The sequence below is a fragment of the Dactylosporangium sp. NPDC049525 genome, assembly GCF_040676755.1.
In the GTDB taxonomy this organism is placed as follows: Bacteria; Actinomycetota; Actinomycetes; order Mycobacteriales; family Micromonosporaceae; genus Dactylosporangium.
Genome location: NZ_JBFAPO010000002.1, coordinates 1 through 55,382, shown reverse-complemented (window position 1 = coordinate 55,382; position 55,382 = coordinate 1). Strand labels below are relative to the sequence as shown.

Genomic DNA, 55,382 nt, shown 5'->3' with positions numbered 1-55,382 from the left:
CGCTGCGTCGAAAACGGCGTCAAGAGCGGTGTCCAGAGCACCGTTCAGCGCAGCGTCGAGGGAGACAGCGTCGACGGGGACACTGCCGGGGCGCGCAGGTTCGCGGGGCCGTTGCCGTACACCTTCGATCATGAGGCGGCGACGGGCTCGATCGTCGTGGTCAAGGCACACCGTAGCGCGTGGACGCCTGAGCCGGTCGCGGTCCGCGTCAGCCGGTGCACGTTTCTGGAGCGCGGGCCGTTCGCGGGGACGCGGCCGGTCTTGGCGCAGGCGTTTCACGTCGCCGACCTCGACTACGGCTGGCACCGCGGCGTCCGCCGCACCGTGGATCCCACATGAGCGCCGTGGATCCCATGAGCACCGTGGATCCCATGAGCACCGTGGATCCCAGATGAACGGCGTCGCGCGGATGGTCCGCTACAACTGGCCCAAGTATGCCGTCGCCGCCGTGACTCTCGCAGGCGTGGCGGCGCTGCCGTGGCCGTGGCGGTTGCTCGCGGTGCCGGGTGCCGCCGGGGTCGCGGTGAGCCTCGCCGCCACCTGGTGGGCATACGACCACAGCCGCCTGCACGACTGGCGCTGGGCCCTTGACCTGCTGCCCACCCCGCGCCGGTACGCGGTGGTGAGCACCGGACTCGACGAGATCAGCCCAGCGCTGCGTGACCTGCTGCCGGACGCCGAGCCGACGCTGCTGGACTGCTACGACCCGGTGGTCATGACGGAGGGTTCGGTCCGCCGGGCGCGGCGGCTGAACCCGCCGCCGGACGGCTCGGTGCGCGCGGACGTGGCCGCGTTGCCGGTCGCCGGGGCGGGCCAGGACGCGGTGTTCCTCGCGTTCGCCGCGCACGAGCTGCGGGTCCCGGCGCAGCGGCAGGCCCTGTTCGCCGAGGTCGCCCGGGTGCTGCGGCCCGGCGGGCACCTGGTGCTCGTCGAGCACTGCCGCGACGCGGTCACCGTCGCCGCGTACGGGCCCGGCGCCTGGCATTTCTATCCGCGCCGGGAGTGGCTCCGCCTGGCCCGTGGCGCCCGGCTCACCCCCGCCGGGGAGGCGACGATGACACCCCTGGTGCGGGCCCTGGTGTTCCAGCGATGAGCATCGACGTGCAGCTGCGGCTCGTCGGTGCCGTCCTCGTCGGCCTCGGGGTCGCCCATGTGGCGCTGCCCAGGGTCCTCGCCTGGCGGCCGCAGTTCGCGTCGTTGCAGCCGCTGACCAGGCACGTGCTGTACACCCACACCTTCTTCATCGGGGTCATGTGCGTCCTGCTCGGGCTGGCGCCGCTGCTGCTCGCCACGGACCTGCTCGCGCCCGGCCGGGTCCCGGCGGCCGTGCTCGCCGCCGAGTGCGTGTTCTGGGGGCTGCGGTGGGGTGCCCAGTTCGTCGCGTTCCCGCCGGCCACGTGGCGCGGGTCGCGGCTGCACCAGGCCGGGTACGCCGGGTTCACGCTGCTGTGGACGTGGATCGTCGCGGTGTTCGCAGCGGCATTGTTCACACGCTGACGGGTCGCCGGCACAATCCGGTTCGGCGCCGGGCGTGGTACAACGACGCGGTGACGGCAACGACGCTGTTCCAGCGCACCAGTGGACCTCCCGGCGCGCCGGTCGTGCTGCTCGGCGGTTCGCTGGGCAGCAACCTCGACATGTGGCGCCCCCAACTGCCCGCGCTCGCTGACCTGCGGGTGGTGCGCTTCGACCACCGCGGCCACGGCGCCTCACCCGCGCCACCAGGGCCGTACCGGATCGACGAGCTCGGCCGTGACGTGCTGGCGCTGCTCGACCGGCTCGGCATCGCGCGGGCCTCCTACTGCGGGTTGTCGCTGGGCGGGATGGTCGGCATGTGGCTGGCCGCGAACGCGCCCGACCGGATCGGACGGCTCGTGCTGATCTGCACCGCGGCGCACCTGCCGCCGGCCGACGGCTGGGCCGCCCGCGCCGAGCAGGTCCGTTCCGCGGGCATGGGCAGCATCGCCGACGCGGTGCTCGGCCGCTGGTTCACGCCCCGGTTCCGGGCGGCGCTGCCGGCGAAGGTCGCGCCGTACCGGGCGATGATCGCGGCGTGCCCGGCGGAGGGGTATGCCGGCTGCTGCGAGGCGATCGGCGGCATGGACCTGCGCGACGACCTGCCGAGGATCACGGCGCCGACGCTGGTGATCGCCGGTGCCGACGACCCGGCGACGCCGCCGGAGCACGGTGAGCGCATCCACGCCGGGATCGCCGGCAGCCGCCTCGTCGTGCTGCCCGGCGCCGCCCACCTCGCCAACGTCGAACAGGCCGACGCCATCGGCCAGCTCATCAGAGATCACGTCCTTGGGTGACTTCGAGACGCATTTCACCGTGGTGTACGACGACCGCCTGCCGGAGTGGGCGGACCGCCTCGGTCTCAAGTACACGCGGATCCGCCTCGACCGGGGTGCCTGCGCCGACCAGCCGATGCTGACCAGCACCGGCCGCGGCGACCTGCCGGAGCAGCGCGCGGCGGCCGGCGCGCTGGTCGCCCTGCTCCAGCGGGACGGGTTCACGGTGCGGCGGGTGAAGATCGAGGCCGCGCCGTGGCATGCCTGCGTGCCGGTGGAGCCGGGGCCGACCGGCGGGTGCTACTTCGAGCATCATGTGAAGCTGGTGCTCGCCGACGGCCAGCTCGACCTGGTCAGGAGCGTCGCGGAGGGCCACGGCGCGCACCTGTCGCGCAACGCCCGGCGGGTCCGCGACGACGGCCGGCACGAGCGGTTCGTGACGCAGCGCTGCCGCGACGTGGGTCGCCCGCAGGCCCGGGAGCGCCTCGACGCGCTGCTCTCGGCGCTCGCCGGCGCCGGACTGGACGCGGTCGAGGTGGAGGAGGAGTACGTGGTGGTGGACGACAACCCCGGGCTGGACGCCGGATGGATCCGCTGAGCGCGCACCGGGACGTCCTCGACCACGTCCTCGCCGTCGTCGCCGCCGACCCGGTCGGCGACACCTTGGTGCTGCGGGGCAGCATGACGATGCCGGCCTGGGTCGGTGGCCGGGCCCGCCCGCCGGGTGACCTCGACTGGATCGTGCGCCCCGTGGCGGTGCGGGGTCTGGACGGCCGCGACCCGTATCCGTTCCTGGACCGGGTCGACCCGGTGCAGTACTGGCCGGAGACGACGCAGGGGGCCGGCCGGGCCCAGCCGTGGACGTACCTGGACGAGGACACCGGCGGGGTGCGGGCGCTGCTGCCGCCGGAGGGGCTGCGCTGGATGTCCGACGAGGAGCTCGACCCCGAGGACCCAGCGACGCAGCCGCACGCGCTGGTCCTGGACCTCCTCGAAAAGGACCCGCGGACGCCGGGCGGCGCGGTGCTCGACGTCACGAACGCGCAGCCCGACCGGGACTGGGACTACGCCGGTTTCCGGCGCGACTACGGCGGCTCGGCGGGCGCCCGGGTGCTCGTGCCGTGGCAGGCCGGTGCGCTGTCCGGCACCGTGCAGCTGGACTTCGCCTACGACGAGCCGCTGCCGGAGCCGCCGGTGCTGACCGCGGTCCCCCGTGGCGGTGGCGGCACCGCGACCGCGGTGTGGACGGCGAGCCGGGAGCTGTCGCTGCTGTGGAAGCTGCAGTGGCTGGCGGAGGACCAGACCCGTGAGGGCGCCGCCCGCGGCAAGGACGTCTACGACGCGGTCCTGCTCGGCGAGCTCGACGGTGTCACGCTGCCGCCGCGCCTGCGCCGCCTCCTGCCGCCCCTGGACCCGGCCGCGGTCCGGTCGATGACCGTCGACTGGTCCAGCTGGCCGGTGCACGATCCCGACAGCTGGCTGGACCGCCTCGGGTGGGCGGTCCAGCACCACTGCGTGGGCTACGACACGGACCGGTAGACGTCCAGGGTCTGCTGGGCGATCGCCGACCAGGAGAAGTGGTCCAGGGCGCGCTGCCGTCCGGCCCGGCCGAACTCGGCGGCGCGGGCGGGTTCTTCGAGGATCTCGTTCATGGCGTCGGCGAAGTCCGCGACGAACTTGGCCTCGTCGAGGGGGGTGCCGGAGCCGTCGGTGACCTGCTCGATCGGCACCAGCAGGCCGGTCTCGCGGTCGGCGACGACCTCGGGGATGCCGCCGGTGGCGGTCGCGACGACCGCGGTCTGGCAGGCCATGGCCTCGAGGTTGACGATACCCATCGGCTCGTAGATGGACGGGCAGACGAACAGGGTGGCGTGGGTGAGGACCTGGATGACCTCGCGTTTGGGCAGCATCTCCTGGACCCAGATGACGCCGTGGCGGGTGGCGCGCAGGTCGTCGGCGAGCGAGGTCACCTCCGCGGCGATCTCCGGGGTGTCGGGGGCGCCGGCGAGCAGGACCAGCTGCACGTCGGCGGGGAGCCGCCGGGCGGCGCGCAGCAGGTACGGCAGGCCCTTCTGCCGGGTGATCCGGCCGACGTACACGACGCTGGGCCGGGCGGGGTCGATGCCGAGCCGGGTCAGGACATCCAAGCCGGGGTCCGGCGTGTACTGCTCGGTGTCGATGCCGTTGTAGATGACGTGGACGCGGTCCGGCTCGACGCGGGGGTACGCCTTGAGTACGTCGGCCTTCATGCCGGCGGACACGGCGACGACGGCGTCGGCGGCCTCGATCGCGGTGCGCTCGCACCAGGAGGAGAGCGCGTAGCCGCCGCCGAGCTGGTCGGCCTTCCAGGGGCGCAGCGGCTCGAGGCTGTGGCTGGTGATCACGTGCGGGACGCCGTGCAGCAGTTTGGCGGTGTGCCCGGCGAGGTTGGCGTACCAGGTGTGGCTGTGCACCAGGTCGGTGCCGGCGGCTCCGGCGGCCATCTCCAGGTCGACACCCATGGTCCGCAGGGCAGCGTTCGCTCCCGAAAGACCGGACGGATCTTGATAGCCGATCACCCCCGCCTCACTGCGAGGGGCACCGAAGCAGTGCACGCGCACATCCAGGGGCAGCCGCCGCAACTCCCGCGCCAGGTACTCCAGGTGAACGCCGGCTCCGCCGTAGACGTCCGGGGGATACTCTCGAGTTAACAGGTCCACGCGCACACCGGAAGACTAATCCGTTTCTGGCTCCGCCGGGCTGGCGCCCGTCGGTTCCATGGGGGGCTGCGCCACCCCATACCCCCCACGCTTCGCGCTTCTAACCAGTTACCAGTTCGTCTGGCGCAACACGCCGGACACGTTTAGCGTCTCGACCATGGCCGCCAAAAAAGTCCTCGCGATCGTCCTCGCCGGCGGCGAGGGCAAGCGATTGATGCCCTTGACCGCTGACCGGGCGAAGCCGGCCGTGCCCTTCGGCGGGATCTACCGCCTGATCGACTTCGTGCTGTCGAACCTGGCCAACGGCGGCTATCTGAAGATGGTCGTGCTGACGCAGTACAAGTCGCACTCCCTGGACCGGCACGTGACCAAGACGTGGCGGATGTCGACGCTGCTGGGCAACTACGTGACGCCGGTGCCGGCGCAGCAGCGGCTCGGGCCGCGCTGGTTCGCCGGGTCCGCGGACGCGATCTACCAGAGCCTGAACCTCATCAACGACGAGCGGCCCGACTACGTGATCGTGTTCGGCGCGGACCACATCTACCGGATGGACCCGGAGCAGATGATGCGCCAGCACATCGAGTCGGGGGCGGCGGTGACGGTCGCGGGGATCCGTCAGCCGCTGTCCAGCGCGGACCAGTTCGGGGTGATCGAGGTCGCCGACGACGGGCGGCAGATCTCCGCGTTCCGGGAGAAGCCCCGCGACGCCAAGGGCCTGCCGGACGCGCCGGATGAGATCTTCGCGTCGATGGGCAACTACATCTTCACCACCGCGGCGCTGATCGAGGCGGTCACCCGCGACGCGCAGGACCCGGCCAGCAAGCACGACATGGGCGGGAACATCATTCCGTACTTCGTGGACAAGCATGAGGCGGCGGTCTACGACTTCAGCAACAACATCGTGCCGGGCAGCTCCGAGCGCGACAAGGGCTACTGGCGCGACGTCGGGACGCTCGACTCGTTCTACGAGGCCAACATGGACCTCATCGCGGTCCAGCCGGTGTTCAACCTGTACAACTTCGAGTGGCCGATCTACACGGGCAACAGCCCGTGGCCGCCGGCGAAGTTCGTGCACGGCTGGGGCGAGCGGGTCGGCCGGGCGGTCGGCTCGATGATCTCCCCCGGCGCGGTGATCTCCGGTGCCCTGGTGGAGAACTCGGTGGTGTCCCCGAACGTCAAGGTCCACTCGTGGGCGCACGTGGAGGGTTCGGTGCTGATGGAGGGCGTCGACATCGGGCGGCACGCCGTGGTGCGCAACGCCATCCTCGACAAGAACGTGATCGTGCCGGAGGGCGCCGAGATCGGCGTCGACCTGGAGAAGGACAGGACCCGCTACACGGTCTCCGACGGCGGGATCGTGGTCATCGGCAAGGGTCAACGTATCGAACCGTAGGAAGACGACGCTAACGCTGCCAACCCCGCGCGGATTCGATACGGTGAGGATCATGGGTACCCCGACGCCCGAAGCTACCGACACCGCGCCTGCCGCGGTGCCGGCCATCCCGAGAACCGACACCGAGACCGCGCTTGCCAGCGAGGACCCGGTGGAGGTCGCCGACACGCCCGCCGGCACCTGGCAGCCGGCCGCCGGTCCGAGTGCCGGTGCGAGCGCCGCCGCGAACATCCTGGTCGAGGACCGGTTCCCGATCGAGCAGGTCACCCCGCAGGTCGAGGGTGGCCGGTTCCCGGCGAAGGCCGTCGTCGGTGAGCTGGTCCCGGTGACCGCCGTCGCCTACCGCGAGGGTCACTCGATGATGGGCTGCAACGTGGTCCTCATCTCCCCCGAAGGCAAAGAGGGCCCGTTCAGCCGGATGGGCCCGGGTGCCGCCGGCACCGACCGCTGGCACGGCACGGTGCGGCCCGACGCGGTCGGCGCGTGGACGTTCGCCGTCGAGGCGTTCTCCGACCCGTATCTGACCTGGCACGACGCGGTGACGAAGAAGGTCGGCGCCGGGCAGGGCCTGCAGGAGCTCAAGAACGACCTGGCCGAGGGCGCGGCGCTGCTCAACCAGGCGGCGACCGGCGTCCCGGCCGCCGAACGGGGCCGGGTCACCGGTGCGGCGCTGGCCCTGGCGGACGCGTCGATCCCGCTGTTCGCCCGGATCTCCCCCGCGCTCGGCCTGACCGACGTGCTGTGGCGGTATCCGGTGCGCCAGCACGTGACCCGGTCGCAGGAGCTGCCGATCTGGTGCGACCGGCAGCGGGCGCTGTTCTCCGCGTGGTACGAGTTCTTCCCCCGTTCCGAGGGGGCGGTCGTCGACGAGCACGGCAAGCCGGTGAAGCACGGCACGTTCGCGACCGCGACGCCGCGGCTGCAGCAGGTTGCCGACCTCGGTTTCGACGTGGTGTACCTGCCGCCGATCCACCCGATCGGCCGGGTGAACCGTAAGGGTCCGAACAACTCCCTGGTCGCCGGGCCGCAGGACGTCGGCTCGCCGTGGGCGATCGGCGCGGCCGAGGGCGGCCATGACGCGATCCACCCGGACCTGGGGACCCTGGAGGACTTCCGGGCGTTCGTCGCCGCCGCGCACGACGCCGGCGTGGAGATCGCCATGGACCTGGCGCTGCAGTGCGCGCCGGACCACCCGTGGGTCACCGAGCACCCCGAGTGGTTCACCACCCGGGCCGACGGTTCGATCGCCTACGCGGAGAACCCGCCGAAGAAGTACCAGGACATCTACCCGCTGAACTTCGACAACGACCCCCGCGGCATCCGCGACGAGGTGCTGCGGGTCGTGCTGCACTGGGTCGAGAACGGCGTGAAGATCTTCCGGGTCGACAACCCGCACACCAAACCGGTCGGGTTCTGGCACTGGATCATCAACGAGGTCAAATCCGTCGAGCCGGACGTGCTGTTCCTGGCGGAGGCGTTCACCCGGCCCGCGATGATGCACGGCCTCGGCAAGCACGGCTTCACGCAGTCCTACACGTACTTCACGTGGCGGGTGCAGGCGTGGGAGCTGCGGGAGTACGTGCAGGAGCTGATCGTGGCCGCGGACTACATGCGGCCCAACTTCTGGCCCAACACGCCGGACATCCTGCCGGAGCACCTGCAGCACGGCGGCCCGCCGATGTTCAAGATCCGGGCGGTGCTGGCGAGCATGCTGAGCCCGTCCTGGGGCATGTACGCGGGTTTCGAGCTGTTCGAGCACCTGCACCGGCCGGGCTCCGAGGAGTACCTCGACAACGAGAAGTACCAGTTGCGCCCCCGCGACTGGGCCGCGGCCGAGGCCGCCGGGGAGTCCCTGGCGCCGTACCTGAAGAAGCTCAACCATGTGCGGCGGGACAACCCGGCGCTGCACTGGCTGCGCAACACGGTCTTCCACGGCATCGACAACGCGCAGGTGCTGTGTTTCTCGAAGCGGGACCCGGACAGCGACAACACCGTCCTGGTCGTGGTGTCGCTGGATTCGCAGAGCGTGCAGTGGGGTAACACCACGCTGGACATGCCCGCGCTCGGTTTCGACTGGCACGAGCGGTTCACGGTGCGCGACGAGCTCACCGGCGCGACCTTCGACTGGGGACAGCACAACGCGATCCGGCTCGACCCCCTCTACGAGCCGGCGCACGTGCTCACGGTGCACCGTCACCGGTAACAAGCAAAGTAGGTGGCAGCATGACGGATCCGGTCGAAGGCACCCACGTCACGGACGGCACGGTCGAGCATCCGTCCGCGAGTGACTTCGGTCAGGCGCGGCTCGTGCCGACCGACACCACCTGGTATCAACGCGCGGTGTTCTACGAGGCCCTCGTCCGGGCGTTCTCCGACTCCAACGCCGACGGTTCCGGGGACCTGCAGGGGCTGATCAACCAGCTGGACTACCTGCAGTGGCTCGGCGTCGACTGCATCTGGCTGCCGCCGTTCTACGACTCGCCGCTGCGCGACGGCGGCTACGACATCCGCGACTTCTACAAGGTGCTGCCGGACTTCGGCACCGTCGACGACTTCGTGGCGCTGCTGGACGCCGCGCACAAGCGGGGCATCCGGGTCATCACCGACCTGGTCATGAACCACACCTCGGACTCGCACCTGTGGTTCCAGGAGTCGCGGCGCGACCCGTCCGGGCCCTACGGCGACTACTACGTGTGGAGCGACGACAACGCCGCCTACTCCGACGCGCGGATCATCTTCGTGGACACCGAGGAGTCGAACTGGACGTTCGACCCGGTGCGCCGGCAGTTCTACTGGCACCGGTTCTTCCACCACCAGCCGGACCTCAACTACGAGAACCCCGAGGTCCAGCGGGAGATGCTGGACGTGCTGCGGTTCTGGCTCGGGCTGGGCATCGACGGGTTCCGGCTCGACGCGGTGCCGTACCTGTTCGAGGATGAGGGCACCAACTGCGAGAACCTGCCGGCGACGCACGAGTTCCTGCGCCGCTGCCGCAAGGTGGTCGACGACGAGTTCCCCGGCCGGGTCCTGCTCGCCGAGGCCAACCAGTGGCCGGCCGACGTGGTGCAGTACTTCGGTGACGGCGACGAGTGCCACATGGCGTTCCACTTCCCGCTGATGCCGCGAATCTTCATGGCGGTCCGCCGCGAGTCGCGCTTCCCGATCTCGGAGATCCTGGCGCACACGCCGGAGATCCCGGCGAACTGCCAGTGGGGCATCTTCCTGCGCAACCACGACGAGCTGACCCTGGAGATGGTCACCGACGAGGAACGCGACTACATGTACGCGGAGTACGCCAAGGACCCGCGGATGCGCGCGAACGTCGGCATCCGGCGGCGCCTGGCGCCGCTGCTGGAGAACGACCGCAACCAGATCGAGCTGTTCACCGCGCTGCTGCTGTCGCTGCCGGGTTCGCCGGTGCTGTACTACGGCGACGAGATCGGCATGGGCGACAACATCTGGCTCGGCGACCGCGACGGGGTGCGCACCCCGATGCAGTGGACCCCCGACCGCAACGCCGGTTTTTCCCAGGCGAACCCGGGCAGGCTGTACCTGCCGGCGATCCAGGATCACGTGTACGGCTACCAGTCGGTCAACGTCGAGGCGCAGAAGGAGAGCTCGACGTCGCTGCTGAACTGGACCCGCACGATGCTCGCGGTCCGCCGCCGGCACGAGGCGTTCGCGGTCGGCACGTTCCGCGAGCTCGGCGGCTCCAACCCGTCGGTGCTGGCCTATGTGCGGGTCCACGGCGAGGACGTCGTACTGTGCGTCAACAACCTTTCGCGGTTCCCGCAGCCGATCGAGCTCAACCTGCAGCAGTGGTCCGGATACACCCCGATCGAGCTCACCGGTCACGTCCAGTTCCCGAACATCGGCCAACTGCCCTATCTGCTCACCCTGCCAGGCCACGGCTTCTACTGGTTTCAGCTGTGCGGCCCGGCTGAGCAGAGCTGAGGAGATTCGTATCCCATGACTGCCCTGCCGTTCACCGACTGGCTGCCGCATCAGCGGTGGTACGCGGGCCGTAACCGCACCCTGACCGACGTCCGGCCGGCAGCCGTCACGCCGCTGCCCGACCAGGTCGACCACGTGCTGCTCGACGCGCACTACGAGGACGGCGGCACCGAGCGTTACCAGGTGTTCGTCGGCTGGGACCTCAACGTGATCAGCGAGCTGCAGGCGGCGGCGCTGATCGGCGCCGACGGCGACCGCACCGGCTCCGACGCGCTCTACGACGAGCAGTCCGCGCAGCGCCTGCTCGGGCTGATCGACACCGGCGCGACCGTCGACGGCATCCGGTTCGTGCCGGAGCCGGGCGTGGCGCTACCGGTGCAGGCGCCGGCCCGGGTCGTGGACGCCGAACAGAGCAACACCAGCGTCGTGTTCGACAGCGCCGCGATCCTCAAGGTCTTCCGCCGGGTCACCCCCGGCATCAACCCGGATCTGGAGCTCAACCGGGTCCTCGCCCGCGCCGGTTGCCCCAACGTGGCCCGGCTCCTCGGCGCCGTGGAGAGCAACGACCCCGACGGCGCCCCGGTCACCCTGGCGATGGTCACCGAATACGCGCAGAACTCCGCGGAGGGCTGGGCGATGGCCGCGACCAGCGCCCGGGACCTGTTCGCCGAGCACGACCTGAACCCGGAGGAGGTCGGCGGCGACTTCGCCGGCGAGTCGTGGCGGCTCGGCGAGGCGGTCGCGCACGTGCACCGCACCCTCGCCGTGGAGCTCGGCACGTCGAGCGCGCCGGCGCCGGCCGGGGCGATGCTGGCCCGGCTGGACGCCGCGGTGCAGGCGGTGCCGCAGCTGGCCCAGTTCGTGCCCGGTGCGCAGGCGATGTTCCGCAACGCCGGCGACGAGCCGATCAAGGTGCAGCGCATCCACGGCGACCTGCACCTGGGTCAGGTGCTGCGCACCCCTGAGTCGTGGCTGCTGATCGACTTCGAGGGTGAGCCAGGGGTACCGGTGGAGGAACGCCGCCGCCCCGACTCGGTGCTGCGCGACGTCGCGGGGATGCTGCGCTCCTACGAGTACGCGGCCTACCAGTTGCTGGTCGGCGAGGAGGACGACGAGGCCCTCGCGAAGCGGGCCCGGCAGTGGGTCGACCGTAACCGGACCGCCTTCTGCGACGGTTATGCTGCCGCCGCCGGCTACGACCCCCGCGAGGACCAGGCGTTGCTGTGCGCCTACGAGCTGGACAAAGCGGTCTACGAGACCGCCTACGAGTCCCGGCACCGGCCGACCTGGCTGCGGATCCCCCTGCAGTCCATCGAACGGCTGGTCAAAGGCTCTTTGACGGAACCCAGGTGACGGAGCTTATGAATCTCGACGACCTCATCGCCGGCCGGTCCCACGACCCGCACGGCGTCCTCGGCGCCCATCCCAAGGGTGGGGCTGACACCGGCACGACCGTCATCCGGGCGCTGCGCCGCGGGGCGGGCACCGTCACGGTCGTCGCCGACGACGAGCGCCACCCGATGCGCCAGGTGCACGCCGACGGTGTCTTCGAGGCCGAGCTGCCGGGCGTCGTCACCGACTACCGCATCGACGCCGACGGGGTGGTGACCGACGACCCGTACCGGCACCTGCCGACCGTCGGCGAGCTCGACCTGCACCTCATCCAGGAGGGCCGGCACGAGCGGCTGTGGACGGTCCTCGGCGCGCAGACCCGCCCCGGCGGGGTCGCGTTCGCGGTGTGGGCGCCGAACGCCCGCGGGGTCCGGGTCGTCGGCGACTTCACCGGCTGGGACGTGCACGGCGGCTGGCCGATGCGTTCCCTCGGTGGCAGCGGCGTGTGGGAGATCTTCGTGCCGGGCGCGCAGGCGGGCCAGCGGTACAAGTTCCGCCTGCTGACCCCCGACGACGGCTGGGTCGAGAAGGCCGATCCCCTCGCCCAGCACACCGAGGTCCCGCCGGCGACCGCGTCCGTGGTGTACCGCTCCGGCTACGACTGGAAGGACGCCGACTGGCTCACCCAGCGCGCCGAGCGCCGCACCCACGAGGCGCCGATCAGCGTCTACGAGGTCCACCTCGGCTCCTGGCGCCCCGGGTTGTCCTATGTGGAGCTCGCGGACCAGCTGACCGAGTACGTCAGCGACCTCGGCTTCACCCACGTCGAGTTCATGCCGGTCATGGAGCACCCGTTCGGCGGTTCCTGGGGTTACCAGGTCACCGGCTACTACGCGCCGACGGCGCGCTTCGGCAGCCCCGACGAGTTCCGGTACCTGGTGGACCGCCTGCACCAGGCCAACATCGGCGTCATCCTCGATTGGGTCCCGGCGCACTTCCCGAAGGACTCCTGGGCCCTCGCCCGCTTCGACGGCACGCCGCTGTATGAGCACGGCGACTGGCGGCGCGGCGAGCACCCCGACTGGGGCACGCTCATCTTCGACTTCGGCCGCTCCGAGGTCCGCAACTTCCTCGTCGCCAACGCCCTCTACTGGTGCGAGGAGTTCCACGCCGACGCGCTGCGCGTGGACGCCGTCGCCTCGATGCTCTACCTCGACTACTCCCGCGAGCACGGGGAGTGGGCGCCGAACCAGTACGGCGGCCGGGAGAACCTCGACGCGATCTCCTTCCTGCAGGAGGCGAACGCGACCGTCTACAAGCACCACCCCGGCATCATGATGATCGCCGAGGAGTCCACGGCGTGGCTGGGTGTCACCCGCCCCACCGACTCCGGCGGCCTGGGCTTCGGCTTCAAGTGGAACATGGGCTGGATGCACGACACCCTGACCTATGTCGCCAAGGACCCGGTGTACCGGCAGTATCACCACAACCAGATGACGTTCGCCACGGTGTACGCGTGGAGCGAGAACTACCTGCTGCCGATCAGCCACGACGAGGTCGTGCACGGCAAGGGCTCCCTCGTCGGCAAGATGCCCGGCGACCTGTGGAAGAAGCTCGCCAACGCCCGCGCGCTGCTGGCGTACATGTGGTCCTTCCCCGGCAAGCAGCTGCTGTTCATGGGCTGCGAGCTCGGCGACGAGCAGGAGTGGAGCGAGGAACGCGGCCTGGACTGGGGCCTGCTGCACGACCCGCAGCGCGCCGGACTGCAGCGTCTGGTCCGCGACCTCAACGGCGTCTACAACCGGACCCCGGCGCTGTGGAGCCAGGACATCACCCCCGACGGGTTCCGCTGGATCAACAACGAGGACTCCGGCGGCAACGTCTTCTCCTACCTGCGCTGGGGCACCGACGGCTCCGCGGTCGCGGTCATCGTCAACTTCGCCGCCCACCCGCACGAGGGGTACCGCGTCGGCCTGCCGTTCACGGGCCGCTGGGCGGAGATCCTCAACACCGACGCCGACGTCTACGGCGGCTCGGGCGTGGGCAACATGGGCGCCGTCGAGGCGTCCGCCGTGCCGTGGAACGGGCTGCCCGCCTCCGCCGAGCTCCGCGTCCCGCCGCTCGGCGCCCTCTGGCTCAAACTCGGCTGACCCGCACCTGCCCGGGGCGCTGACCCGCCCCGGGCACGCATCCGCCCCGGGATCCCGGCCGGGGGCATCGTCGCGACGGTTGCGGCGCGGGCCGGCGAAGCGGCCGGACGTCACGCGGGCCGCGACGACGGCGAAAACGAGTCGCCGGCGCCGGCACGGCCGGACAGAATCGGTCGGTGTGAGCGCGACGCTGCGGGACCTTGCCCGCGACACGATGCAGATCCTGCACGCCGGCGGCTACCGCACACCCGGCGGCGGCAGCGTCGACCTGACCGACGCGATCCGCGCCGCGGTCGCCGGCACCCAGCTGCACCAGCCCGGGCAACCATTGCCGGCGCGACCGCCGACCGGCCCGCCACCCACCGTTTCGGTGACCGGGGAGAGCACCCTGGCCGCCACCCGCCGGCTCGCCGCCGACGGTGACGGTGACGTGGCCGCGCTCGTCTTCGCCTCGGCGAAACACCCGGGCGGCGGCTTCCGCACCGGCGCCCAGGCGCAGGAAGAGGGCCTGGCCCGCACGTCGGCGCTGTACAGCTGCCTCACCGCCGTGCCGCAGTTCTACACGTTCCACCGGTCCCGCAGCGACAATCTCTACAGCGACCGGGTGATCTACTCACCCCGGGTCCCGGTGTTCCGTGACGACGACGGCCGGCTCCTCGCAACGCCGTACCCGGTGTCGTTCCTGACCGCGGCCGCGCCCAACCGCGGTGCCGTGCCCGCCGGTCGCGCCGGCCAGGTCGCGGCCGCCCTCGCCGGCCGGGCGCTGCGGGTGCTGGCCGTGGCGGCCGCCCACGGTCATCGTCGCCTCGTGCTCGGCGCCTGGGGCTGCGGCGTCTTCCGCAACGACCCGAACATCGTGGCCGGCGCGTTCGCCGACGCCCTCGAGCACAGCGCCGGATGCTTCGACGACGTGGTGTTCGCGGTGCTGGATCACGCGAAGGGCGCCCCGGTGCGCACCGCGTTCACCAACCGCTTCCCGCCGCTGGAGACGGCCGGCGACATGATCGGCGGGGCCGAGGCCCGCTGAGGTCCGCCGTACGCTCGGCGGATGGACCGCCGACCGTTGCAGAACCGCGTCCTGCCCACCGGGGAGATCGTCGCCGACACCGCCCGCGGGACGCTCATGGGCAACCGGGGCTGCCTGCACGGCGCCGGCCGTGCGCTCGGCGCCGCCAGGTGGCGGTCCAAGCTCTGGATCTGCTGCACGCTGACCTGGAAGGACGTCCGCCGCGACCCGATGCCGCCGGGCCGCTGGACGGCGTTGTTCTTCCTCGACGAGGCGACCGCGCTCGCCGCCGGGCACCGGCCGTGCGCATACTGCCGGCGGGCCAGTTTCCTCGCCTACGCGGAGGCGTGGCGCAGCGCGGACGGCCTCGCCCGGCGGCCGTGGGCGCGGGAGATGGACGCGCGCCTGCACGACGAGCGGGTCGAGCCGCGAACCCGCCGGCAGCTCACCCGCCAGGCCCGGTGCGCCGACCTGCCCACCGGCGCGATGGTCCGGCACCACGACACCGTCGGGCTCGTCGCGCGGCGATGGTTCCTGCCGTGGACCAGCCTCGGGTACGGCGCGCCGCAGCCGCTGCCGGACCGGGTCGAGCTGCTCACTCCCCCGGCGTCGGTGGCGGCGTTGCGTGCCGGCTACCGCGCCGCGCTGCACCCGAGCGCCGAGGTTCCGTGATCCCGGCCGCCGTGGTCAGGGCTGGGCGGCGTAGAGGGCGTCGAAGACGGGCAGCGGGTTCAGGGTGGTGTACGAGCGGGCCCGGTCACCCGCGATGAGCGCCGAGCACGTCGGGTCGACGACGACCGCCAGGGGCTGCCGCTCCGGGAGCGTGAACACCAGGCTCAGCTGGACCGGCATGGTGATCGGCAGGCAGGCCTGGTCGGCCGGCACCGGCGGCAGCGCGTTGAGGATCGCGGTGAAGCGGTCGACGCCGACGGTGAGCACCTTCGGCGCCGCGACCCCGGTGGCCGTCGGCGACCCGAACCGCGGGCGGGTCGTGGCCAGGGGCGTCTCGCACCTGGTCACGGTGGTCGCGCCCGGCGGGACCAGCGGGCCGCCGGCGTCCGTCGGGGTGCCGCCGGCGACCCTGAGCCGGATCTCCGCGCAGTTCACGGTCGTCCACACCGCACCCGACGCGTACGGTGACACGCCGGCGGACGGGGTCGCCATCGACGGCGACGCGGCCACGGTGCCGGACACCGACCCGGACACTGACCCGGACGGGAACATGGACGCGGACGGGTCGACCGGCCGTGCCCGGGCGGGGTGCCCGGGTGCCGGTGGCGCGGCCATCGGGGCCACCTGAGCCATCGGGGCCACCTGAGCCGCCGGGGCCACCTGAGCCGCCGGGGCCACCTGAGCCGCCGACGGCGCCGGCGCGGCACCGTGCGCACCGGCCAGCATCGCCGTACCCACGACCACCGGCGTCACCACCGCCGCGGTGAGCACCGCAACGGCCCTCGTGCGGGCGGCGTGGGCGGCCATGTCTCCAAGGCTAGGCGGGCGTACCGTCGCCGGTGGCGGGTTGCCAGGGCTGCACCCAGGGGGTCGCCGGCCAGCCTTCCACGGCGGCCATCAGCGGCCAGCAGGTGGCGCCGTCGACGGACTCGCGGACGATGTCGGCGTGCCCGGCGTGGCGGGCGGTCTCCTCGATGAGGTGCAGCAGGACCCAGCGCACCGACCAGGCGTCGACGTCGTCGGGGAACCACGGGACGCCCTTCGGCACGGGCACGGCGTAGCCCATGTCGGCGATCCCGGCGACCGCCGCGGCGGTCTCCTCGGCGGCCTTGGTGTAGTCGGCGAGCACGTCGGCCAGGGTCTCGTCCTCGCGGAGGCGGAAGCCGTCGGCGTAGTCGACCGGCGGGCCGGGCTCCCGCACCATGATCGCGACCCAGCTGCGCTCCATCTGGGCGAGGTGCTTGACGAGGCCGCCGACGCTCAGGGTGCTGGCGCTCGGGGCCAGCCGGGCCTGCTCGTCGGTGAGGCCGTAGGCGGCGTTGCGCACCCCCTGGCGTTGCTGGTCGAGGAAGGCGAGCAGACCTTCGCGCTCGTCGGCGACAGGTGGCACATTGCCCGGCATGGCGGGACCCCTCTCAGCACGGGTGAAACAGGAACAGTCCCATCATGCCGAGGGATTGCGGTCAGGTGTTGTCCGCAACCACGGAAGGGGTCGGCGGCAGCGGCAGCGGCAGGCCGGGCAGCCCGTCGATGCTGACCGCGACGTGCTCCTTCTTCGCGAAGTACTCGCCGAGCGACGCGTCGTCCTCCCGGGCGAAGCGCTTGGCGTGCAGGTCGCGGTCGGCGTCGTAGGTCATGAACGGCACCGCGTAGCCGCACGTGTCGCGGATCAGCTCGGCGTGCACCACGATGATCGCGCGCAGCCCGTGCTGGGTCGTGTCGATGGCGGGGAAATGCGCCACCAGCGCCGGCCAGCGCGGGTCGTCGCGGAACACCGGCTCGCCGCGCCCGTGCACCCGCACGATGTTGGGCGGCCCGTCGAACGCGCACCACATGAGCGTGATCCGCCCGTTCTCCCGCAGGTGCGCGACGGTCTCGGCGTTGCTGCCGGCGAAGTCGAGGTATGCCACGGTCAGCTCGTCCAGGACCGCGAACGACCCGGTGAGCCCCTTCGGCGACAGGTTGATCGTGCCGTCGCCGGACAGCGGCGCGGTCGCGGTGAAGAAGATGTGCTGCGCCTCGATGAACGTGCGCAGCCGGCCGTCGATGCGTTCGTATTCCTTGCCCATGCGCCTCATCGTCCCGCCGCGGGACCGCTCCCGCGTATGACGGGCGTTACAGCGGCAGCAGCGCCGGTGCCGCGGTGCTCTCCCGGACCACGAGTCGGGTGGCGAGCTCGATGCGGGTCGACTCGATCCGCTCCCCGGCGATGATGCGCAGCAGCGTGCGGGCCGCGGCGACGCCCATCTCGTGCAGCGGCTGGCGGACCGTGGTCAGCGGCGGCGCCGTCCACTCGGCGAAGTTGAGGTCGTCGAAGCCGACGACGCTGACGTCGTGCGGGACGCTGCGCCCGGCCTGCCGCAGCGCCTCGTAGACGCCGGTGGCCTGCTGGTCGCTGCCGGCGAAGACGGCGGTCGGCGGATCGGCCAGCGCCAGGAACCCCGCCATCGCCCGCAGGCCGCCGTCGTGATGAAAGTTTCCATACCGCACCAGGTGCCGGTCGGCGACGATCCCGGCGGATTCGAGCGCGGCCCGGTAGCCGGCGATCCGGGCGCGGGTGCACTGCAGCTGCTCCGGCCCGCCGATCGCGCCGATGCGCCGGTGCCCGAGCCCGACGAGGTGCTCGGTCGCGGCGTAACCGCCGGCGAAGTTGGTCGCGCCGATCGACGGCACGTCCGGCGGCGGCTGGCTGACCCCGTCGACGACGACGAACGGCATGCTGCGGCGGGACAGTTCGGCCCGCTGGTGCTCGGTGAGCTCGGACAGCACCAGGATCGCGCCCTGTGACCCGCGGGCCAGGAGCGACTCCAGCCACCGGCGCGTCAGGCTCTCCCGGTTGTGTACGGCGGAGACCACCAGTCCCAGGCCTGCGGCCTCGACGACCTCCTCGACCCCGGTCAGGATCGACAGGCCCCAGACGCTGTCCAGCTCGTTGATGACCAGGTCGACGAGGTCGCTGCGGCGGCCGGGGCGGCGGGAGGCGTGCGGCCGCTGGTAGCCGCGGTCGGCGAGGAGCTGCTCGATGTGCTTGCGGGTGGCGACGGAGACGTCGGTGTGCCCGTTGAGCACTTTCGACACGGTCGAGATCGCCACGTTCGCCTCACGGGCGATCTCCGCCATGGTCGGGCGTTTCGTCACCATGCCGCCCCTCAGCTCTCTAGCCGCGGTGTTTCGAAACACCCGCCGCACCGTTGGTCTGATCGGGACCGTACACCTCCCCACCCCACACTCGAAATACCCCCGAAACTTTCGAAACGTCAGCGGGTCGCCTCCGCGCTCAGGCCGGCGCCTTCCATGGCCATGTAGCGGCGGACCAGACCCGAGTAGAACAGCAGCGCCGGCCGGGCGAGGGGGCCGGCGAAGGACAGCGTCAGCTCGGCGGTGCAGGTGCCGTCGCCGGCGTCGACGGCCCAGTGCCCGGCGACGTTGCGGATGCCCGGGGACCGCGACGTCCACTCGAAGCCGGTCGGGCCGACCTTCGTCACGGTCCACGTCGACGGGCGCAGCTTCGGCTGCCGCACCACGACGGTCTCGCCGACGGTCAGCGGGCCCGTCCCGCTGCGCTCCACTGTGGACACCGACGCCGTCCACTGTGGCCAGCGGGCCACGTCGCACATGATGCGGCCGACCACGTCGGCCGGGGCGCCGACGGGCACCCGCTCGGAGAACTCGATCGCCATGCCCGACACCCTAATCCTGTCCGGGACAGGACAGCCCGGCGCTCGAACCGGTCCGGGACAGGCGCCGTAATTCCACGCGACAACCTGTCCAGTGAAAGAGAGGGACTGATGAGCGTCCTCGTCGTAGGCGCCGGCCCCGCCGGCTTGACCACCGCCGTCACCATCGCCCGCTACGGGGTGCCGGTGCTGCTCGTGGAGCGCCGGCCCGACACCACCAGCCTGCCGCGCGCCACCGCGGTCAGCACCCGCACCATGGAGCTGTTCCGCTCGTGGGGCATCGAGGAGCGGGTCCGCGCCGCCGGGCCCGACGTCACCTGGCAGGCCCGCGTCGCCCGCAACCTGACCGCGCCCGACGGCGTCGTGGCCGACATCGGCTTCCCCACCCGGGAACAGGCCCTCGCGGTCAGCCCGACCTGGCCCGCGTGCGTGCCGCAGGACGCCCTGGAGGAGGTCCTGCTCGAGCACCTGCGCGGTTTCCCGAACGTGCGGATCCATCAGGCGACCGAGGTCACCGACCTGTACGACGGACCGGACGACACCGTCCTGGCCCGGCTGCGGGACCGGCGCACCGACGTCACCCGCACCGTCGCCGCCGACTACTTCGTCGGGGCCGACGGGCCGCGCAGCGTGGTGCGGGACGCGGCCGGCATCGGCACCGAGGGGCCCGGCGTGCTCGCCGACTACTCCTCCACGATGTTCCACGCGCCGCTGTGGGACCGCCTCGGCGCGCGCCGCCACGGCATCTACACCCTCACCGACCCGGCCGTGTCCGGCGTGCTGCTGCCGGCCGGCGGCGACCGCTGGGTCTACGGCCGGGAGACCGACGGCCGCGACGGCACCGTGGACCTGCTGCGGGCCGCGACCGGCGTGGCCGATCTGCGGCCGCGGATCACCCGCGAGGCCCGGTTCACCTTCACGGTGCGCATGGCCCAGCGGTACCGCACCGGCCGGCTCTTCGTGGCGGGCGACGCGGCGCACCAGATCACCCCGCGCGGCGGTACCGGCATGAACACCGCCATCCACGACGGGCACGACCTGGGCTGGAAGCTGGCGTGGGTGCTGCTCGGCTGGGCCGGTCCGGAACTGCTGGACACCTACGAGGCCGAGCGGCGCCCCGTCGGCCTGCGCAACGCCGAACGCTCCGCGCGGCCCGACGGCAGCTTCCGCGCCGCCGCCGGTGAACTGCGCAACGACCTCGGCGGCCGGATCGCACACGGCTGGCTGGACCGCGACGGCACCCGGGTCTCGACCCTGGACCTGCTCGGCCCCGGCGGCACGCTGCTGGTCGGGCCGCGCCGCGCGGTGCACACCAGCCCGCTGCCCGGCACGGCGCCGCTGGCCGTGCACCGCCTCGACGCGGCCACGGCCGACCTGCTCGGCGTGGAGCCGGCCGGCGCGCTGCTGCTGCACCCCGACGGCCGGCCCGCGGCCGCGCGGGGGCTACTTCTCCAACAGGCCGGCGCCGGGGACCTTCGGCGCTAGCGGCGGGCAGTGCGTGTGGGTGGCGGCGGCCAGGCCGCCACACTGCGCCGGCAGCCCGACGAGCAGGTTGTGGTCGTAGATCAGCAGCGCCCACCGGCCGAAGTCGTGCCGCTCGACCGGCGCGCCGAACTGCGCGACCGCGCCCTCGACCGTGCCGTACCGGGCGTGCTTCAGGTCGACGACCAGGAACCGCGCGTCGTGCTTGGCCGCGTCGTACCAGTCGGCGTCGGACTCCCACCGGAACGAGCGGACGTCCGGCCCGATGACCGGCGCCACGTGCGTGCGCCCGCCGCTGGCGACGGTGATGTTGTTGGAGCCCCAGTAGCTGCCGAGCCCGTAGCGCAGGTCGTGCGCGACGAGATACTCCGCGACCGCGGACGCCTCCGGCGGCTCCGCCTCCGCGGACACCGCCTGCGCCCCGAACGCCACGACGAGCACCACGGCCGCGGCCGCCATGACCCGCTTGGCGGCCGGGCCGGCGGCGAGGAGCCGCTCGCCCCACAGCCGCCCGGCCAGCGCCGCGCCGAACGGCAGCACGGTCACGATCTGCCGGGCGCTGCCCATGTCGCCGGCCTGCGTGGAGGCGACGAACGCGGCCAGGTTGATCAGGATCGCGGTGGTCATCACCTCGGCGACCCGGTCGCCGCCGCCGTTGCCGTTGCCGGGTCGGAAGAACCGCACCGCGGTGGTGCCGACGGCCGCCACCGCGAGCAGCAGCAGGGTCAGGTTCACCAGCCCGGCGGTGAGCGCCAGGGGCCCGTCCAGCGTCGGCAGGTAGGCCCCGTAGTTGTGCGCGGTCGCCGTCGCCGCCGTCACCACGTGGTCACCGAGCTGTGACACAGGGCTGAACTGGGCCACCGGTGAGTGCACCGAGAACCCGCCGCCCCACCAGATCAGCGCGAGCAGCCCGTGCGCGAGCGCCATCGAGCCGACCGCGGCCACCAGCAGGTGCGCGTCGGCGCCGCGCCACGTACGGCCCTTCACCAGCCGCGCGGCGCTGACCAGCGTCAACGGCACCGCGCCGACGAACATCGCGAGGGGGTCCGCGACCTGGGCGAGCGCGAGGACCACGAGGACACCGACGGGCCACCAGCGCCGCAGCGGCGTGCCGCCCCGGCGGTCCACGATCAGCCACGCGAGCAGCAGCGGCACCGCCGTGCCGGTGTGGTCCGGCGCGTACAGCACGATCGCCCACCCGCCGTGCGGCTGCGGCACCAGCAGGGTCGCCACGACCACCGCCACCCGCGCCCACGCCGCCCGCCCGGTGGCGTCACCCTTCGCGACCAGCGCCGCGAACACGATCAGCAGCAGGTACGTCGTCGCCGACGCCACGTGCACCACGTCCTGGTCGAGACCGTAGAAGATCTCGATCAGCGCATACTGCACCAGCTCCGTCGGGAAGAACGACACGTCGCTGAGCGTCCAGCCGCGCAGCAGCACGTCGCCGTGCAGCATGTCCCACGCCTGCAGCGCGTTCGCCGCCGCGTCGCTGTTCGTCGGGGTCGCCCGCGCCATGCGCAGGTAGCCCAGCAGCAGCACCGCCACCCCGGCCAGGACGGCCCCGACGGTGGCGAACCTGACCTTGCGTTTCCCTGGTGCCTGTGGTGTACCGACACCGCCGGCTCGGACACGTTGACGCGGAATTGTGGGCAGGGTCGCCCGCTGGACGGGCCCCGTCACCCCGCCGAGAGTTGGGCTCACACAGCCTCCGACGCTTTCCCCCCGCCGCGTGGTTGGCGGCACCCAGTGAACGTGATCTACCTGTGATCCCGTCCGCGGGCAATTGTCCGCCACCTCCGCCACCCGCGCCGCCCCCTTCCCCCTGATGTGTCGCACCCCTCTCCCACATCGAAAAATTCCTCGGGCTCAGGTGTCGATCGGCGGCGGTCCTTTTCGTAGCCCTAATGAGAGCCCGGCACGCAGCCGGCCCGGACACCCCCAGGAGGGCACGATGACCACCACCGTCACCACCACCCGCGGCACCGCCTCGACCCTCGGCGTGCTGGCCGGGACCGGCGTCGCCGCCGCGGTCACCGCGAGCGCGGCCACCATGGCCGTCGCCGCCGCCGGCCACGCCGCGGGGATCAGCCTCGACGTGAGCGGCGCCCCGATCCCGGTCACCGGGTTCGGCACGCTGACGGCGGTGTTCTCGCTGATCGGCGTGGTCATCGCGGCGGCGCTGGCCCGCTTCGCCCGGCGCCCGCGGCGCACGTTCGTCCGCACGACGGTGGCGCTGACCGTACTGTCGCTGGTGCCGGACGTGCTCGTCGACGCCGCGCCCGCCACCAAGGCGCTGCTGATGCTCACGCACCTGGTCGCGGCCGCGATCGTCATTCCCGTCGTCGCGCGCCGTCTGGCCGCCTGACCTGGCCTTTTCCAGCCACCATCACACTGCCGGAGGACCACGATGAAGCTGTACCTGTTGTCCGTGCACACCGTCGAGGGCGAACCCGCCATGTCCGACGAGGACATGCAGATCATGTTCCGCGAGACCGACAAGGTCAGCGGCGAACTGCAGGCCGCCGGCGCCTGGGTCTTCGCCGGCGGCCTCCTGCCACCCGACAAGTCCACCGTCGTGCGGATCGACCACGGCACCGCCACCACGACCGACGGTCCCTTCGCCGAGACGAAGGAGCACATCGCCGGGTTCTGGGTCATCAGGTGCGCGGACCTGGCCCAGGCCCACGCGTGGGCCGAGAAATGCGCGGCCGCCTGCATGGGCCCGGTCGAGGTGCGCCCCTTCGACGAACTGACCAACGCCTGAGATCAGGGAGATCATCATGACCGCCACCTACACCTTCGACGTCTTCACCAGCCTCGACGGCTTCGGCGCCGCCGGCGGCGACTGGACCGGCTACTGGGGCAAGCAAGGCCCCGAGCTGCTCGAGCACCGCCTCGCCCTGTACGCCGACGAGCAGCGGATGGTCTTCGGGGCCAACACGTACCGGGCGTTCTCGCAGATGCTGGCCGAGAGCACCGAGGAGTCCGAGGTCCGCGACCCGTGGGTCACCCGGATGATCAGCCTGCCGGCCACGATCGTGTCGACCACCCTCGAAGCACCACTGGACTGGCTGGACGCGACCGTCGCCCACGGCGACGCCGTCGACGTCGTCGCCCGCCTCAAGCAGGAGTCCGACGTGCCGCTGCGCTCGCACGGCAGCCTGTCGATGAACCGCGCGCTGATGGCCGCCGGCCTGGTCGACCGCGTCCAGGTGACCCTCTTCCCCGTGATCACCGGCCAGACCGGCGCCAGCCCGATCTTCCAGGGCGCGGCCGACTTCGACCTCGAGCTGCTGGAGACCCGGACCCTCGACGGCCGCATCCAGGAGTTCGTCTACCGGCCCACCCTGCACGGCTGAGCCTGCTTCACAGGCCGACGGTCCTCAGGTGACGCAGGCGAGCCGGCAGCGGCGGCACCCGCAACGCACCTGCGCAGGCGTCGAGCTGCCTGCGCAGGTCGCCGCCCCAGAACGTCCAGGTCCAGCCGGGCCACCCCGGCGACAGGTCGATGAGCGCGCCGCCGAGCCGGGCCATGCACCACAGCCCGCCGGCGCGCGCGGCCTGGTCGAGATGCAGCCCCCACCGGGGCAGCTCGGGCCGCTCCAGGTGGGCGAACCCGGGCGGCAGCGCCTCGACCTGCGCGGCGGTGGTCCAGGCGATCGTGGTCTGATCGTCCGAGGCCAGGTACAGCTCCACCGTGCCGTCGGGGCGCCGGATGCTCAGCACGCCCTCATACCAGTGCTCGGACCGGTCCGGGTCGACCTCGCCCGGCCCGTGGAACGGCGCCGGCAGGCCCTGTTCGCCGGCCTGGTCCGGCACCCGCTGGTCACGCAGCGGCCCGCGGTCCTGACCGAGGTACGCCGCGACGTCGAGCACCCCGTCGAACGCCCACCGCACGTGCCAGCCCGGCCACGCCTCGACCAGCCCGGCGAGCCCGTCGACGAACGTGACGTAGTCGTCGGTCTCCTCGAAGGCGAGCAGCACCCGCCGGTCGTGATCGATCAGGGCGGCGCCCTCGCAGTAGACGTCGGTCATGAGCTCGTCGACCGGTGTGACACCGCTCCACCGCAGCGCCTCGACGCTGTCCGGCGGCAGCGGTTCGGGCGGCTCGGCCGGCCGCAGCGCCGCGGTCGCCGCCGCAGGACCGGCGAGCAGGTCGGCGACGATGCTCGTGGCCCCCCACCGCGACCAGCCCAGCACCGTCTCGCCCTGCGCTATGACGACGTAATTGGCCCTGTTCCCCATGAGCGTCCATCCTGCCGCCGGGCCCGCCCGTCGCCGAACGGATTTTCCGGTGCCCAGCCGGATGTGCGGAGGCGGGCCGAGGTTCGCTTCAGTGCACGCCGGGCGGACCGGCGGTCGTGTACACGACGCGGTAGGCGGCGCGGCGGAACTCCGAGTACGGCCGCCAGCTCCCGGGCAGTGAGCGGTTATTCGGCCCAGGATCGGATGCACCCGTCGATGAAGTCCACCCGCTCCTCGACGGTACCGACGGGCACGTCGACCAGTTCGAAGCCATGATCCCGGTACGCCTGCTCGTGGAACCGCTCGAACGTGACGGACTGCGCGAGGGTGATCCGGCGTACCGCTGTCGGCGTGATGAACCCGAGCAGGTGCGTGAAGAACACCCGGGGCTGATAGATCCCCTCCGCCGCGACGCGGTCAACCTCCTCCGCCAGCGTCGGTGTCGCCGGCAGGCCGAGGTAGCGGGCGAGCGCGAGGGTACAGATCGGCGACCGGTCGAAGACCTGGACCGTGGTCGCCGGCGGCGCGGGCTGCTCCTGACGCTCCCGCTGCAGGAGCGTGATCGCGTCGATGAACCCCGGCTCGCTCCACGCCTCGTCGCTGCCCAGCGCCTGCAGGCGGACGTTGACGTCGGTCGCCGCCTCGTCGACCACGGCGTACCCCCGCTCCCGCAGCGCCGCCACGATCGTCGTCTTACCGGCCCCCGGCGCACCGGTGATGATGTATCGCCGCACGATGGCAACTCCTCCTGGACATGGCGCCGAACCGCCGCACCCGACGGGCCGGCGAACACAGTGATGGGGATGGCCGCAGTCATTCGACAGGTCGGCGAGGAGACCGGCAATCCGGTCAGCTACAAGCCGCTGCGACGCAGATGCGATCCGGTGCCAATCCATGCGGCCGAGCCGCACACCGAGACGCGCCACCATCATAAGGCACTCACGCCCGCCGGGCGCTGCGGCTCACCTGGGGCGGCGCGGCCGCCTCCGCCTTCGGAGGACGTCGCTACCCGGTTACGTGGAGGTTCGGTGTGGCATTGCGGGATGGGATGGCGGCCGGTCCAGGTGGAGGCGGATCATCGCGGCATGCAGTCGGTGGCGAAGCGCACGGTGTGGGCCGTTGCGCTGCTGGCCTCGACGGTGCTGGCGGGTTGCGGCCTCAGCGGTCCCGGCCAGCAGGTGGCCGGTGTGCGTTCGCCGGCGCGGATCGGGTCGCCGGTGTGGCGTGCGGACGGCACGATGTTCTATCTGCGATCCGAAGGATACGACGAGCCGACGACGCTGCGGCGTCGCGCGCCGGACGGGCGGGAGCGCGAGGTCGACGTGCGGCCCGGCTGCGACGAAGAGCGGTACGGCCTTCATCCGACCGTGTCGGGGGTCGGGTTCCTGCGGTACTGCCTGGCCGATGGCGGCATGAAGGACACCACGCTGGTCACGGTGGATGCCTCGTCGAACGCCGCGACCGAGGTCGTGACGATCCCTCTGCCACCGTACGACGTGGACGGCGTCGCCTGGCTCGACGACGGCGTCGCGGTGCTGGGCCGCGGGTACCAGTGTCGGCTGCTTGGTGCGATCGCGTCCGGTGCGCGCAGCGTCGGCCCGGAGATCGTACGGATCGACGGCAGCGATGTCGGGATCGCCGGACCGTTCGACCTGCCGAACCACGCGTCGTGCCTGCCGTATCCGGTGGTGAGCGCTCCGGTTCGCGGTTCCGGTCCAGCACTGTTCTACCTCGTCGTGGAGACCGCCCAGGACGTGCTGCACGTGGCGGCGGTGGCCAGGGACCACACCGTGGCGCCGATCACCCCGCAGTTCCATAGAATCTCCGGGTACGACGCGTCGACCGACGCGGTGGTGGTCGCCGGAACTCGGGGCGACGATCGTGGACTCTGGTACGTGAACCGTCGCAGCGGCGACACCTGCCAGCTCGCCGGCGGCACCTGGTCCGGCGCCGCCCTGTCGCCGAGCGGTGACCGTGTCGCGGCGGTCTATCAGGATGGCGGATCGTCGATCCGGACTCTCGCGCTGCACTGTTGAGCGGCGTCCGTTCGACAACCTCGGGATCCTGCCTGCTCGGTCAGAGGAGCATGCGGGCGATGGCGGCGAGGCCGACCACGACGATCAGCGTGCGCATCACCACGGGGGGCAGGCGGCGGCCGAAGTGGGCGCCGGCGATGCCGCCGAGGGTTGCGCCGGTGGCGATCAATGCGACGACCTTCCAGTCGACGGACTCGGCGGAGAACAGCAGGAAGGTGACCGCGGCCACCGCGTTCACGGCTGTGGTCAGCAGGTTCTTCAGGCCCGTGATGGACTGGATGTCCTCGGACGTCAGCACGCTCATCAGGCCGACGAGCAGGACCCCCTGGGCGGCGCCGAAGTAGCCGCCGTAGATGCCGAGCACGGAGACGCCGGCGACGACGGCCGCGAGCCGGGGGCCGGTCAGTGTGGCGAGGCGGCCGTGGCCGGCGGTGGTGTCGCGGCCTCGTGCGATGTGCCGTTGCAGGGCCGGGCCCCACACGACCATGGCCAGGCCGAGCGCGATCAGCCCGGGGACGATCAGCTGGAATGCCGTGGCCGGCAGGACCAGCAGCAGGATCGCGCCGGTGATGCCGCCGAGCAATGACGCGGGCAGCAGGCGGCGCAGGACGGCGGCGCGGCCGCGCAGCTCACGCCGGTAGCCGAAGGTGCCGGTGAGGCCGCCGCCGACCAGGCCGATGTTGTTGGAGACGTTCGCGACCAGCGGCGGGTAGCCGAACAGCAGCAACGTTGGAAAGGTCACCAGGGTGCCGGAACCGACCACCACGTTGATCATTCCGGCCCAGAACCCGGCCGCCAGAATTGCTGTCGCTTCCACCACGCCTTCGATGATCATCCCTCCGGCCCGGGGTGCCCAGGGTCTGCCGGGGAGATCACGCCATCCCGCAAGCCGTCGCGGTAGGCCAGTGCCGCGCGCAGCTGCTCGTCGTCCAGCCGGCGGGCCGCCCACGCAAGGTCGATCAGGTCGGCCGGCCACGGGTAGGTCAGGTCCCATGGGAGTTCGGCGACCTCGAGGCCGAGCAGGGCCGCCAGCTCGCCGACCGGGATTCCGATCGTGCGGGCGAACGCGTTGACGCACTGGTCGTCCAGCGGCAGCCGGCCCGCGCAGGCCAGCGCATACGTCTCGGTCGCCATGGACGTGCCGCCGCCGATCTCCACCAGCAACACCGCGTTGATCCGGACGTTGCGGTTGCTCAGCAGCCGCCGCAGGATCGTGCCGGGCGTCGCCTCGCACCGGTCGGGCGGAAACGGCCGGGTGCGCACCGTCGGGCCGGCCGGCAGTTCGTCGACGAACCGGCGCAGCCGGGCACGCGCCTGGGCGCTCATGGTGTGGACGGCCCAGATCAGCAGGTTGCCGACCTCCCAGGGCCCGTTCAGCTGGGCCGGGGCCAGGTCATCCGGCACGGCGCGGGCCGCGAACAGGAACAGGTCGGCGGCGTGCAGGCCCAGCGCGGGCGCGAGGCGGCGCAGTAGGGCGTCGTCCGGCTCGCCGCCGGCAAGGACCGCGTCGAGCCGCCCAGCGGGCACCCCAGCGGCCCCGGCGAGGCCGGCCGCGGGCGTGCCACGGTAGTCCAGCAACCGGGCGAGGCGCGTCCCAAACACCCCGCCACCGTAGACAGGCGGCGAGGTTGCGGGGCGGTGCGGGGCTCCGGGATATTCGACGGATGGGTGGGCGCGACGATCTGGCGGGGTTGCTCGACGAGCAGGCCGGGTTCTACCGGGCGGTTGCCGCCGAGTACGACGACCACGCGCTGGCGTTGCCCGGTGGTGGTGAGGTGGTCGCGGCGCTGGAGGCGTTCCGGCCGGCGGGGCGGGTGCTTGAGCTGGCCTGCGGGCCGGGCACGTGGACCGGGCAGTTGCTGCGGCATGCCACCGACGTGACGGCCGTGGACGCCTCGGCGGAGATGCTCGGCATCGCTGAGGGGCGGGTGGGCCGGGAGCGGGTCCGGTTCGTGCTGGCTGACCTGTTCGAGTGGCGGCCGGACGGTCGCTACGACGTGGTGTTCTTCGGGTTCTGGTTGTCGCACGTCCCGCCGGAGCGGTTCGCGGCGTTCTGGTCGCTGGTGGCCGACTGCTTGCGGCCGGACGGTCGGGTGTTCTTCGCCGACGACGGGTATCGCACGGTCGAGGAGCTCATCGAGGGCGAGGACTCGCCGGTCGTGCAGCGCCGGCTCACCGACGGGACGGCCTACCGGATCGTCAAGGTCCCGTATCAGCCCGAGGACCTCGAGCGGCGGCTGGACCGGATGGGCTGGCAGATCAAGGTGCATGCCACGGCGGGGCCGTTCTACTGGGGAGCGGGTAACCACGCCCCAGGAGAACGGCCCCTGCGGTGACGGTGCCTACCAGGCGATCGACTGCTCCCACATCCTGACGTAGGCCTCGGCGCCGGCCAGGAGTTGCTGGCGCAGCAGCGGGCCGTCGCCGCCGGCCCGTTGGATGAGGTCGGTGGTCCAGTCGGCGAAGAGGCCGTATTGCGCGGCGCCGTCGGTGTTCACGTCGAACGTGCGGGATCCGAAGACCTGCCTGCTCACCGTGGTGCCGTTCGGCGCGGTGAACGGGTAGAGCAGCGGATGTGCCGCGGCGTCCGGGCGTGGGTTGGCCTGGTCGCCGAGGCCGTTGACGTCGGTGCCGTAGCCGTAGCCGGCGATGGTGCTGCCGTGCGGCGCGGCGCGGTTGGCGCGCCACTCGCTGAGGAACTCCGGCACCGAGTTCGCGTACGTGGCCACGAAGCCGCCCAGTGCCAGCACCCGGTCGATCATGGTCGGGTCGGACCAGCTGTGCACCGAGGTCACGCCCGGGTAGTGGGCCGCTTCGGCCAGGTCCAGCACGGCCTGCGCGGTCTTCACGCTCATGTGGTCGACGTGGATGATCATGCCACGGTTCATCATGGCCTGGATGAGGTAGCGGCCGAGGGCGGTGAGTCCGCGGGTGTTGCAGATCTTGCCGCTGGGGTAGACCGGGAGGACCGCGCCGGGCGGCAGGCCCACGACGCCGAAGCTCAGCAGCTTGACGAGGTCGTCGCTGACCAGCGGCTGCTCGTTGTCGGACGGGCCGGTGCAACTCGTTGCCGTCCACCAGTGGCCGGTGGACAGCAGGTTGCCCAGGTTGACGAACGCGCCGCTGACGCCGGCGTCGAACCGGGTGCCGCCGAAGGCGTTGTCGAACTTGTGGATCGGGTAGAGGCCGGAGACGCCGAGTGACTGCAGCTCGGTGAGGCCGGCGTCGATCTGGGCCGTGGTGCACTGCGGGACGTCGTTGACCTCGCGGCAGCCGAAGATCTCCGAGTTCTCCACGCCGACCGTCACCGCCAGTTTGCCCTGCGCGGCGATGCTGCGCACCTGCGCCGGGGTGGTGGCGATGCGGAACCAGCCCTTGCCGGCGCCGCCGTTCTGCGCGTCGATGTAGTCCTGCATCGAGTACAGGTACCGGGACTGGACCCGGATCTGGTCCATCTCGTCGCAGGACGTGTCACGGTAGGGGAACAGCTCGCAGATGGACCGGTTCGCGACGAGCAGCGCGTTGAGCACCCGCTGCCCGGCCCGCCAGGACCGTTCGATGCCCCGGTAGTAGGACTGCTCGTGCAGCAGGGAGTTGTGCTGCGGCCAGTCGCCGAACGTCGGCCAGCCGTCCTCCGGCGAGTTGACCGGGTCGGTGCCGCCGACGATCGCCTCGAACAGCGCGCCGACGTTCAGGCTGCGGTGCGTGTCGCAGCCGGCCAGCGCCACCTGCACGCCGCCGGACGCCCACGCCTCGCCGCAGTGCATCTGACCGCCGAACGCGGCAGCGGCGGTGATGTGAGCGTGGGCGTCGATGGTACCGACGAGCCTTCCGCCACTGTCGACGCCCGGCGCGGCGGTGCCGGTGACGCCCGGATCGATGTCCAGTGGGGTGGCACATCCGGTCGCGGTGGCGAGGGCGACGGTGTAGGACGCGCCGGCGGCGCCGAGGCTCCACAGGAAGGAGCCCAGGACCTGGCCGGTGGCCGTCGCGGTGAACCGGTACCGGTCGCCGGCCCGGGTCACCGTGAAGTCGGCCCGGTCGCCGTAGGAGTCCCCGGCAAGGACGAACCCGACGACGCTCTGGTACGCCGGTTTGCCGTCGGAGCCGATGAGCTCGTAGCGGCCGAGCTGGGTGGCCTCCAGCCGGAACGACGTGGCGCCGGAGGCGGCGGCGGTGAAGCCGTAGCCGGCTCCGCTGCGCACCACATAGCCGACGGAGCTGGAGCCGTTGTAGACGCGCAGTGAGGCACAGGTGCCGTCCAGCGCGTCCGGGTTGGCGGTGATCGCGGCGGCCGAGGCCGCGGGTGCGGCGGCGACGGTGGCCGCGACGATAGGGAGCAGGACGCCCAGCGTGAGGGCGATCCGGCGGGACGGGTGGCGCAGCGACAGGGACATGATGGCGGTGCCCCTTCAAGCGTGCCGGAACGCACGATCCCGGCGGGCCGGTGAAGTCAGATCAGCGTCTGACACACGTCGATGCCTGTCAACAGGAAGCGAGAAAGTTTCGACTTTTCGACCGGCGGCACGCTGCCGCGGCCGGCGGCGCCGGCGAAAGGCGGACAGGCAAGAAGACGAAAGAGCAGAGGGCCAGCAGCGTCAGAGGTCGATCCAGGCGTCCAGCCCGCTCGGCGAGACGCAGTGGACCCGGCCACCCGGGTGCAGGGCCGGATCGGCGGCGTACCGGTCGGCCAGCTCCTCCTCGGCCTCCTGCGAGCCGGCGTCGGCGGCGACGAGCCGCGCGGCGACCCAGTCGGCGAGGTCCTCGTCGAGCGCGCCCCACTCGTCCCACAGCAGCAGCTCGTCGCGCTGCCGATGGGCCAGCTCGTGCCGGACCTGGTCCAGCAGGAACCGGTGGCCGCGATACGGCCCGACCGGGTCCGCGCCGTAGTTGTCGGCGTCGATCTCGCCCCGGCGGTGCGCGGTCCACGCCTCGGCGGCGGTGATGAAGTGCCGCACGTCGAAGGTGTCGAAGTCGAACTGGCCAGGGTCGAGCTGGGCGTCCACGCGGACCCAGCGCTCGCCGTTCCAGTACTCGGTGACGACGTGGTCGTAGTGGAACGCGTCGCCGAAGTAGCCGGCGAAGCCGATCCGGCTGCGGGCGGCGACCCCGCGGTGCCGCAGCGCGGCGACCATCAGCAGGGTGAAGTCGCGGGCGCAGCCGACGACGCGGGTCTTCGGCTCGCGGGGCGCGCCGAGCGGGCGGGTGTGCCGGGACCGGTCCACGGCCAGGATCCGCGACACCCACCGCGAGTCGACCTCGGCGAGTCGTTCGTCCACGAACGACAGACCTTGCGCGTAGTAGTGCACGATCACGTTGCGCACGACGCCCACCAGGCCCGGAACGTCCGTCGGCAGGTGGTTGAGCAGCGCCGCGTGCGGACCCGGGTCACTGTACGCGGACTGCGACCGGTACCGATCGACCATGCGCCTCAATGTACCGTCACCCGATGCGCATCGACGTTCGCGGGTTGACCTTCGACGTGCACGCCGGCGGATCAAAAAGCGCCGAGCCGGTCCTGCTGCTGCACGGGTTCCCGCAGGACAGCCGCGAGTGGGACGGCATCCTCGGCGGACTGCACGACGCCGGCCTGCGCACGTACGCCCTGGACCAGCGCGGCTACTCCCCCGGCGCGCGGCCGGCGGGCAAGCGTGCGTACCGGATGGCCGAGTGCGTCGCGGACGCCGTCGCGGTCCTTGACGCCCTGGACGTCACGAGCGCGCACGTCGTCGGCCACGACTGGGGTGCCGCGGTCGCGTGGCACCTCGCGGCCCGGCACCCGGAGCGGGTCCGGACGCTGACCGCGATCTCCGTGCCGCACCCGCGGGCGTACGCGACGTCGGTCAAACGCGACCCCGCGCAGCTGGTGAAGTCGGCGTACATGCTGTTCTTCCGCACCCCGTGGCTGCCGGAGCGGGTCCTGTCCGCCCGGGGCGGCGCGTTGCTGCGCAAGGTCGCGCACGGCGAGGCGATGCTGCAGCCGGGACGGCTGACGGGGGCGCTCAACTGGTACCGCGCGATCTCCGGCGACGACCTCGACGGTCTCGGATCCGTCGGCGTGCCGACGACGTTCGTCTGGAGCGACCGGGACGTGGCGATCTCCGGCCACGCCGCCCGCAGGTGCGCGGCGTACGTGACCGGAGACTACCGGTTCGTGACCCTGGCGGGCGTGAGCCACTGGATCCCCGACGAGGCCCCGGAACTGCTCCTCGAGGCGGTGCTGGAGCGGATCAGCCCCCGTCGACCGCGGTGAACGGCTGCAGCGGCTGCTTGGCCTTGATCGCCGGGTTGGTCACGCGGCTCACGACGTCGAACATGGTCCGGCCGAGCACCGCGTGCGCCTCGACCGCGGGGTGCGTCGCGCCGTAGTTGTCCAGGTCGCCGAGGCCCTCGGCGAACAGGCCGTAGACCAGGGCGGGCGCGCCGTCGGCGCCGAACATGACGCCGGCCTCGTGCCGGGACGCGCCGAGGGTGTTGAAGTCCTGGCCGTACTTGGTCGCGACCCGGCTGCGCTCCTCGGAGGACATGTTGCGGCGGATGCCGTCGTGGTAGCCGTTGATCCAGCGCAGGATGCCGAGCAGGAAGTCGCACGACGCCGGGGTGAGCAGCGTCTTCGTGGCGAGGCGCCACAGCAGGTCGTGGATCTCCCTGGGGGTGGTGTCGCCGAGGAAGAACCGGTTCGGGTTCGCGACCGGCTCGACCCGGGTGTGCACGAACCCCTTCGCGGCGAGGATCTCGTTGATCTCCAGGGCCGGCACGACCCGGCCGCACATGCGCACCGCGGTGTTGTCGGAGACCAGCAGCATCGCGGTGAGGAAGTTGGCGACGGTGATGTCGTCGCCCCACACGGTGTGCAGGAAGTAGATGCCGGTGCCGCCGAGGATGATGTCGGCCTGCAGGTCGAGCTTCTGCCCGAGCGACAGCTCACCCCGGTCGATCTTGTCCATGACGGCGGTGGCGACGGCGAGCTTCTGCACGCTGTAGCCCTTGGTGACGTGGTCGGCGTCGTCCTGGACGATCGGCTGCGGCACCCCGGCCGGGTCGACCAGGGCGATGTGCGAGTGCCAGGTGCCGCCCGCACGGGCCTTCTGCCGCTCGTACACCTGACGGATCCGAGCGGCGGGCGATGCGGAGGCGGCGGCGGGCGTGCCGACCAGCGGGACGGCCGCGGCACCGGCGCCGAGCGCGATGGCGGCGCGGCGGGTGAGCTTGTTCGTCATGCTTCGGACCGTATCGACGCGCCATGACCGATTCAACATGACAAATCCCATCTGCCCTGCGGCCAACCATTGGACGCCCGCTCGCGTCTGCCTTGTAGATTTCCATGGTGGACATCGCCGCGTCCCTCAATGAGGCACTGGAGGCGGTCACCTTCGCCGATCGCGGCGCCGACGAGGTGACCGGCCTGTTCGTCGACGCGGTCGTGGCGTGGGGTGAGGGCCAGGGGTGGCGCACCTACCGCAGGGCGGCCAGTGTGGTCCCGTTGCCGCCGCCGTACGAGCGGCAGCACTCCGTGCTGGACGTCGCCTGCGCGCGGCCGGGCGGTCCCCCGGTGGTGGTCGAGGTCGACCACGGTGACCGGCGGCGCACGGTGGACAAGCTCGCCGCGGAGGCCGCCGCCGGGCGGTTCGCGGTGTGGGTGCGGTGGGGCCCGGGCCGCCTCGCGGTCCCCGACGGCGTGCACCTGATCGCGGTGCCCGTGACGGCGAGGGCCGGGCTGCACGGCCGCGGCAAGGTGTACTCGCGCACCCCGGACCTGCCCGCGCCGCAGCACAGCGACGGCGGCACGTCGTACACGGCCGAGGAACTGGACCCGGACATCGCGCTGGTGCTGCGCGCCTACGCCGCGTTCGCGCGCGGCGACATCGACGCCGCGGTGCGGGACCTGGCGCCGGACGTGGACTGGGTCGAGCCGGAGGAGTTCCCGGGCGGCGGGCACCACCGCGGTCCGGCGGCGGTCGCGGCGTACCTGCGGGCGTCCTACGACGGGTGGGCGGAGCTGCACTCGGAGCCGGTCGCGCACCGCCGCGGCGACCAGATCGTCGTCGTGCACCACGTGTGGGGGGTGCTGCGCGACGGCAGCAGGCACGAGGCGACGGTCGCCGACGTGTTCACCGTCGAGGACGGCCGGGTGGTGCTGATGATGGCCTACGCCGACCCCGCCGACGCGTTCAGGTGATGGTGCGGGTGGGCGTGCACCACGCGCCCCTTGCCGCCGGTCTTCGCCTTGTACATGGCCACGTCCGCGTCGTGCATGAGGGCGTCGATCGGGATCTCGCCGTCCCACAGTGACACGCCGATGCTGGCCCGCGGGGTGAGCGTGGCGCCGTTGTGGTCGGCCGGGGCCTGCAGGGCGGTGAGGAGCCGGTCGGCGACGGCGTGCACGTCGTCGCGGACGTCCATGCCGTCGAGCAGGACCGCGAACTCGTCGCCGCCGAGCCGGGCGACGGTGTCGCAGGTGCGCACGCCGGCGAGGAGCCGTTCGGCCACGACGGTGAGCAGGTGGTCGCCGGCGACGTGCCCGTGCTCGTCGTTGACCTGTTTGAAGCCGTCGAGGTCGACCAGCAGCATGGCCACGGGCAGGCCGGCGCGGGCGTTGCCGCGGGCGGCGCCGAGGCGCTCGCGCAGCAGCGCCCGGTTCGCCAGGCCGGTGAGCCCGTCGTGGGAGGCGCGGTGGTGTACCTCCTCGAACGCGCTGCGCAGCACGCCGAGCGTCTCGTTGAGGGAACGGCCCATCTGGCCGAGCTCGTCGTCGCGGTCGAGTTCGACGCGGCGGCTGAGGTCGCCGCGGGCGACCCGGGCGAGGACGTCGACGACCTCGCGCAGCGGCCGGGAGATGGTCCGCGCGGCGAGCACCGACAGCACCACGGCGGTGAGCGCGCCGATGCCGAGCAGCAGCCCCATCAGCTGGGCGGTGCGGACGCTGTTGGCCTTGGCCCGGCGGGCGCCGTCGTCGACGGCGTCGACGAGCTGGTCCAGGAAGCTGCTGGCGCGGTCCTTCACGGCGCGGGCGATGGCCTCGGAGCGCACGAGGACGACGGAGGCGGCCTTGCGCTGGTCGCCGGCCCGGGCGGCCTCGAGGGCCGCGTCGCGGGCGGTGCGCCACATGGTGATGGTCGCGGCGAACGAGCGCAGGCTCTCGTGCTCGGCGGCGGGCAGCCCGATGCGGGTCAGCGCCCGCACATCGGTGTCGATGGCCTCGTCGGTGTCGGCGATGATCTCGGCGTAGCTGTCGCGGTAGAAGCCGGGCTCGGACAGGATGTAGGACAGCACGGACTCCTGCTGGGAACCCACCGCGGAGCGCACTGCGGTCATCCTGGACAGGGCCACGACGTTGACCCGGTATTCGCGGTCCTGCTCCTGGACGAGGCGGCGCAGGTTGAGCAGCCCGACGACACCGGAGGCGGTGAAGATCGCGGTGACGACGAGCGACACACTGACGATCTTCGTGGCGATCCGGCGGTCACCGGCCCATCGCCGCACCCGCTTGTACACACCGCTGACATCGGCCCGCGGCGGCGGAAGCTAAGACGGCTGCGCGGGCCAGCTCTGCTGGATGCGGTGCAACGCGGTTGCCGTGCCCGTGCCCTGCACCCAGCCGGTCATCTCGGTCCAGAAGGTGCCGGCGCCGACCGTGGCCGGCATCAGGTCGGAGCCGTCGAAGCGAAACGTGACGCCCGGGTCGGCGAGCAGGTCCGCGGACAGTTTCGCCACCGGTGTGGCGAGCAGGCTGTGGTCCAGGCCCTTGTTGGCGCTGACGATGTTGCCGTTGGCGGCGCGGCGGTCGGCGAACTCGGGGGTGGCCAGGTAGGCGGCGAGCGCCTGCACCTCGGGCCGGTCGGTGAACGCGCCGGCGAAGACCCCGGCGCCGAGGACGGGGCGGCCGGCGGCGGCGTCGACCGGGGGCAGGTAGAAGGCGTAGATGTCGCCGTCCTCGGTGACCTCCGCCGTCTCGGGCCACCACGTGCTGTAGAACGACGCCTGCCGGTGCATGGCGCAGGTGTGCTGCAGGATCGGCAGGCCGCCCTCCTGGAAGGAGGTGGTCGCGACGCTGTCGACGCCGCCGTAGCCGCCGTTGACGTAGGCCGGGTTGCGCAGGATGCCGCCGACGCGGTCCAGCGCGGCGACGACAGCCGGGTCGTCGAACGGGATGCGGTGCTCGACCCACTGGTCGTACACATCCGGGCCGGCCGTGCGCAGCAGCGTGTCCTCGAGCCAGTCGGTGACGGGCCAACCGGTCGCGCCACCGGACTCGATGCCGGCGCACCACGGCTTCACGCCGTCGGCGGCGATGCGGTCGCTGAGCTCGAGCATCTCCGCCCACGTCTTCGGCACCGTGTAACCCTTGGCGGCGAAGTACTTCGGGGAGTACCAGACGAACGACTTCACGTTGGCGTCGACGGGTGCGCCGTACAGGACGCCGTCGACGCTGCCGTAGCGCTTCCAGTCGGCGGAGTACCAGCGCTCGACGTTGGCCACCACGGCCTTGCCGGCGGGTTTGACGGCGCCGGCCCGCACCATGCCGGTCAGCAGCCCGGGCTGCGGGAACAGCGCCAGGTCGGGGACCTGCCCCGCCTTGACCCGGCCGGGCAGGTCGGCCTCGAAGCCGGCGGAGCCCTCGTAGTCGATGGTGATGCCGGTGCAGACCTGGAACGCCTCCCAGGCGTGCGCGAGCTTGTCCGCCTCGACGTCGCGGATCGAGGAGTAGACCGTGACGGTGGTGTCGCGGTGGCCCTGGTAGTCGGCGTAGGGCGCGCAGGTGGCGGAGGCCGCCGGGCTGTCCGTGCCGCCGCCGGCGCAGGCCGCGAGCAGCAGCAGCGGAACACCGATGCGCAGCGCCCGCAAAATCCACATGAATGCAGCATATGCGCTCGATTCGGCCAGGTGGGCGGGGTCGCCGGTAGCGGTCGTTCGTCCGGCCGGAACGCGAGGTCCGTTCGGCTCGGACATTTCCGGCGATACCAGTGCCCAGGCGGGCAATCGTGGCTGTGAATGATTTCACGCCCGACAACGTCCGGCGGGTCGGTTGGTTAGCGTCGCCCACGGCCCTCATGACGGCCGAGCGCCACATCGTCCGTTTTCGCCCGGTACTTCGGGGCCCGACCGGCTACCACAGCGGGAGGCATCCCCGAGACACGCACGAGAGCACCGGGCCGACCGTGGAGTCATCCTGAACGCACGCCAGCCGCTGCACCGCATCGCAGCCGGCACCACCGCCCTCGCCCTCACCGCCGTCTGGCTCGGACCATCCGCCGCCGCGGCCCAACCCGTACCGAACGAACTCAGCCTCGACCCGGCGGCCATCGTCGCCGCGCAGGAGGCGCAGCTGGTCGCCTACGAGCACGCCGACAAGGCGTACCGGACGGTGCGGCTCACGACCCGCACCGCGATCAGCGCCCCGGACGCCGACAGCCGCCCCGTGGTCGCCACTCCCGGGACCGCGAAGCCGGCGACCACGAAGAAGCCGGCCCCGAAGAAGACCACCGGCTCCAGCGGGTCCACCACGACCGTCAAGCCGCCCTCGGGCGCCGCCGGCACCGTGGTCTCCTTCGCCCTCGCCCAGGTCGGCAAGCGCTACGTGTACGCCACCTCCGGCCCCAACACGTACGACTGCAGCGGCCTGGTCTCGGCGGCCTACGCCAGGGTCGGCATCAAGCTGCCGCACCAGAGCGAGCAGATCGCCGCCCGCGGCCGGCGCGTGCCGTCCGGGCAGTGGATGCCGGGCGACGTGATCCACACGTCCGGCCACGTCGCCATCTACATCGGCGGCGGCAAGATGGTCGAGGCGGCCAACCCCAGCTCCGGGGTGCGCGTCGCGCCGGTGCGCGGCGGCACGGCGTACCGCTTCCTGTAACCCCAGCGGTGTTCCTGAGGGTTTCGGGGCGACCGTGCGCCGAAACCCTCAGGAACCGTTTCGCACCGCCGATGCAACCTGGGTGACCGGATCTGGACGGCCGGCGCTGCTGGCGCCGGCGCTCTGGTTGGCGGACCGGGTCCGCACCAGCACCCGCCTCGCGGCGCTCTGCGTCGTGCTGCTGATCCCGGGTCTCGGCGCGACCTGGGCCTACACGGGCGCCGTCAACGGGCAGGTGGACTTCACCAGCGCCGAGGTCGACGGCACCGAGGTCGTGCACCCGGCGCTGGACGCGCTCGCCGGACTCGCCGGCGGCCGGGCCCCGGATCTCGGGCCGTTGCGCGCCGCCGTGGCCGGCCATCCGGACCTCAAGCTGACGGCCGCGATGAACGCCGTCGCCGCCGCGCAGGGCACGCTGCCCGCGGCCACCGCGCTCGCCGCCCTCGTCACCGAGGCCGGCAACACGTCCAACCTGATCCTCGACCCGGACCTCGACTCGTTCTACATCATGGACATCCTCGTCGTGGAGCTGCCCGAGGCGATGCTGGCGGCGACCGCCGCGGCCGCCCCGGACACCAGCGGGCCGCTCGACGACCGCATCGCCGCCCAGGCCGTCCTGGCCGGCACGCTCAACGCCACCGCCGCCGCCATCCGCGCGGCGGTCGCCACCGCCACCCGCAGCACCAGCGACACGTCGGTCGCGGGGCGGCTCAGCCCGCTCGGGCCCGCCGCCGACGCGGTGGAGGCGCTCGGCGCCACCCTCACCGACGCGATCGCCACGCCCGCCCCCGCCACGTTCACCGGCGCCGACGCCGTGGCCGCCGCCGTCGGACCGGCCACGGAGGCGCTGAACCGGCTGCTCGCCACCCGGCTCGGGCACCTGCGGTTCGACCGGACCGTCAACCTCACCGTCACCGCCGTCGGGCTGCTCATCGCGCTGTGGCTGGCCGCCGCCGTCTGGTGGCGCACCCGCCACGACGTGAACCTCGCCTGCGCCGGGGTCATCGCCACCGCCGACGGTGACCTCGCCGAGCGGGCCCTGCCCGACGGCCGCGACGAGCTCGGCGACCTCGGCCGGGCGCTGCACAAGGCCCGCACCCGGCTCGCCGAGCAGGACGGCGCCCTGCGCCAGTCGCAACGCGTCCGGGAGGAGCAGCTGCGCGCCTCCTTCGAGCAGCAGCGTGAGGCGCAGAAGCAGCTGCGGGAACGCGCGCAGAGCGTCGTGGACGAGTCCGTCGGTGAGATCTCCCGCGAGCTGCACGCCGTCCGCGCGCAGGTCGACGCCGTCCGCGACGCCGCCCGTACCATCGACGAACGCGTCACCGAGGCCGACCACGCCACCGCGTCGGTGGTCGACCGGGCGCAGCGGGCCGAGCAGGTCGTCGCCGCCCTCGGCGAGAGCCTCCGCCAGGTCGACGGCACCACCCAGCTCATCGCCGGCATCGCGGCGCAGACCCGGCTGCTGGCCCTCAACGCCACCATCGAGGCGGCCCGGGCCGGCGAGGCGGGCCGCGGCTTCACCGTCGTGGCGAACGAGGTCAAGGACCTCGCGGGCACCACCGCCCAGTCGACCGAACAGATCGCCGCCACCCTCACCACCCTGGAGCGCAGCGCCGCCGACATGACCGCGACGATCGCCGCGATGGTCGCCGGGGTCGGCGGCATCGGCGAGGCGACCGGCGTGCTGCGCTCCGTCGCCGTCGAGCAGCACGGCGTCGTCGGCCTCCTCGACCAGCAGGTCAACGGGACGATGGAACGCATCCAGCAGATGTCGGCCCTGGCCGAGAAGCTCGAACGCCGGCACGCCGAACGCATCGCGGCCACCGGGCCGGTCCGCCTCGGGCTCGCCGGCGGCCTCGACGTGGTGCCCGCCGAGCTGCAGGACCTCAGCCACGGCGGGATGCGCTGCCAGGCCGAGGGGACCGTGCCGGTGCGGACCGGTGACACCATCGACGTCGAGCTCACCGTCGACCGTGCGCCGATGCGCCTGCACTGCCAGGTCGTGCACTGCGTCGCGCAGGGCTCCCGCACCGAGCTCGGCCTGCAGTTCCTGGCGCCACCGGCCGACGTCACCGACCGGATCCAGCGGTACGTGAACGCAACCACCTGAATTCGGGGTACACCACGACATGTCGAAATACCTACGCGTCACAGCCATCCTGACCGTCGCGTTGGCGACGGCGCTGGTGTCCGCACCGGCGTCCGCCTCGACCACTCCCCTGCCCAGCACCCTCAGCCTCCCCGACGGGTTCCAGCCCGAGGGGATCGCGACCGGGCCGGGGCCGTTCGCGTACTTCGGCTCCCGCGCCGACGGTCGCATCTACCGCGCCAACCTCATCACCGGCACCGGCGCCGTGATCAGCCCGGCCGTCGGCACCCAGTCACTGGGCATGAAGACCGACCTGCGCGGCCGGCTCTTCGTCTCCGGCGGCAGCGCCGGCAACGCCCGCGTCATCGACGTGCGCACCGGCGCCGTCCTGCGCTCCTACCAGTTCGCCACCGCCCCCACCTTCGTCAACGACGTGGTGCTCACCTCGCGCGCCGCGTACTTCACCGACTCCAACAAGGCCGTCATCTACAAGCTGGCCCTCGGCCGGCACGGCGAGCTGCCCGCGACGTTCCAGACGATCCCGCTGTCCGGCGACTTCGTGCTCAACCCCAACGGCCTGAACTTCAACGGCATCACCCTCACCCCGGACGGCCGGGCCCTCATCGCGGTCCAGTCCAGCACCGGGTTCCTGTTCCGGGTCGACCCGACGACCGGCGTCACCGACCGCATCGGCGACCTCGTCCTCGTCAACGGCGACGGCCTGCTGACGGTCGAGCGCACCCTCTACGTGGTGCAGAACCGCGACAACACGCTCAACGCCGTGAAACTGTCGAAGGACGGCCGCAACGGCACGCTGCGCAGCTCGGTGACCGACCCGCGCTTCGACGTGCCGACGACGGTGGCGAAGTTCGGCAACCGGCTCTACCTGCCGAACGCCCGCTTCACCACGCCCCCGACCCCGACCACCCCGTACACCGTGGTCGCCGTCCGCATCTAGGTCCTGGCGGCGGCGCGGCGGACCAGGCCGCGGACGCCGGGCAGGGTGACCGCACGGATCATGAGGTCGCCCAGCCAGACGTGGAACCTGGTCGGCGGCGCGTACTGCAGCATGCCGCGGCGGGCCTGCGCCTGACGTCGCACGACGGCGGGGCGCAGGCCCGTCTCCCATTGCGCGAGGGCCTGCGTGACGTCGGTGCCGTGCTCGCGCAGGGCGGTGCCGAGCCGGTCGGCGCCGGCGAGCGCGAGCCCGGCGCCGTGCCCGGCGAAGACGGTGACGCACCAGGCGGCGTCGCCGAGCAGGACGGTCCGGCCGCTGCTCCACCGGGGCATGACCACCTGGCTGACCGCGTCGAAGTAGGCGCCGGCGGGGTCGCGGCCGAGGTGCCGCAGCGCGTCCGGGATCCCGCCGCCCAGGTCCCCGAAGGCTTCGGTGAGCGCGTCGACGGGTCCGCGGCGCAGCGCTTCGAGCGGCGTTTCGCAGCGGTACGCGAAAAAGGCGCACGCACGTCCCGGGCCCAGGTCGATCAGCGCCGCGGTGCGCCCCGGGCCGATGAACGTCGTGGCCTGCGGGTGCGGCGCCGAGTCGGCGACCGGGAACGCGGCGATCACGTAGGGCAGGTCGACCTGGTGCCCGTCGCCGAACACCGCCGCCCGGGTGGCGGAGCGCACGCCGTCGGCACCGACCAGGAGGTCCGCGGCGAGGGTGGTGCCGTCGCTGAGCACCGCCTCCGGGCCCTCGCCGGCTTCGACCGTGGTGCCGAAGCGGAGGTCGGTGTGGTCGCGGACCGCCTCGTGCAGCACGGCCTCCAGGTCGCCGCGGAACACCGACACGGACCGGCCGATCTCGGTGAGTGCGGCCGGGACGGTGAGCTTCGGCCGCCCGTCCGGGTGGACCAGCACGGACGTGAACGGGCCCACGCTGCGGGCCTCGAGGGCCGGCAGGAGACCGAGGCGTTCGGCCGCGTCGTACCCCGGTCCGATCAGGTTCACCACGTAGCCGCCGGTGCGCCGGGCCGGGGCGCGTTCCACCACGACTGTGTCCCAGCCGTCCCGGCCGAGCCGCAGGGCGGTGGTGAGCCCCGCCACGCCCGCACCGACGATCACCGCACGCCGCATCGCGACCTCCCACCCTCAGAATGAACACTTGCTCAAACCAGTATGAGCAGATGTTCATTCTGAGGGCAATGGGCGGTAGACTGCGGGCATGCCGCGTGGAGTCGCCATCCCCGAGCCGAGGCAGCAGCTCTTCGCCGCGCTCGAGCGGGTGATCGCGGCCGACGGCCCGGGCGGGCTCACCGGGCGGGCCGTGACCCGCGCGGCTGGCGTCGCCACCGGGCTGCTCTACACCCACTTCGCCGACTTCGACGCCTTCCTGACCGGCTATGCCGTCGACCGCGCGTTCCAGCTCGCCGGCGCGGTGGCGGGCCTGCCGGAGCGCGCCGGGTCCGGCACGCCCGCCGGCAACCTGAGCGACGCGCTGCTCGCCACGCCCCTGGACACCCTGGTGGCGTATACCCGGCTGGGCGCGTCCCGGCCCTCGCTGGCGTCCGGCGTCGAGGCCGTGCTGGGCGCCGGGACCGGTGGGTTGCAGGCGGTCCAGCGCACCGCCGCCGCCTACCTGGCCGCCGAGCAACGACTCGGCCGGGTCCCCGCGGACGCCGACACCGAGGCGCTGGCCCTCACCGTCGTCGCGGTGCTGCACTACGTGGCGTTCACCGCCGGTCCCGGCCCGTCCACCGACGCCCGGATCCGCCGCGCGATGGCCGCGCTCACCCGCGGCTTCCCCGCCGTCGCCCCTCCTCTGAGGACCGCCGCTGAGGACCGTTGCTGAGGACCGTTGCTGAGGACCGTCCTTTGGACGGTGCTCAGTGGGCGGTCACCAGGGGTTCGAGGAGCGCGCGGAGCGGGGTCGCCGGGCGGTCGATCAGGTCCTCCAGGTCGGATCCGGTGGTGGCGAACTCGCCGTGGCGGGCCGCATGGAACATGCCGAGCAGCAGGTTCGCCTGCTCGGCCGGCACGCCGTGGGCCACCAGCGAGGCGGTCCACTCCTCGTCGCCGGCGACGACGCGGCGGACGGTGCGGCCGGTGAGGTCGGTGAGGATGGCGGCGACGCCGGCCAGGTCGAGGGCGACCGGGGCGGTCAGCGGCGGGGTCGGGCCGTCGAACCCGCCCTTTCCGGCGAGGACGGCCGCGGCCGCCTCGGCGAGGTCGGCGTGCGCGGTCCACGACACGGGTCCGTCGGCGGGCGCGACGAGCTCGCCGGTCTGCAGTGCCCGGCCGAGCAGGTGCTGGACGGTGCCGGCGTAGAACCCGTTGCGCAGCGCCGTGAACGGGGTGCCGCTCTTGGCCAGGTGCTGCTCCGTCGCGGCATGGTCGGGCATCGGCGCGAAGCGCGAGTCCTCCGCGGCGCCCTGATGGCTGGTGTACAGGATGCGCCCGGCGCCCGACTCGTGTGCCGCGTCGATCGCCGCGACGTGCTGGGCGAGCGCCGCCTCCCCGGTCTGGCTCGTGGAGACGATGAGCACCTGGGTCGCGCCCTCGAACGCGGCGGCGAGGGAGCCGGGGTCGGTGAAGTCGCCGCGCCGCACCCGCACGCCGCGGGCGGCGAGGTCGCCGGCCCGGTCGGGGTCGCGGACGCTGACGCCGACCTGGCCGGCCGGGAGCCGCTGGAGGAGCCGGTCGACGATCTGGGAGCCGAGCTGGCCGGTGCCGCCGGTGACGATGATCATGATTGCCCTCTCGTCTTGCTAACAATGGAACCATCAACATGCTACCAGTGTTAGCAACGTGGATAGCAAGAGTGCGTTATCGTTGGAAACATGGTGGACAGCAGGAGCAGGACCCGCGCGAGCATCGTGGAGAGTGCGGCAAGGCTGCTGCGCGAGCACGGCGCCGACGCGGTCACCACCCGGGCGGTCGCCCAGGCGGCCGGCATGCAGGCGCCGACCATCTACCGGTTCTTCGAGGACAAGGAGGCGCTGCTCGACGCCGTCGCCGAGCACGTCCTCGCCACCTACGTCAGCAGCAAGACCGTCGCCGAGGACAGCGGCGACCCGATCGCCGACCTGCGGGCGGGCTGGGACGCGCACATCGACTTCGGCCTGGCCAACGCGGCACTGTTCGGCCTGCTCATCGACCCCGCCCGGGGCGGCGGTTCACCGGCGGCCGCGGCCGGCCTGGAGGTCCTGCGGGCCCGGGTGCGGCGGGTCGCGGCGATCGGCCGGCTGCGGGTCCCGGAGCGCCGCGCCGTCGAGCTCATCCACGCCGCCGGCACCGGCGCGCTGCTCACCCTGCTCGCCACGCCCCCGCAGCAGCGGGATCCCGGTCTCGCCGACGCCATGTACGACGCCGTGCTGCGCTCGATCCTCACCGGCGCGCCGGCGCTGCCCACTGACGACGCGACCGCCGCCGCCGTCGCGTTCCGGGCCGTCGCGCCGCGGCTGACGGACCTCAGCGACGCCGAGCGCGCCTTGCTGACCGAGTGGCTCGACCGGGCCGCCGGCGCCGTGTGAAACGATCATCCCGTCCCGGCGGCGCCCGTCGACCCCCACCGGGACGGGAAGGTCTGCGGTGTTCGAGCGCATGACGACCGACGCGCGGTCGGTGATCCTGGGCACCAGGCACCAGGCCGCCGCGGCGAAGCGCGGCCAGATGACGGCGTCGGACCTGGCGGCGGCGCTGGCCGTACCGACGGGAAACACCGCCGCCCTCTGGACCGCGCCCACCGCCGAACCGCCGTCCCCGGGCTCCGCGCCGCACCTGCGCTTCGACCGCACGGTGCGCACTGTGCTCGACCAGGCGGCGCGGGTCGCGCTGGCGCAGCGGGCCGAGCACATCGGCACCGAGCACGTCCTGGCCGCCCTGGTGCGCACTGGACCACCCGACGTGGTGGCCTGGCTCGCCGAGCGCGGCGCAGATGCCGGCGCGGTCGACGACCTGCTCACCCGCCTCGGCGCCGACCCGGGCGTCGAGCGGCTCCCGGCGGAGCCGTCACCGGAGGAGCAGCGCAGCTGGGAACGGGCCAGGGCGGCCGGTTTCCCGTACGTGACGGTCGCCGTCAGCATCGTCATCGCCGTCGCGCTCTTCGTGCTGTGCGTCTGGGGCCCCTGAGGCAGGTGAGACCCGTGCGGCCCATGGTGCCGGTGTGATCACCGATCTACACTGCGCCGTGGTCGCCGGAGCACCGGCTGCTTCACGGGGAGGAAACACCGATGTCGTTCGGACTCAGCCGGCGTGCCGCCATGCGTGGCGCCGCCGCGGCAGCCGTCGCCACCGCCGCCGCACCGGCGGTCGCGTTCTCCGGCCAGGCGGCGCGGGCCGCGTTGCCGGGCGCACTCGGGAAGATCACGTATCAGCTCAACGGCAACTGCTACATCGTCAACGCCGACGGCACCTCGGCGAAGCTGCTCGTCTCGAACCCCGACGGGATCAGCGGGGGATGCTGGGCGCCGGACGGCAGCCGCTTCTTCTTCGGCACGCCGGACGGGCCGGTGTCGGTGCGGCCGGACGGCTCCGGGCGCTTCGACTTCCCGTGGCAGAACGGCGGCGACGTCGGCGAGCCGGCGATGTCCGCCGACGGCCGGTTCATCTTCTTCATGGCCTACGGCCGGCTCAGCTACGCCGCGACCGACGGCACCTGGCAGGCCGGCGAGCAGGTGTTCAGCGTGCCCAATGACGGGCTGCAGGACTTCAGCCCGGCCGTGTCGGTCAACGGCACGATCGTCTTCGTGCACGGCACCCGCTACGACCACGGGGACATCTACCGCGTCGACAACTCCAAGAAGACCACGAAGATCGTCACGGACGGCTACGCGCCGGACTTCTCGCCGGACGGGTCGAAGCTGGTCTTCGTCCGGATGACCGTCGGCGCGCCGACCACCCAGCACCTGTGGATCTGCGACGCCGACGGCACCAACCAGGTCCAGCTCACCACCCCCGCCCTCGTCGGCGGCAGCTGGTGGAACCACGAACCCGCCTGGTCGCCGGACGGCAGGTACATCCTGTTCTCGTCGAACCCGGGACCCAACGAATATCCCACGCTGACGCGGATCGACGTGGTCACCAAGGAGGTCGGGTACCTCCTGGAGTACCTCAACCACCCGACGTGGCAGCCGGTCACCGGCAACTACGTCGAGCGGGTCTGGGGACAGACGGCGCTCGGCACGTCGGTCGCCACCTCCCGGTACAACTGGGCCGACCGCGGCGGCAACGACGGCATCCGGCCGCAGGCCAAGGCGGTCGTGCTGTCCCGCGACGACATGTACCAGGACGCCCTGGGCGGCTCGGCCCTCGCCGTGGCGAAGGAAGGCCCGCTGCTCATCACCCCCCGCGGCAGCCTCGACCCGGCCACGAAGGCGGAGATCCAGCGGGTGCTCGGCGACACCGGCACCGTGTATCTGCTCGGCGGGACGCTCGCGCTGTCTGCGCAGGTGGAAAATCAGGTCGCGGCGATGGGCTACGACGTCGTGCGCCTGTGGGGCCAGACCGAGTACGACACCGCCGTCGCGATCGCGAAGGAGATCGCGCCGGACCCGGCGGCGGTCATCGTCACCACCGCGCTCAAGTACTACGACGCGCTCGCCGCGGGTGCCGCCGCCGGCGCGAACCCGGGCACCGTCATCGTGCTCACGGCCGGCGACACGATGCCGGCCGCCACCGCCGCATACCTCAACAGCCTCAACCCCGACCCGATCGCCGGCACGATGATGATCGGCGTCGGCGGCCCCGGCGCGCGGGCCCTGGAAGGCGCGTTCCAGCGTGGGCAGATGCCCGCCTGGAACTCCCTCGCCTACTGGCCGGTCTACGGCGCGACCGAGTTCGAGACCGCGGTCGCCGTCGCGGAGTTCTTCTTCAGCAGCCCCCGCACCGCGGCCGTGGCGACCGCGTCGACGTGGTTCGACGCGCTCACCGGCGGCGCCATGGTCGGCTCCTGCCTCGGCCCGCTGCTGCTGTCGAACCCCAACGCGCTGAGCCCGCAGACCGAGGCGTACTTCAACCGCGCCTCCGCGTCGATCAAGTACGCGGTGCTGCTCGGCGGCCCGCTGGCGTTGAAGAGCGGCCTGGTCGCTCCGCTCGGCGCCGCCATCTCCGTGCCAGGGCAGTCGACGTACGTGGAGTACACCGAGACCTACGCGCCGGCTGCCGCGGCCGCTGCGAAACGGGCTTCCGCCTTGGCACCTTTTGAGGTCCGCAAGCGCGCGGTCGGCGAGGGCCTGCGGGCGGAGCTGCCCGGCACCCGGATGCGCCGGCCGAAGACGCTGTGAATCTTCCTCACCACGCTGCAACCTGCCGCGCCCGCCGCCCGTACCCATAGCAGTACCGGCGGCAGGCGACGAGAGGGCAACGGGGGCACGTGCGGAACCCACAGGCATTCGACGAGTTCTACCGCACCACGTCGGTCCGGATGCTGCGCTTCGGCTACGCGGTGATCGCCGACCGGGCCGAGGCGCAGGACATCGTCCAGGAGGCGTACGCGCGCGCCTGGCGGCGCTGGGAGACGGTGCACGCGCACCCGTCGCCGGAGGCATGGATCCGGCTGGTCGTGACCCGGCTGGCGACGGACCGGTGGCGCCGCCAGCGGGGCTGGCTGACCGTCGCTGCGCGCACCGGGCCACCGGAGCCCGCCGGGCCGCCGAGCGAGGACTCGGTGCTGCTCACCAGGGCGCTGCGCCAACTGCCCGTGCGGCACCGGCAGGCGCTCGCCCTGTACTACCTCGCCGACCTGACGGTCGAGCAGATCGCTCACGAGGTCGGCGCCGCACCCAACACCGTGAAGTCGTGGCTGTCGCGCGGCCGGGCCCGGCTCGCCGAGATCCTCAGCGACCTCGACCCGTACCGCAGCGTGGAGGTGCACGATGCCTGAGCTGAGCGACCTGTACGGCGCTCTCGCCGACGACGCGAACCGCGCGGCGCTCAGTTCGCCGCAGGCGCTGCGCCGCCGCGCCGACCGGCGGGCCCGCACCCGGGTGCTGCTGGCCTGCGCCGTCACCGCGGTCACGGTCGGGATCGCCGGCACCGCCTGGGGCGTCCTGCGCGGGCCGTCGGCGGAGGTCGTCCCCGCGCAGCCGTCGCCTTCCTCGTCCTCTTCCTCGTTCTCTTCCCCTCCCCCGGCTGCCTCTTCGGCGCCGGCTTTCAAGCCGCCGACGTCGATCCCGGCGACCGCGATGCTCAAGCTGCCGGCGGCGAACCGGTCCGACATCGCGGACCGTGACACCGCGCCGACGTCGGGCTCCGGACCGTGCAAGGCCGCGCTGCCGGGCCGCAACCAGGAGGTCGCCCAGCGCAACCGGGAGACCAGCTTCCACCATGTCGGCGACCCCGGCCGGTCGTCCGCGGAGACCATCAACCAGAACATCACCATCTACAAGGCCGGCCAGGCCGAGGCGTTCATGAGCCAGCTCCGCGCCGCGGTCACCGCCTGCCCGAGCGTGCCCGTCACCGGCGGCCGGCAACGCTACGTCCTCGTCCCCCTGCAGGGCCTCGGCGACGAGGCGTTCCGGATCGAGTCGACCCGCCCGCTGATCAACCCGCTCGATGAGGTCGACGGCGAGGTCACCTCGTTCAGCGTGTACATCCGGATCGGCACCGTCGTCACCAGCGTCGCCTTCTACGGCGGAGAGGGCCACACCACGCCTCGCGCGACCGACCTGCAGATCGTGGTCGACGCGACCATCGGGCCGTTGCGCAAGTGGCTGATCCCGTGACCTCGGCGGCACTCCTGCCGGACGGCGCTCCTACCGAGGCGGCGCTCTCGCCGGGGCGGCGCTCCCGCCGGGGCGGCGCTCCCGCCGGGGCGGCGCTCCCGCCGGGGCGGCGCTCCCGCCGGGGCGGCGCTCCTACCGAGGCAACACTCCCACCGGCGGGCGGGCGCCTACGGCCGGCGGCGGGTCATCCTGCGGTAGCTCAGCAGGCCGGCGACGGCGACGAGGGCGATCGTGACGGCGGCAAGCAGGGTCAGGCGTGGCGTCCCGGGCGACGCCGGCGCTGCCACGGCCGCGGGCGTGGGCGTGCTTTGTTCGACCGCCGCCACCGGCCCGGTGTACGCCGCGCCGAACGGATCCCGGTCCGCGTCCTGCGGCACGGCCGGCGGCCGGATCGCGCCCGGCCAGTACCTGTCCGCCTGCGGCGACTCCAGCGGCGGCGGCACCCCGAGCACCGCGAGCCCACCGGGCACCGTCAACGTGCCGACGTGGTAGTCGGCGAAACGCCCCTGCACCCCGACGACCGCCCACTCCCCCGCGTGCGGGACCGCGATCGCCACCGCGTAGTGCGCCGCCTCGGGCAACGCGACCGCCGGGAAGCTGAGCGCGACGCCCTTGCCGTCGACGAGCCGCAGCGCGACCGGGCCGAGGTCGTCGCCCTCATACGGGTGGAAGCCGTGCTGCAGCACCCACAACCCCAGCGTGTACCCCTTGCCCGGCTCCAGCCGGTCCGGCAACGGATCGAGGACGGTGACCGCCCAGTTGCCGGCGTACGCGGGCGCCGGCGCCAGGACCAGTCCGCCGGCCAGCCCGACCAGGGTCGCGGCCAGCACGGCCAGCATGCGCGGTGTTCGCATCGTGCACCACCTCCGCCCACCACGAGCCCCGCCAGGCTGATCAGGTTCCCGCCCCGGGGCGCTGGAAGGGCCGCCATTTGGGCTGACTGGACCCGCGATGAAATCGAGCGGCTCGCCAAGGCTCACGGCACGACAATCAGCGGCCAGCCCCGATGACGCGGCATACCACCGCAACCGGATCGAGGTATCGGAGCAGGGATTCACGACGGATCACGGCGAAGAGTTCATCGCCATCCAGCCCGAACTCCCGCACTCCGACTGCGGCCTGGTCTGGGACATCCTGACCACGTTCACCACACTGGAAAAGCAGCGTGGCGCGGCTCGGCGCAGACGACCTGTCCCCACTGGGCCAAGCGGCCAGGCATCCGCCGCACCACCGCCCGGACCGACCCGGCATTGCGCGCCGGTCAGGGCGTCGGTGACTGCGTCGACGGCAGGCGCACCGCGGTGCCGTCGACCCCTGGACAACCTGCCGGCCGGGCAGGTGGCTCGGATCAGTGCACCAGGGTGGCCTCCGTGACCGTCCACAGGCGGGCGGCGGAGTCAGGGTCCAGCGCATACGCCGCGACGCCACGGCGGCCGTTGCCCTCCTCGGCCGGACCGGCCTCGGCGCAGTCCTCGAAATAGCGCCCGCCGACGCCGTCCAGCAGCGGTGACGTCGCCAGCAGCACCGACGTGGCGGCGCCCTGCTCGGTGGTCTTCCACTGGAAGTCGCCGCCGGCGGCGGCGCGCAGCCGGTCGAGCTCCTCGTCGGTGACGTGGCGCTGCAGGTTGGTCCGGATGCCGCCGGGCATCACCGCGTTGACGAAGACGCCGTCGGTGGACCAGCGGCGGGTCGCCTCGACGGCGAACAGCACGTTGGCCGTCTTGGACTGGCCATAAGCGGACCACGGCTCATAGGGCCGGCGCTCGAAGTGGATGTCGTCGAAGACGATGTCGGAGCGAAGGTGAGCGCTGGAGCTGACGCTGACGACCCGGGCGCCCTCCGCGACCAGGGCCACGTGCAGGCCGGTCGCGAGCGCGAAGTGGCCGAGGTGGTTGGTGGCGAACTGCAGCTCCCAGCCCTCGGGCGTGCGCATCAGCGGGGAAGCCATCACGCCGGCATTGTTGACCAGGATGTGCAGCGGACCGTCCCACGCGGCGGTGAACGCCCGCACCGACGCCTGGTCCGCGAGGTCGAGCCGGGCCACGTGGACCTGCTTGTTGCCGGTCGTCGCGACGATGTCCTCGGCGGTGCGGTCGCCGGCCGCGGTGTCGCGGACCGCGAGGGTGACATCGGCGCCGGCGCCGGCGAGGGCCCGGGCGGTCTCGACGCCGATGCCGGACGCGGCGCCGGTCACGACCGCCCGGCGGCCAGTCAGGTCGATGCCCTCGATGACCTGCTCGGCGGTCGACTCGCGAGTGAACGGAGTGGTGATGCGTGCCATGAGTCCCCCTGTACGATCGGAAATGGAGGAGCCTCCACTACCTGGTTCCCACATTAAGCGGAGCTTCCTCCGTTTGCCAACACTCCGGGAGTGTGATGTCCGAGCGACCGCTGCGGGCCGACGCGCAGCGCAACCGTGCCCGCCTGCTCGACGTCGCCGTCGTCGCCCTCGCGGACGCCCCGGAGGTGACCCTCGACGCGATCGCCAAGCACGCGGGCGTCGGCATCGGCACCCTCTACCGGCACTTCCCGACCCGGGAGGCGCTGATCGAGGAGGTGTACCGCACTGAGCTCGCCCGCCTCTGCGACGCCGTGCCGGAACTGCTCGCGGCCGAGCCGTCGGCGCCGGACCGGGCGCTGCGCATCTGGATGGACCGGTTCATCGACTACATGGCAACCAAACGCGGCCTGGCCGACGCGTTGAAGATGGTGATCGCGGCCGGCGGCACCCCGTTCGCGCACAGCCGCGAGCGTCTCGTCTCGGCCGTCGACGAGCTGCTGGCGGCCGGCACCGGTGTGCTGCGCGCCGACGTCGACCCCTTGGACCTGCTGACCGCGATCAACGGCATCTGCCTCGCCACCGGCGAGCCGTCGCAGCGGGAGCAGGCCGGCCGGCTGCTCGACCTGCTCATGGACGGCGTGCGGGCCCGGTAAAGTCGCCGCATGCCGCCGGACCCCACATATTCGATCGTCGTGCGGGTCCGCCGCGTGACCACCGAGGACGCCTTTGTCCGCGTCCCGGTCACCGACGCGGTCATGGCCGCCGAGCCCGACGCCGACGGCAACGACCATCTCGACGGCGGCAAGGTGATGGCGGAGGCCCGCCGGCTCGCCGCCGCCGGTGATGTCGAGTGGCTGGTCCAGGAGCAGGACATCGATCTCCACCCGGTCCAGCAGGCCCCGCCGGCCGGCCGTTGACCGCCGGCCGACAGGAGCTCATCCGCCGGCAGGGGTGCCGCCCGGCGGCCTGAGCCCCGTCAGTCGTCCTGCTGCTCCGCCTTCTTCTTTTTCTCCTCGTCCTTCTCCCGCTGGGTGGCCAGCTCCAGGGCGAGGACGGCGGCGAGGATCAGCACGTGGTTCTCGTTGTCGGCGATGCGCACCGCGTAGCTGTCGCGGATGCTCAGCCAGCGCTTCGACACCGACGCGACCTCCTGGCCGTCGCGCTCCACCGTGTACTCATGGTCGAACAGGTCACCGCTCATCGTCAGGTCGTCGTCGCCCGGCAGATCGATGGTGAACTTCTCACGGAACGGCGTGAACAGCTTCTTGCGCACCTCCGCGGCCTTCTCGCCGCCGATTTCGATCTGGTACGTGGGGCGCAACGCGATCAGCTGGCGATGCACCGACGCGACCTCGGCGCCGTGCGGGTCCTCGATGACGAGCTTGTCGCGCAGGCTCAGCACCTTGCCGTCGACGTGTAGCACCACCCGGCCCGAGTCGTCGGTGATGTCGAAATCGTCGCCGATGTCGAAGAACCGCTCCTTGATGACATACATGCCCCCGATTGTGCTCCGGTCGGGCCACCGCCGCCCGGCGGGCCACTAGAGGATGCGGAGGCGGCCCAGGGGTTCGACGAGTTCGCGCTCCTCGTAGGCAAGGTGGGACAGCAGCGTGTCGGTGAGCAGTTCGACGGCCTCGCGGACGGCGGCGATGCCGTCGGGCTGCGACACCATCGCCACGAGGGCGGCGTCGACGCGTTCGAGGACGTCGGCGATCACGTGGTGCTCGGCCTCGAGCCGGTCGACGACGGGTACGAGCCGCGGGTCGGCGGCGCGCAGGCGGGGGAAGAGGTTCACGTCCTCGATGGTGTGGTGGGTGGTGACGACCCGGCAGTAGCTCTCGCAATAGGTGCCCAGCGTCCAGGAGTTCTGACGCATCGTCATCGTGTTGATCATCGACCGGGCGGAGCCGAGGTCCAGGGCACCGGCGGCGACCTGATCGATCAGGTCCCGCACCTGCTCCAGCTCCTGGCGGAGGTGGTTGTGCACGTCGACCAGGTGCTGGCCGGACGCCCGCTGCGCGGCGGTCAAGGGCACGGCCGGATCAGGGGCGGGCCCGACCGGCCGCTCCGACTCGTCCCAGACCGTCACCACCCGTCGCGTGGCACCGGCGGCCACGGTCACGGCACCCGCCGTCGCCGCGGGCTCCAACAGGTCGGGCCCACCCGCGCCCGACCGGGCCGCGGCCACCAGCTCGCGCACCTCGGGTGCCACGTCCAGGGCGAACCGCCGCAGGTCGCTGTCCCCACCCGCCCGGACCATCAGGATGAACGTGCTCATCCCCTCGCCCAGCACCAGGTCGGCCAGTTGCGACGCCCACAGCTTCGGCGGGCCGTCGAGCGGCGCCTGGCCGGCCACCACGTTGTACAGGCGGCGGACGGCAGCCGGGTCGCGGCCGGCAGCCTTGGCCGCGTCGTCGATGCGGCGATTCGCCTCGGTCAACTGCGGTGGCGGCAGGTACGGCGCGCTCGGCAGCCACCCGTCAGCGACCCGGCCGACGAGCCGGAGCATCCGGGGCTTGACGCCGCCGATCCAGATGCCGATCGGATGGGCGGCCGGCGGGCCGGGGTGGGCGCCCCGCAGCCGGTAGTGCGTGCCGTCGATACGGGCGCTGCGCTCGGTGCTCCACAGTGCCCGGATGACCTGGACCGCCTCCTCGAGCGCCTCGATGGACGCGCCGGGGGCGAGGACGTCACCGCCCATGCCGGCGATCGCGTCCCAGTACGCGCCGGCGCCGAGGCCGAGCTCGACCCGGCCGCCGGTGAGCACGTCGAGGCTGGCAGCGGCCCTGGCCAGGACGGCGGGCGGGCGCAACGGTAGGTTGGCGACGTTCGGGAACACCGATAGCGTGCTGGTCTGCGCCGCGATGACGGACAGCAGCGTCCACGCGTCAAGGAACCGCGCCTGGTACGGATGGTCCTGGACACTGGCCAGATCCAGGCCGAGCTCCTCGGTGAGCACGGCGAGCCGGAGCGTCTCCCCGGCGGTCGCAGCCTCGGCCGGCAGAAACGTCCCGAAGCGCAGCTCGTGACCATAGTCAGTCATGCAGATATTCTGCCACACAGACGATCCACCGCCACAGCACAGCGCGACGGTGTGACTGGCCCCACCCGAACCCGCAACGCCCTCCCCCGCACCACACGCGAGGCGTCCAGTCCCCGCGCGTGACGCCCCCTCCCCCGAGGCCGCGAAACGGCGCCGTGGTGCGGTCCGCGCAACGAGCGCCGGGACTGAGCAGTCCGGCGCGGCGAGGCCCAGCGCGGCGCGGTCACGCGCCACGAGCGCCGAGACGGCGAGGCCCAGCGCAGCGCGGGTCAGCGCCACGAGGACTAACGCCACAAGCGCCGAGACGGCGAAGGCCAGCGCAGCGCGGGCCGAGACGGCACGGCTAGCCCGGCACGGCACGGCACGGCACGGCACGGCCCGGCTCGGCGCAGCCCGGCACGGCCCGGCACGGCGCAGCCCGGCACGGCCCGGCTCGGCGCAGCCCGGCACGGCCCGGCTCGGCTCGGCGCAGACCGGCTCGGCGCGGCCGGCCCAATGCGGCACGGCCCGGC

54 protein-coding genes (1 of these 54 running past the window's edge) are annotated in these 55,382 nt (G+C 72.5%); 32 read left to right on the top strand and 22 right to left on the bottom strand.

Features of this window, described 5'->3' with window-relative positions:
* The 6 genes in view from AB0K00_RS04545 to AB0K00_RS04520 are tightly spaced (at most 52 nt apart) and all read left to right on the top strand, a layout consistent with a single transcriptional unit that may run on beyond the window.
* On the top strand, window positions 1-339 hold the end of the coding sequence (locus AB0K00_RS04545) for a DUF2071 domain-containing protein (RefSeq protein ID WP_363516422.1). 609 nt of this gene lie to the left of the window's left edge; only the last 339 of its 948 coding nucleotides appear in the window; its start codon lies off the left edge, out of view; it ends in the stop codon at window positions 337-339.
* Window positions 340-391: 52 nt separating this feature from the next.
* The gene (locus AB0K00_RS04540; protein ID WP_363515238.1) at window positions 392-1,093 is read left to right on the top strand and encodes a class I SAM-dependent methyltransferase; all 702 of its coding nucleotides are present in this window, start codon (window positions 392-394) and stop codon (window positions 1,091-1,093) included.
* Window positions 1,090-1,497 (top strand): hypothetical protein, encoded by a 408-nt coding sequence (locus AB0K00_RS04535; protein WP_363515235.1) that lies wholly within the window; start codon window positions 1,090-1,092, stop codon window positions 1,495-1,497. Before AB0K00_RS04540 ends, AB0K00_RS04535 begins: the two co-directional genes overlap by 4 nt.
* 50 nt (window positions 1,498-1,547) lie before the next feature.
* A complete protein-coding gene (gene pcaD, locus AB0K00_RS04530) occupies window positions 1,548-2,312 on the top strand; it encodes a 3-oxoadipate enol-lactonase (protein WP_363515232.1) in 765 nt (254 codons plus the stop codon).
* On the top strand, window positions 2,305-2,889 hold the full coding sequence (locus tag AB0K00_RS04525; protein ID WP_363515229.1) for a hypothetical protein: 585 nt from the start codon (window positions 2,305-2,307) through the stop codon (window positions 2,887-2,889). The genes pcaD and AB0K00_RS04525 overlap by 8 nt, the downstream gene beginning before the upstream one ends.
* Window positions 2,877-3,830, top strand: coding sequence for a nucleotidyl transferase AbiEii/AbiGii toxin family protein (locus AB0K00_RS04520; protein WP_363515226.1), 954 nt, complete (start codon window positions 2,877-2,879; stop codon window positions 3,828-3,830). The genes AB0K00_RS04525 and AB0K00_RS04520 overlap by 13 nt, the downstream gene beginning before the upstream one ends.
* Here the strand turns inward: AB0K00_RS04520 and glgA are convergent.
* Window positions 3,812-4,990: a glycogen synthase gene (glgA, locus tag AB0K00_RS04515; RefSeq protein ID WP_363516419.1), complete on the bottom strand. Its 1,179-nt coding sequence runs from the start codon at window positions 4,988-4,990 to the stop codon at window positions 3,812-3,814. The genes AB0K00_RS04520 and glgA overlap by 19 nt on opposite strands.
* Window positions 4,991-5,147: 157 nt before the next feature.
* Here glgA and glgC point away from each other — a divergent pair, with 157 nt between their 5' ends.
* The 7 genes from glgC to AB0K00_RS04480 all read left to right on the top strand — a co-directional run bounded on the left by glgC (window position 5,148) and on the right by AB0K00_RS04480 (window position 15,497).
* Window positions 5,148-6,383 (top strand): glucose-1-phosphate adenylyltransferase, encoded by a 1,236-nt coding sequence (gene glgC, locus AB0K00_RS04510; protein WP_363515223.1) that lies wholly within the window; start codon window positions 5,148-5,150, stop codon window positions 6,381-6,383.
* 52 nt (window positions 6,384-6,435) lie between these two features.
* A complete protein-coding gene (locus AB0K00_RS04505; protein WP_363515220.1) occupies window positions 6,436-8,586 on the top strand; it encodes a maltotransferase domain-containing protein in 2,151 nt (716 codons plus the stop codon).
* A 20-nt stretch (window positions 8,587-8,606) separates the two neighbouring features.
* Window positions 8,607-10,337, top strand: coding sequence for a maltose alpha-D-glucosyltransferase (gene treS / locus AB0K00_RS04500; protein WP_363515217.1), 1,731 nt, complete (start codon window positions 8,607-8,609; stop codon window positions 10,335-10,337).
* A gap of 15 nt (window positions 10,338-10,352) precedes the next feature.
* Window positions 10,353-11,690, top strand: coding sequence for a maltokinase (locus AB0K00_RS04495; RefSeq protein WP_363515214.1), 1,338 nt, complete (start codon window positions 10,353-10,355; stop codon window positions 11,688-11,690).
* 8 nt (window positions 11,691-11,698) lie between these two features.
* The gene (gene glgB, locus AB0K00_RS04490; protein WP_363516416.1) at window positions 11,699-13,819 is read left to right on the top strand and encodes a 1,4-alpha-glucan branching protein GlgB; all 2,121 of its coding nucleotides are present in this window, start codon (window positions 11,699-11,701) and stop codon (window positions 13,817-13,819) included.
* 178 nt (window positions 13,820-13,997) lie between these two features.
* Window positions 13,998-14,846: a TIGR02452 family protein gene (locus AB0K00_RS04485; protein ID WP_363515211.1), complete on the top strand. Its 849-nt coding sequence runs from the start codon at window positions 13,998-14,000 to the stop codon at window positions 14,844-14,846.
* Window positions 14,847-14,867: 21 nt separating this feature from the next.
* On the top strand, window positions 14,868-15,497 hold the full coding sequence (locus tag AB0K00_RS04480; protein ID WP_363515208.1) for a hypothetical protein: 630 nt from the start codon (window positions 14,868-14,870) through the stop codon (window positions 15,495-15,497).
* Between the two features lie 15 nt (window positions 15,498-15,512).
* Here AB0K00_RS04480 and AB0K00_RS04475 read toward each other — a convergent pair whose 3' ends face one another.
* The 5 genes from AB0K00_RS04475 to AB0K00_RS04455 all read right to left on the bottom strand — a co-directional run bounded on the left by AB0K00_RS04475 (window position 15,513) and on the right by AB0K00_RS04455 (window position 19,177).
* The gene (locus tag AB0K00_RS04475) at window positions 15,513-16,304 is read right to left on the bottom strand and encodes a hypothetical protein (protein ID WP_363515205.1); all 792 of its coding nucleotides are present in this window, start codon (window positions 16,302-16,304) and stop codon (window positions 15,513-15,515) included.
* A 10-nt stretch (window positions 16,305-16,314) separates the two neighbouring features.
* A complete protein-coding gene (locus tag AB0K00_RS04470) occupies window positions 16,315-16,899 on the bottom strand; it encodes a DinB family protein (protein ID WP_363515202.1) in 585 nt (194 codons plus the stop codon).
* Window positions 16,900-16,960: 61 nt separating this feature from the next.
* Window positions 16,961-17,566 (bottom strand): pyridoxamine 5'-phosphate oxidase family protein, encoded by a 606-nt coding sequence (locus AB0K00_RS04465; RefSeq protein ID WP_363515199.1) that lies wholly within the window; start codon window positions 17,564-17,566, stop codon window positions 16,961-16,963.
* Window positions 17,567-17,612: 46 nt separating this feature from the next.
* Window positions 17,613-18,638: a LacI family DNA-binding transcriptional regulator gene (locus tag AB0K00_RS04460; protein ID WP_363515196.1), complete on the bottom strand. Its 1,026-nt coding sequence runs from the start codon at window positions 18,636-18,638 to the stop codon at window positions 17,613-17,615.
* A gap of 116 nt (window positions 18,639-18,754) precedes the next feature.
* Window positions 18,755-19,177 carry an SRPBCC family protein gene (locus AB0K00_RS04455; protein ID WP_363515193.1) on the bottom strand — a complete coding sequence of 141 codons (423 nt, stop codon included), beginning with the start codon at window positions 19,175-19,177 and terminating at the stop codon, window positions 18,755-18,757.
* Window positions 19,178-19,285: 108 nt separating this feature from the next.
* Here AB0K00_RS04455 and AB0K00_RS04450 point away from each other — a divergent pair, with 108 nt between their 5' ends.
* On the top strand, window positions 19,286-20,659 hold the full coding sequence (locus AB0K00_RS04450; RefSeq protein WP_363515191.1) for an FAD-dependent monooxygenase: 1,374 nt from the start codon (window positions 19,286-19,288) through the stop codon (window positions 20,657-20,659).
* Here AB0K00_RS04450 and AB0K00_RS04445 read toward each other — a convergent pair.
* Window positions 20,618-22,360, bottom strand: a complete 1,743-nt coding sequence (locus tag AB0K00_RS04445; RefSeq protein WP_363515188.1) for a hypothetical protein — start codon at window positions 22,358-22,360, stop codon at window positions 20,618-20,620. The genes AB0K00_RS04450 and AB0K00_RS04445 overlap by 42 nt on opposite strands.
* A 250-nt stretch (window positions 22,361-22,610) precedes the next feature.
* Here AB0K00_RS04445 and AB0K00_RS04440 point away from each other — a divergent pair, with 250 nt between their 5' ends.
* From AB0K00_RS04440 to AB0K00_RS04430, 3 genes are read left to right on the top strand one after another with little or no spacing between them, the layout of a single operon-like run.
* On the top strand, window positions 22,611-23,024 hold the full coding sequence (locus AB0K00_RS04440; protein ID WP_363515186.1) for a DUF6069 family protein: 414 nt from the start codon (window positions 22,611-22,613) through the stop codon (window positions 23,022-23,024).
* 42 nt (window positions 23,025-23,066) lie between these two features.
* The gene (locus tag AB0K00_RS04435; protein WP_363515183.1) at window positions 23,067-23,423 is read left to right on the top strand and encodes a YciI family protein; all 357 of its coding nucleotides are present in this window, start codon (window positions 23,067-23,069) and stop codon (window positions 23,421-23,423) included.
* Between the two features lie 16 nt (window positions 23,424-23,439).
* A complete protein-coding gene (locus AB0K00_RS04430; RefSeq protein ID WP_363515181.1) occupies window positions 23,440-24,018 on the top strand; it encodes a dihydrofolate reductase family protein in 579 nt (192 codons plus the stop codon).
* Between the two features lie 7 nt (window positions 24,019-24,025).
* Here the strand turns inward: AB0K00_RS04430 and AB0K00_RS04425 are convergent, their stop codons facing one another.
* Together AB0K00_RS04425 and AB0K00_RS04420 are read right to left on the bottom strand one after the other, a co-directional pair.
* Window positions 24,026-24,904 carry a hypothetical protein gene (locus AB0K00_RS04425; protein WP_363515178.1) on the bottom strand — a complete coding sequence of 293 codons (879 nt, stop codon included), beginning with the start codon at window positions 24,902-24,904 and terminating at the stop codon, window positions 24,026-24,028.
* Between the two features lie 185 nt (window positions 24,905-25,089).
* Window positions 25,090-25,638, bottom strand: a complete 549-nt coding sequence (locus tag AB0K00_RS04420) for an AAA family ATPase (RefSeq protein WP_363515175.1) — start codon at window positions 25,636-25,638, stop codon at window positions 25,090-25,092.
* A 69-nt stretch (window positions 25,639-25,707) separates the two neighbouring features.
* Between AB0K00_RS04420 and AB0K00_RS04415 the strand changes: the two genes are divergently transcribed.
* On the top strand, window positions 25,708-26,940 hold the full coding sequence (locus AB0K00_RS04415) for a hypothetical protein (protein ID WP_363515172.1): 1,233 nt from the start codon (window positions 25,708-25,710) through the stop codon (window positions 26,938-26,940).
* A 40-nt stretch (window positions 26,941-26,980) separates the two neighbouring features.
* Here the strand turns inward: AB0K00_RS04415 and AB0K00_RS04410 are convergent, their stop codons facing one another.
* Together AB0K00_RS04410 and AB0K00_RS04405 are read right to left on the bottom strand one after the other, a co-directional pair.
* Entirely contained in the window at window positions 26,981-27,760 is a 780-nt protein-coding gene (locus AB0K00_RS04410; protein ID WP_363515169.1) for a sulfite exporter TauE/SafE family protein, read from the bottom strand.
* 11 nt (window positions 27,761-27,771) lie between these two features.
* Window positions 27,772-28,542 (bottom strand): hypothetical protein, encoded by a 771-nt coding sequence (locus AB0K00_RS04405; RefSeq protein ID WP_363515166.1) that lies wholly within the window; start codon window positions 28,540-28,542, stop codon window positions 27,772-27,774.
* A gap of 62 nt (window positions 28,543-28,604) precedes the next feature.
* Between AB0K00_RS04405 and AB0K00_RS04400 the strand changes: the two genes are divergently transcribed.
* Window positions 28,605-29,276 carry a class I SAM-dependent methyltransferase gene (locus tag AB0K00_RS04400; RefSeq protein WP_363515163.1) on the top strand — a complete coding sequence of 224 codons (672 nt, stop codon included), beginning with the start codon at window positions 28,605-28,607 and terminating at the stop codon, window positions 29,274-29,276.
* A 6-nt stretch (window positions 29,277-29,282) separates the two neighbouring features.
* Here the strand turns inward: AB0K00_RS04400 and AB0K00_RS04395 are convergent, their stop codons facing one another.
* Both AB0K00_RS04395 and AB0K00_RS04390 read right to left on the bottom strand, forming a co-directional pair.
* The gene (locus tag AB0K00_RS04395) at window positions 29,283-31,337 is read right to left on the bottom strand and encodes a hypothetical protein (protein ID WP_363515160.1); all 2,055 of its coding nucleotides are present in this window, start codon (window positions 31,335-31,337) and stop codon (window positions 29,283-29,285) included.
* A 201-nt stretch (window positions 31,338-31,538) separates the two neighbouring features.
* The gene (locus AB0K00_RS04390; protein ID WP_363515157.1) at window positions 31,539-32,366 is read right to left on the bottom strand and encodes a transglutaminase-like domain-containing protein; all 828 of its coding nucleotides are present in this window, start codon (window positions 32,364-32,366) and stop codon (window positions 31,539-31,541) included.
* 23 nt (window positions 32,367-32,389) lie between these two features.
* On the opposite strand from AB0K00_RS04390, the gene AB0K00_RS04385 reads away from it, so the two are divergent.
* Window positions 32,390-33,193, top strand: coding sequence for an alpha/beta hydrolase (locus AB0K00_RS04385; RefSeq protein WP_363515154.1), 804 nt, complete (start codon window positions 32,390-32,392; stop codon window positions 33,191-33,193).
* Here AB0K00_RS04385 and AB0K00_RS04380 read toward each other — a convergent pair.
* Entirely contained in the window at window positions 33,171-34,160 is a 990-nt protein-coding gene (locus tag AB0K00_RS04380; protein WP_363515151.1) for a serine hydrolase, read from the bottom strand. The genes AB0K00_RS04385 and AB0K00_RS04380 overlap by 23 nt on opposite strands.
* Window positions 34,161-34,264: 104 nt before the next feature.
* Between AB0K00_RS04380 and AB0K00_RS04375 the strand changes: the two genes are divergently transcribed.
* Window positions 34,265-35,119 carry a nuclear transport factor 2 family protein gene (locus tag AB0K00_RS04375; protein WP_363515148.1) on the top strand — a complete coding sequence of 285 codons (855 nt, stop codon included), beginning with the start codon at window positions 34,265-34,267 and terminating at the stop codon, window positions 35,117-35,119.
* Here the strand turns inward: AB0K00_RS04375 and AB0K00_RS04370 are convergent.
* Window positions 35,089-36,435, bottom strand: a complete 1,347-nt coding sequence (locus AB0K00_RS04370; RefSeq protein WP_363515145.1) for a diguanylate cyclase — start codon at window positions 36,433-36,435, stop codon at window positions 35,089-35,091. The two genes, AB0K00_RS04375 and AB0K00_RS04370, sit on opposite strands and share 31 nt — an antisense overlap.
* Window positions 36,436-36,465: 30 nt before the next feature.
* Complete coding sequence (locus AB0K00_RS04365; protein ID WP_363515142.1) at window positions 36,466-37,794, bottom strand: extracellular solute-binding protein; 1,329 nt, start codon at window positions 37,792-37,794, stop codon at window positions 36,466-36,468.
* Window positions 37,795-37,966: 172 nt separating this feature from the next.
* On the opposite strand from AB0K00_RS04365, the gene AB0K00_RS04360 reads away from it, so the two are divergent.
* The 3 genes from AB0K00_RS04360 to AB0K00_RS04350 all read left to right on the top strand — a co-directional run bounded on the left by AB0K00_RS04360 (window position 37,967) and on the right by AB0K00_RS04350 (window position 41,841).
* The gene (locus AB0K00_RS04360; RefSeq protein ID WP_363515139.1) at window positions 37,967-38,794 is read left to right on the top strand and encodes a C40 family peptidase; all 828 of its coding nucleotides are present in this window, start codon (window positions 37,967-37,969) and stop codon (window positions 38,792-38,794) included.
* Between the two features lie 82 nt (window positions 38,795-38,876).
* A complete protein-coding gene (locus AB0K00_RS04355; protein ID WP_363515136.1) occupies window positions 38,877-40,904 on the top strand; it encodes a methyl-accepting chemotaxis protein in 2,028 nt (675 codons plus the stop codon).
* Window positions 40,905-40,923: 19 nt separating this feature from the next.
* Entirely contained in the window at window positions 40,924-41,841 is a 918-nt protein-coding gene (locus AB0K00_RS04350) for a superoxide dismutase (protein ID WP_363515133.1), read from the top strand.
* On the opposite strand, the gene AB0K00_RS04345 is transcribed toward AB0K00_RS04350, so the two are convergent.
* Window positions 41,838-42,959, bottom strand: coding sequence for an FAD-dependent oxidoreductase (locus AB0K00_RS04345; protein ID WP_363515130.1), 1,122 nt, complete (start codon window positions 42,957-42,959; stop codon window positions 41,838-41,840). The genes AB0K00_RS04350 and AB0K00_RS04345 overlap by 4 nt on opposite strands.
* 88 nt (window positions 42,960-43,047) lie before the next feature.
* Here AB0K00_RS04345 and AB0K00_RS04340 point away from each other — a divergent pair, with 88 nt between their 5' ends.
* Window positions 43,048-43,674 (top strand): TetR/AcrR family transcriptional regulator, encoded by a 627-nt coding sequence (locus AB0K00_RS04340; RefSeq protein WP_363515127.1) that lies wholly within the window; start codon window positions 43,048-43,050, stop codon window positions 43,672-43,674.
* Between the two features lie 34 nt (window positions 43,675-43,708).
* On the opposite strand, the gene AB0K00_RS04335 is transcribed toward AB0K00_RS04340, so the two are convergent.
* A complete protein-coding gene (locus AB0K00_RS04335) occupies window positions 43,709-44,572 on the bottom strand; it encodes an NAD(P)H-binding protein (RefSeq protein WP_363515124.1) in 864 nt (287 codons plus the stop codon).
* Window positions 44,573-44,662: 90 nt separating this feature from the next.
* On the opposite strand from AB0K00_RS04335, the gene AB0K00_RS04330 reads away from it, so the two are divergent.
* The 5 genes from AB0K00_RS04330 to AB0K00_RS04310 all read left to right on the top strand — a co-directional run bounded on the left by AB0K00_RS04330 (window position 44,663) and on the right by AB0K00_RS04310 (window position 49,546).
* Complete coding sequence (locus AB0K00_RS04330; protein WP_363515121.1) at window positions 44,663-45,355, top strand: helix-turn-helix domain-containing protein; 693 nt, start codon at window positions 44,663-44,665, stop codon at window positions 45,353-45,355.
* 70 nt (window positions 45,356-45,425) lie between these two features.
* The gene (locus tag AB0K00_RS04325) at window positions 45,426-45,953 is read left to right on the top strand and encodes a hypothetical protein (protein ID WP_363515118.1); all 528 of its coding nucleotides are present in this window, start codon (window positions 45,426-45,428) and stop codon (window positions 45,951-45,953) included.
* A 101-nt stretch (window positions 45,954-46,054) separates the two neighbouring features.
* A complete protein-coding gene (locus tag AB0K00_RS04320; protein WP_363515115.1) occupies window positions 46,055-48,106 on the top strand; it encodes a cell wall-binding repeat-containing protein in 2,052 nt (683 codons plus the stop codon).
* Between the two features lie 89 nt (window positions 48,107-48,195).
* Complete coding sequence (locus tag AB0K00_RS04315) at window positions 48,196-48,705, top strand: SigE family RNA polymerase sigma factor (RefSeq protein WP_363515112.1); 510 nt, start codon at window positions 48,196-48,198, stop codon at window positions 48,703-48,705.
* Complete coding sequence (locus AB0K00_RS04310) at window positions 48,698-49,546, top strand: hypothetical protein (RefSeq protein ID WP_363515109.1); 849 nt, start codon at window positions 48,698-48,700, stop codon at window positions 49,544-49,546. Before AB0K00_RS04315 ends, AB0K00_RS04310 begins: the two co-directional genes overlap by 8 nt.
* 167 nt (window positions 49,547-49,713) lie before the next feature.
* On the opposite strand, the gene AB0K00_RS04305 is transcribed toward AB0K00_RS04310, so the two are convergent.
* A complete protein-coding gene (locus AB0K00_RS04305) occupies window positions 49,714-50,400 on the bottom strand; it encodes a hypothetical protein (RefSeq protein ID WP_363515106.1) in 687 nt (228 codons plus the stop codon).
* A 494-nt stretch (window positions 50,401-50,894) separates the two neighbouring features.
* Window positions 50,895-51,827, bottom strand: coding sequence for an SDR family NAD(P)-dependent oxidoreductase (locus AB0K00_RS04300; protein ID WP_363515103.1), 933 nt, complete (start codon window positions 51,825-51,827; stop codon window positions 50,895-50,897).
* 95 nt (window positions 51,828-51,922) lie between these two features.
* On the opposite strand from AB0K00_RS04300, the gene AB0K00_RS04295 reads away from it, so the two are divergent.
* Both AB0K00_RS04295 and AB0K00_RS04290 read left to right on the top strand, forming a co-directional pair.
* Window positions 51,923-52,480 carry a TetR family transcriptional regulator gene (locus tag AB0K00_RS04295; protein ID WP_363515100.1) on the top strand — a complete coding sequence of 186 codons (558 nt, stop codon included), beginning with the start codon at window positions 51,923-51,925 and terminating at the stop codon, window positions 52,478-52,480.
* A gap of 9 nt (window positions 52,481-52,489) precedes the next feature.
* Window positions 52,490-52,744 carry a hypothetical protein gene (locus AB0K00_RS04290; protein WP_363515097.1) on the top strand — a complete coding sequence of 85 codons (255 nt, stop codon included), beginning with the start codon at window positions 52,490-52,492 and terminating at the stop codon, window positions 52,742-52,744.
* A gap of 59 nt (window positions 52,745-52,803) precedes the next feature.
* Here AB0K00_RS04290 and AB0K00_RS04285 read toward each other — a convergent pair whose 3' ends face one another.
* Window positions 52,804-53,322, bottom strand: coding sequence for an LURP-one-related family protein (locus AB0K00_RS04285; protein WP_363515094.1), 519 nt, complete (start codon window positions 53,320-53,322; stop codon window positions 52,804-52,806).
* Between the two features lie 45 nt (window positions 53,323-53,367).
* Window positions 53,368-54,870, bottom strand: coding sequence for an LLM class flavin-dependent oxidoreductase (locus AB0K00_RS04280; protein ID WP_363515091.1), 1,503 nt, complete (start codon window positions 54,868-54,870; stop codon window positions 53,368-53,370).
* Window positions 54,871-55,382 lie beyond the last annotated feature (512 nt).

Coding starts and splice junctions, on each gene's coding strand:
- AB0K00_RS04540 (WP_363515238.1), top strand. CDS start 392: ATGAACGGCGTCGCGCGGATGGTCCGCTACAACTGGCCCAAGTATGCC.
- AB0K00_RS04535 (WP_363515235.1), top strand. CDS start 1,090: ATGAGCATCGACGTGCAGCTGCGGCTCGTCGGTGCCGTCCTCGTCGGC.
- AB0K00_RS04520 (WP_363515226.1), top strand. CDS start 2,877: ATGGATCCGCTGAGCGCGCACCGGGACGTCCTCGACCACGTCCTCGCC.
- glgC (WP_363515223.1), top strand. CDS start 5,148: ATGGCCGCCAAAAAAGTCCTCGCGATCGTCCTCGCCGGCGGCGAGGGC.
- AB0K00_RS04505 (WP_363515220.1), top strand. CDS start 6,436: ATGGGTACCCCGACGCCCGAAGCTACCGACACCGCGCCTGCCGCGGTG.
- treS (WP_363515217.1), top strand. CDS start 8,607: ATGACGGATCCGGTCGAAGGCACCCACGTCACGGACGGCACGGTCGAG.
- AB0K00_RS04495 (WP_363515214.1), top strand. CDS start 10,353: ATGACTGCCCTGCCGTTCACCGACTGGCTGCCGCATCAGCGGTGGTAC.
- glgB (WP_363516416.1), top strand. CDS start 11,699: ATGAATCTCGACGACCTCATCGCCGGCCGGTCCCACGACCCGCACGGC.
- AB0K00_RS04480 (WP_363515208.1), top strand. CDS start 14,868: ATGGACCGCCGACCGTTGCAGAACCGCGTCCTGCCCACCGGGGAGATC.
- AB0K00_RS04475 (WP_363515205.1), bottom strand. CDS start 16,304: ATGGCCGCCCACGCCGCCCGCACGAGGGCCGTTGCGGTGCTCACCGCG.
- AB0K00_RS04470 (WP_363515202.1), bottom strand. CDS start 16,899: ATGCCGGGCAATGTGCCACCTGTCGCCGACGAGCGCGAAGGTCTGCTC.
- AB0K00_RS04465 (WP_363515199.1), bottom strand. CDS start 17,566: ATGGGCAAGGAATACGAACGCATCGACGGCCGGCTGCGCACGTTCATC.
- AB0K00_RS04460 (WP_363515196.1), bottom strand. CDS start 18,638: ATGGTGACGAAACGCCCGACCATGGCGGAGATCGCCCGTGAGGCGAAC.
- AB0K00_RS04455 (WP_363515193.1), bottom strand. CDS start 19,177: ATGGCGATCGAGTTCTCCGAGCGGGTGCCCGTCGGCGCCCCGGCCGAC.
- AB0K00_RS04450 (WP_363515191.1), top strand. CDS start 19,286: ATGAGCGTCCTCGTCGTAGGCGCCGGCCCCGCCGGCTTGACCACCGCC.
- AB0K00_RS04440 (WP_363515186.1), top strand. CDS start 22,611: ATGACCACCACCGTCACCACCACCCGCGGCACCGCCTCGACCCTCGGC.
- AB0K00_RS04435 (WP_363515183.1), top strand. CDS start 23,067: ATGAAGCTGTACCTGTTGTCCGTGCACACCGTCGAGGGCGAACCCGCC.
- AB0K00_RS04430 (WP_363515181.1), top strand. CDS start 23,440: ATGACCGCCACCTACACCTTCGACGTCTTCACCAGCCTCGACGGCTTC.
- AB0K00_RS04425 (WP_363515178.1), bottom strand. CDS start 24,904: ATGGGGAACAGGGCCAATTACGTCGTCATAGCGCAGGGCGAGACGGTG.
- AB0K00_RS04415 (WP_363515172.1), top strand. CDS start 25,708: ATGGCCGCAGTCATTCGACAGGTCGGCGAGGAGACCGGCAATCCGGTC.
- AB0K00_RS04400 (WP_363515163.1), top strand. CDS start 28,605: ATGGGTGGGCGCGACGATCTGGCGGGGTTGCTCGACGAGCAGGCCGGG.
- AB0K00_RS04395 (WP_363515160.1), bottom strand. CDS start 31,337: ATGTCCCTGTCGCTGCGCCACCCGTCCCGCCGGATCGCCCTCACGCTG.
- AB0K00_RS04390 (WP_363515157.1), bottom strand. CDS start 32,366: ATGGTCGATCGGTACCGGTCGCAGTCCGCGTACAGTGACCCGGGTCCG.
- AB0K00_RS04385 (WP_363515154.1), top strand. CDS start 32,390: ATGCGCATCGACGTTCGCGGGTTGACCTTCGACGTGCACGCCGGCGGA.
- AB0K00_RS04380 (WP_363515151.1), bottom strand. CDS start 34,160: ATGACGAACAAGCTCACCCGCCGCGCCGCCATCGCGCTCGGCGCCGGT.
- AB0K00_RS04375 (WP_363515148.1), top strand. CDS start 34,265: ATGGTGGACATCGCCGCGTCCCTCAATGAGGCACTGGAGGCGGTCACC.
- AB0K00_RS04365 (WP_363515142.1), bottom strand. CDS start 37,794: ATGTGGATTTTGCGGGCGCTGCGCATCGGTGTTCCGCTGCTGCTGCTC.
- AB0K00_RS04350 (WP_363515133.1), top strand. CDS start 40,924: ATGTCGAAATACCTACGCGTCACAGCCATCCTGACCGTCGCGTTGGCG.
- AB0K00_RS04345 (WP_363515130.1), bottom strand. CDS start 42,959: ATGCGGCGTGCGGTGATCGTCGGTGCGGGCGTGGCGGGGCTCACCACC.
- AB0K00_RS04340 (WP_363515127.1), top strand. CDS start 43,048: ATGCCGCGTGGAGTCGCCATCCCCGAGCCGAGGCAGCAGCTCTTCGCC.
- AB0K00_RS04335 (WP_363515124.1), bottom strand. CDS start 44,572: ATGATCATCGTCACCGGCGGCACCGGCCAGCTCGGCTCCCAGATCGTC.
- AB0K00_RS04330 (WP_363515121.1), top strand. CDS start 44,663: ATGGTGGACAGCAGGAGCAGGACCCGCGCGAGCATCGTGGAGAGTGCG.
- AB0K00_RS04325 (WP_363515118.1), top strand. CDS start 45,426: ATGACGACCGACGCGCGGTCGGTGATCCTGGGCACCAGGCACCAGGCC.
- AB0K00_RS04320 (WP_363515115.1), top strand. CDS start 46,055: ATGTCGTTCGGACTCAGCCGGCGTGCCGCCATGCGTGGCGCCGCCGCG.
- AB0K00_RS04310 (WP_363515109.1), top strand. CDS start 48,698: ATGCCTGAGCTGAGCGACCTGTACGGCGCTCTCGCCGACGACGCGAAC.
- AB0K00_RS04305 (WP_363515106.1), bottom strand. CDS start 50,400: ATGCGAACACCGCGCATGCTGGCCGTGCTGGCCGCGACCCTGGTCGGG.
- AB0K00_RS04300 (WP_363515103.1), bottom strand. CDS start 51,827: ATGGCACGCATCACCACTCCGTTCACTCGCGAGTCGACCGCCGAGCAG.
- AB0K00_RS04295 (WP_363515100.1), top strand. CDS start 51,923: ATGTCCGAGCGACCGCTGCGGGCCGACGCGCAGCGCAACCGTGCCCGC.
- AB0K00_RS04290 (WP_363515097.1), top strand. CDS start 52,490: ATGCCGCCGGACCCCACATATTCGATCGTCGTGCGGGTCCGCCGCGTG.
- AB0K00_RS04285 (WP_363515094.1), bottom strand. CDS start 53,322: ATGTATGTCATCAAGGAGCGGTTCTTCGACATCGGCGACGATTTCGAC.
- AB0K00_RS04280 (WP_363515091.1), bottom strand. CDS start 54,870: ATGACTGACTATGGTCACGAGCTGCGCTTCGGGACGTTTCTGCCGGCC.